Source organism: uncultured Collinsella sp., from assembly GCF_959026545.1.
Classification (GTDB): domain Bacteria; phylum Actinomycetota; class Coriobacteriia; order Coriobacteriales; family Coriobacteriaceae; genus Collinsella.
Genome location: NZ_CAUFLV010000009.1, coordinates 1 through 56,949 on the forward strand (window position 1 = coordinate 1; position 56,949 = coordinate 56,949).

Annotated in this window: 53 protein-coding genes and 6 tRNA genes (1 of these 59 only partly in view); 17 read left to right on the forward strand and 42 right to left on the reverse strand. The window is 62.6% G+C overall.

Annotation, left to right across the window (positions count from 1 at the left end; all coding sequences use genetic code 11):
- Positions 1-410 precede the first annotated feature (410 nt).
- The 4 genes from Q5Q88_RS05470 to Q5Q88_RS05485 form a co-directional block, all read right to left on the reverse strand.
- Positions 411-3,959, reverse strand: a complete 3,549-nt coding sequence (locus tag Q5Q88_RS05470) for a UvrD-helicase domain-containing protein (RefSeq protein WP_302742203.1) — start codon at positions 3,957-3,959, stop codon at positions 411-413.
- 3 nt (positions 3,960-3,962) lie between these two features.
- Positions 3,963-6,965 (reverse strand): PD-(D/E)XK nuclease family protein, encoded by a 3,003-nt coding sequence (locus tag Q5Q88_RS05475; RefSeq protein ID WP_302742204.1) that lies wholly within the window; start codon positions 6,963-6,965, stop codon positions 3,963-3,965.
- A gap of 182 nt (positions 6,966-7,147) precedes the next feature.
- Positions 7,148-7,444 carry a YerC/YecD family TrpR-related protein gene (locus tag Q5Q88_RS05480; protein WP_118653947.1) on the reverse strand — a complete coding sequence of 99 codons (297 nt, stop codon included), beginning with the start codon at positions 7,442-7,444 and terminating at the stop codon, positions 7,148-7,150.
- A gap of 107 nt (positions 7,445-7,551) precedes the next feature.
- Positions 7,552-8,625 carry an FAD:protein FMN transferase gene (locus tag Q5Q88_RS05485; RefSeq protein ID WP_302742205.1) on the reverse strand — a complete coding sequence of 358 codons (1,074 nt, stop codon included), beginning with the start codon at positions 8,623-8,625 and terminating at the stop codon, positions 7,552-7,554.
- A 160-nt stretch (positions 8,626-8,785) separates the two neighbouring features.
- Here Q5Q88_RS05485 and Q5Q88_RS05490 point away from each other — a divergent pair, with 160 nt between their 5' ends.
- Complete coding sequence (locus Q5Q88_RS05490) at positions 8,786-9,151, forward strand: phage holin family protein (protein ID WP_118653949.1); 366 nt, start codon at positions 8,786-8,788, stop codon at positions 9,149-9,151.
- Between the two features lie 13 nt (positions 9,152-9,164).
- On the opposite strand, the gene Q5Q88_RS05495 is transcribed toward Q5Q88_RS05490, so the two are convergent.
- Positions 9,165-9,587 carry an Rrf2 family transcriptional regulator gene (locus Q5Q88_RS05495; RefSeq protein ID WP_302742206.1) on the reverse strand — a complete coding sequence of 141 codons (423 nt, stop codon included), beginning with the start codon at positions 9,585-9,587 and terminating at the stop codon, positions 9,165-9,167.
- 245 nt (positions 9,588-9,832) lie between these two features.
- Between Q5Q88_RS05495 and cysK the strand changes: the two genes are divergently transcribed.
- The gene (cysK, locus tag Q5Q88_RS05500) at positions 9,833-10,771 is read left to right on the forward strand and encodes a cysteine synthase A (RefSeq protein ID WP_302742208.1); all 939 of its coding nucleotides are present in this window, start codon (positions 9,833-9,835) and stop codon (positions 10,769-10,771) included.
- Positions 10,772-10,819: 48 nt separating this feature from the next.
- Positions 10,820-12,004, forward strand: coding sequence for a tRNA 2-thiouridine(34) synthase MnmA (gene mnmA, locus Q5Q88_RS05505; protein ID WP_302742210.1), 1,185 nt, complete (start codon positions 10,820-10,822; stop codon positions 12,002-12,004).
- A 20-nt stretch (positions 12,005-12,024) separates the two neighbouring features.
- On the opposite strand, the gene Q5Q88_RS05510 is transcribed toward mnmA, so the two are convergent.
- From Q5Q88_RS05510 to Q5Q88_RS05520, 3 genes are all read right to left on the reverse strand, one after another.
- On the reverse strand, positions 12,025-12,618 hold the full coding sequence (locus Q5Q88_RS05510) for an RNA polymerase sigma factor (RefSeq protein WP_302742212.1): 594 nt from the start codon (positions 12,616-12,618) through the stop codon (positions 12,025-12,027).
- Between the two features lie 144 nt (positions 12,619-12,762).
- Positions 12,763-13,035 carry a helix-turn-helix transcriptional regulator gene (locus Q5Q88_RS05515; protein ID WP_302742214.1) on the reverse strand — a complete coding sequence of 91 codons (273 nt, stop codon included), beginning with the start codon at positions 13,033-13,035 and terminating at the stop codon, positions 12,763-12,765.
- Positions 13,036-13,043: 8 nt separating this feature from the next.
- Positions 13,044-13,709 (reverse strand): YoaK family protein, encoded by a 666-nt coding sequence (locus tag Q5Q88_RS05520; RefSeq protein WP_294123561.1) that lies wholly within the window; start codon positions 13,707-13,709, stop codon positions 13,044-13,046.
- Between the two features lie 630 nt (positions 13,710-14,339).
- On the opposite strand from Q5Q88_RS05520, the gene Q5Q88_RS05525 reads away from it, so the two are divergent.
- From Q5Q88_RS05525 to Q5Q88_RS05535, 3 genes are all read left to right on the forward strand, one after another.
- Positions 14,340-17,297 carry a magnesium-translocating P-type ATPase gene (locus Q5Q88_RS05525; protein WP_302742216.1) on the forward strand — a complete coding sequence of 986 codons (2,958 nt, stop codon included), beginning with the start codon at positions 14,340-14,342 and terminating at the stop codon, positions 17,295-17,297.
- 284 nt (positions 17,298-17,581) lie between these two features.
- On the forward strand, positions 17,582-18,241 hold the full coding sequence (locus tag Q5Q88_RS05530) for an HAD family phosphatase (protein ID WP_118653957.1): 660 nt from the start codon (positions 17,582-17,584) through the stop codon (positions 18,239-18,241).
- 74 nt (positions 18,242-18,315) lie between these two features.
- Positions 18,316-20,448 carry a YgiQ family radical SAM protein gene (locus Q5Q88_RS05535; RefSeq protein WP_302742219.1) on the forward strand — a complete coding sequence of 711 codons (2,133 nt, stop codon included), beginning with the start codon at positions 18,316-18,318 and terminating at the stop codon, positions 20,446-20,448.
- An 85-nt stretch (positions 20,449-20,533) separates the two neighbouring features.
- Here the strand turns inward: Q5Q88_RS05535 and Q5Q88_RS05540 are convergent, their stop codons facing one another.
- The 10 genes from Q5Q88_RS05540 to Q5Q88_RS05585 form a co-directional block, all read right to left on the reverse strand.
- Positions 20,534-20,698, reverse strand: a complete 165-nt coding sequence (locus Q5Q88_RS05540; protein WP_158574837.1) for a hypothetical protein — start codon at positions 20,696-20,698, stop codon at positions 20,534-20,536.
- 50 nt (positions 20,699-20,748) lie between these two features.
- Entirely contained in the window at positions 20,749-21,033 is a 285-nt protein-coding gene (locus tag Q5Q88_RS05545; RefSeq protein WP_118653959.1) for a hypothetical protein, read from the reverse strand.
- A gap of 283 nt (positions 21,034-21,316) precedes the next feature.
- On the reverse strand, positions 21,317-21,970 hold the full coding sequence (locus tag Q5Q88_RS05550) for a hypothetical protein (RefSeq protein ID WP_118653960.1): 654 nt from the start codon (positions 21,968-21,970) through the stop codon (positions 21,317-21,319).
- A gap of 49 nt (positions 21,971-22,019) precedes the next feature.
- Entirely contained in the window at positions 22,020-22,688 is a 669-nt protein-coding gene (locus tag Q5Q88_RS05555) for an ATP-binding cassette domain-containing protein (RefSeq protein WP_158574838.1), read from the reverse strand.
- Positions 22,689-22,724: 36 nt separating this feature from the next.
- Complete coding sequence (locus Q5Q88_RS05560; RefSeq protein WP_118653962.1) at positions 22,725-23,447, reverse strand: hypothetical protein; 723 nt, start codon at positions 23,445-23,447, stop codon at positions 22,725-22,727.
- Complete coding sequence (locus Q5Q88_RS05565; protein ID WP_302742225.1) at positions 23,444-24,283, reverse strand: hypothetical protein; 840 nt, start codon at positions 24,281-24,283, stop codon at positions 23,444-23,446. The genes Q5Q88_RS05560 and Q5Q88_RS05565 overlap by 4 nt, the downstream gene beginning before the upstream one ends.
- A 114-nt stretch (positions 24,284-24,397) precedes the next feature.
- Positions 24,398-24,790, reverse strand: a complete 393-nt coding sequence (locus tag Q5Q88_RS05570) for a hypothetical protein (protein WP_147352850.1) — start codon at positions 24,788-24,790, stop codon at positions 24,398-24,400.
- Positions 24,791-25,053: 263 nt separating this feature from the next.
- The gene (locus tag Q5Q88_RS05575; RefSeq protein WP_118653964.1) at positions 25,054-25,299 is read right to left on the reverse strand and encodes a helix-turn-helix transcriptional regulator; all 246 of its coding nucleotides are present in this window, start codon (positions 25,297-25,299) and stop codon (positions 25,054-25,056) included.
- A 36-nt stretch (positions 25,300-25,335) separates the two neighbouring features.
- Positions 25,336-25,821: a hypothetical protein gene (locus Q5Q88_RS05580; RefSeq protein WP_118653965.1), complete on the reverse strand. Its 486-nt coding sequence runs from the start codon at positions 25,819-25,821 to the stop codon at positions 25,336-25,338.
- Positions 25,822-25,926: 105 nt separating this feature from the next.
- Positions 25,927-27,165, reverse strand: coding sequence for a radical SAM protein (locus Q5Q88_RS05585; RefSeq protein WP_302742229.1), 1,239 nt, complete (start codon positions 27,163-27,165; stop codon positions 25,927-25,929).
- Between the two features lie 236 nt (positions 27,166-27,401).
- Between Q5Q88_RS05585 and Q5Q88_RS05590 the strand changes: the two genes are divergently transcribed.
- Entirely contained in the window at positions 27,402-27,848 is a 447-nt protein-coding gene (locus tag Q5Q88_RS05590) for a helix-turn-helix domain-containing protein (protein WP_302742230.1), read from the forward strand.
- Positions 27,849-27,851: 3 nt separating this feature from the next.
- A complete protein-coding gene (locus Q5Q88_RS05595; RefSeq protein WP_302742231.1) occupies positions 27,852-29,147 on the forward strand; it encodes a type II toxin-antitoxin system HipA family toxin in 1,296 nt (431 codons plus the stop codon).
- Here the strand turns inward: Q5Q88_RS05595 and Q5Q88_RS05600 are convergent.
- Together Q5Q88_RS05600 and Q5Q88_RS05605 are read right to left on the reverse strand one after the other, a co-directional pair.
- Positions 29,142-30,371: a CPBP family intramembrane glutamic endopeptidase gene (locus Q5Q88_RS05600; protein ID WP_294123539.1), complete on the reverse strand. Its 1,230-nt coding sequence runs from the start codon at positions 30,369-30,371 to the stop codon at positions 29,142-29,144. The genes Q5Q88_RS05595 and Q5Q88_RS05600 overlap by 6 nt on opposite strands.
- Positions 30,372-30,393: 22 nt before the next feature.
- On the reverse strand, positions 30,394-30,879 hold the full coding sequence (locus tag Q5Q88_RS05605; RefSeq protein ID WP_302742233.1) for a hypothetical protein: 486 nt from the start codon (positions 30,877-30,879) through the stop codon (positions 30,394-30,396).
- A gap of 35 nt (positions 30,880-30,914) precedes the next feature.
- On the opposite strand from Q5Q88_RS05605, the gene Q5Q88_RS05610 reads away from it, so the two are divergent.
- Positions 30,915-31,460, forward strand: coding sequence for a histidine kinase dimerization/phospho-acceptor domain-containing protein (locus tag Q5Q88_RS05610; RefSeq protein WP_118653969.1), 546 nt, complete (start codon positions 30,915-30,917; stop codon positions 31,458-31,460).
- Positions 31,461-31,477: 17 nt separating this feature from the next.
- On the opposite strand, the gene folB is transcribed toward Q5Q88_RS05610, so the two are convergent.
- Together folB and Q5Q88_RS05620 are read right to left on the reverse strand one after the other, a co-directional pair.
- A complete protein-coding gene (folB, locus tag Q5Q88_RS05615; RefSeq protein WP_294123535.1) occupies positions 31,478-31,963 on the reverse strand; it encodes a dihydroneopterin aldolase in 486 nt (161 codons plus the stop codon).
- 26 nt (positions 31,964-31,989) lie between these two features.
- Complete coding sequence (locus Q5Q88_RS05620; RefSeq protein WP_294123532.1) at positions 31,990-32,592, reverse strand: HD domain-containing protein; 603 nt, start codon at positions 32,590-32,592, stop codon at positions 31,990-31,992.
- 226 nt (positions 32,593-32,818) lie between these two features.
- On the opposite strand from Q5Q88_RS05620, the gene Q5Q88_RS05625 reads away from it, so the two are divergent.
- The 5 genes from Q5Q88_RS05625 to Q5Q88_RS05645 are packed head-to-tail and all read left to right on the forward strand — an operon-like array spanning position 32,819 to position 36,348.
- Entirely contained in the window at positions 32,819-33,211 is a 393-nt protein-coding gene (locus Q5Q88_RS05625; RefSeq protein ID WP_302742237.1) for a hypothetical protein, read from the forward strand.
- Entirely contained in the window at positions 33,201-33,605 is a 405-nt protein-coding gene (locus Q5Q88_RS05630; protein WP_302742239.1) for an acetyl-CoA carboxylase biotin carboxyl carrier protein subunit, read from the forward strand. The genes Q5Q88_RS05625 and Q5Q88_RS05630 overlap by 11 nt, the downstream gene beginning before the upstream one ends.
- Positions 33,606-33,659: 54 nt before the next feature.
- A complete protein-coding gene (locus Q5Q88_RS05635; protein ID WP_006723662.1) occupies positions 33,660-34,778 on the forward strand; it encodes a sodium ion-translocating decarboxylase subunit beta in 1,119 nt (372 codons plus the stop codon).
- 15 nt (positions 34,779-34,793) lie between these two features.
- Entirely contained in the window at positions 34,794-34,952 is a 159-nt protein-coding gene (locus Q5Q88_RS05640; RefSeq protein WP_006723661.1) for an OadG-related small transporter subunit, read from the forward strand.
- A gap of 1 nt (position 34,953) precedes the next feature.
- Positions 34,954-36,348: an oxaloacetate decarboxylase subunit alpha gene (locus tag Q5Q88_RS05645; RefSeq protein WP_118653974.1), complete on the forward strand. Its 1,395-nt coding sequence runs from the start codon at positions 34,954-34,956 to the stop codon at positions 36,346-36,348.
- 292 nt (positions 36,349-36,640) lie between these two features.
- Here Q5Q88_RS05645 and Q5Q88_RS05650 read toward each other — a convergent pair whose 3' ends face one another.
- From Q5Q88_RS05650 to Q5Q88_RS05685, 8 genes are all read right to left on the reverse strand, one after another.
- Complete coding sequence (locus Q5Q88_RS05650; RefSeq protein ID WP_302742247.1) at positions 36,641-37,528, reverse strand: biotin--[acetyl-CoA-carboxylase] ligase; 888 nt, start codon at positions 37,526-37,528, stop codon at positions 36,641-36,643.
- 141 nt (positions 37,529-37,669) lie between these two features.
- The gene (gene folE, locus Q5Q88_RS05655) at positions 37,670-38,239 is read right to left on the reverse strand and encodes a GTP cyclohydrolase I FolE (RefSeq protein ID WP_294159704.1); all 570 of its coding nucleotides are present in this window, start codon (positions 38,237-38,239) and stop codon (positions 37,670-37,672) included.
- Positions 38,240-38,314: 75 nt separating this feature from the next.
- Positions 38,315-38,929, reverse strand: a complete 615-nt coding sequence (locus Q5Q88_RS05660) for a GNAT family N-acetyltransferase (protein WP_294124058.1) — start codon at positions 38,927-38,929, stop codon at positions 38,315-38,317.
- A 109-nt stretch (positions 38,930-39,038) separates the two neighbouring features.
- Positions 39,039-39,620, reverse strand: a complete 582-nt coding sequence (gene nrdG / locus Q5Q88_RS05665; protein ID WP_118653978.1) for an anaerobic ribonucleoside-triphosphate reductase activating protein — start codon at positions 39,618-39,620, stop codon at positions 39,039-39,041.
- 9 nt (positions 39,621-39,629) lie between these two features.
- Positions 39,630-41,852: an anaerobic ribonucleoside-triphosphate reductase gene (gene nrdD, locus Q5Q88_RS05670; RefSeq protein ID WP_118653979.1), complete on the reverse strand. Its 2,223-nt coding sequence runs from the start codon at positions 41,850-41,852 to the stop codon at positions 39,630-39,632.
- Positions 41,853-42,320: 468 nt separating this feature from the next.
- A tRNA-Cys gene (locus Q5Q88_RS05675) sits at positions 42,321-42,394 on the reverse strand.
- A gap of 43 nt (positions 42,395-42,437) precedes the next feature.
- Positions 42,438-42,513 (reverse strand) — tRNA-Gly (locus Q5Q88_RS05680).
- Between the two features lie 3 nt (positions 42,514-42,516).
- A tRNA-Val gene (locus tag Q5Q88_RS05685) sits at positions 42,517-42,591 on the reverse strand.
- A 344-nt stretch (positions 42,592-42,935) separates the two neighbouring features.
- Here Q5Q88_RS05685 and Q5Q88_RS05690 point away from each other — a divergent pair.
- Positions 42,936-43,011: transfer RNA gene (locus tag Q5Q88_RS05690), tRNA-Gly, on the forward strand.
- Positions 43,012-43,054: 43 nt separating this feature from the next.
- A tRNA-Cys gene (locus Q5Q88_RS05695) sits at positions 43,055-43,128 on the forward strand.
- A 133-nt stretch (positions 43,129-43,261) separates the two neighbouring features.
- On the opposite strand, the gene Q5Q88_RS05700 is transcribed toward Q5Q88_RS05695, so the two are convergent.
- The 11 genes from Q5Q88_RS05700 to Q5Q88_RS05750 all read right to left on the reverse strand — a co-directional run bounded on the left by Q5Q88_RS05700 (position 43,262) and on the right by Q5Q88_RS05750 (position 56,280).
- The gene (locus Q5Q88_RS05700; protein WP_118653980.1) at positions 43,262-43,990 is read right to left on the reverse strand and encodes an anti-sigma factor antagonist; all 729 of its coding nucleotides are present in this window, start codon (positions 43,988-43,990) and stop codon (positions 43,262-43,264) included.
- 52 nt (positions 43,991-44,042) lie between these two features.
- Positions 44,043-46,349, reverse strand: coding sequence for a SpoIIE family protein phosphatase (locus Q5Q88_RS05705; protein WP_118653981.1), 2,307 nt, complete (start codon positions 46,347-46,349; stop codon positions 44,043-44,045).
- 120 nt (positions 46,350-46,469) lie between these two features.
- Positions 46,470-46,559 (reverse strand) — tRNA-Leu (locus Q5Q88_RS05710).
- Between the two features lie 208 nt (positions 46,560-46,767).
- Entirely contained in the window at positions 46,768-48,507 is a 1,740-nt protein-coding gene (locus tag Q5Q88_RS05715) for an ABC transporter substrate-binding protein (protein WP_302742251.1), read from the reverse strand.
- 255 nt (positions 48,508-48,762) lie between these two features.
- On the reverse strand, positions 48,763-49,785 hold the full coding sequence (locus Q5Q88_RS05720) for an ABC transporter ATP-binding protein (RefSeq protein WP_118653983.1): 1,023 nt from the start codon (positions 49,783-49,785) through the stop codon (positions 48,763-48,765).
- On the reverse strand, positions 49,786-50,919 hold the full coding sequence (locus Q5Q88_RS05725; protein WP_118653984.1) for an ABC transporter ATP-binding protein: 1,134 nt from the start codon (positions 50,917-50,919) through the stop codon (positions 49,786-49,788).
- 4 nt (positions 50,920-50,923) lie between these two features.
- Entirely contained in the window at positions 50,924-51,856 is a 933-nt protein-coding gene (locus Q5Q88_RS05730; RefSeq protein WP_233546203.1) for an ABC transporter permease, read from the reverse strand.
- A 33-nt stretch (positions 51,857-51,889) separates the two neighbouring features.
- Positions 51,890-52,924, reverse strand: a complete 1,035-nt coding sequence (locus tag Q5Q88_RS05735) for an ABC transporter permease (RefSeq protein WP_118653986.1) — start codon at positions 52,922-52,924, stop codon at positions 51,890-51,892.
- Between the two features lie 218 nt (positions 52,925-53,142).
- Positions 53,143-54,822 (reverse strand): ABC transporter substrate-binding protein, encoded by a 1,680-nt coding sequence (locus tag Q5Q88_RS05740; protein ID WP_302742255.1) that lies wholly within the window; start codon positions 54,820-54,822, stop codon positions 53,143-53,145.
- A 405-nt stretch (positions 54,823-55,227) separates the two neighbouring features.
- Positions 55,228-55,482: a preprotein translocase subunit SecG gene (gene secG / locus Q5Q88_RS05745; protein WP_118653988.1), complete on the reverse strand. Its 255-nt coding sequence runs from the start codon at positions 55,480-55,482 to the stop codon at positions 55,228-55,230.
- Between the two features lie 171 nt (positions 55,483-55,653).
- The gene (locus tag Q5Q88_RS05750; RefSeq protein WP_294122828.1) at positions 55,654-56,280 is read right to left on the reverse strand and encodes an HAD family phosphatase; all 627 of its coding nucleotides are present in this window, start codon (positions 56,278-56,280) and stop codon (positions 55,654-55,656) included.
- Between the two features lie 244 nt (positions 56,281-56,524).
- Between Q5Q88_RS05750 and Q5Q88_RS09265 the strand changes: the two genes are divergently transcribed.
- Complete coding sequence (locus Q5Q88_RS09265) at positions 56,525-56,758, forward strand: GNAT family N-acetyltransferase (protein ID WP_158574840.1); 234 nt, start codon at positions 56,525-56,527, stop codon at positions 56,756-56,758.
- Here the strand turns inward: Q5Q88_RS09265 and Q5Q88_RS05755 are convergent.
- On the reverse strand, positions 56,650-56,949 hold the 3' portion of the coding sequence (locus Q5Q88_RS05755; protein WP_147352851.1) for a hypothetical protein. The gene runs 111 nt beyond the window's last position; only the last 300 of its 411 coding nucleotides appear in the window; the start codon falls outside the window, past its right edge; the stop codon is at positions 56,650-56,652. The two genes, Q5Q88_RS09265 and Q5Q88_RS05755, sit on opposite strands and share 109 nt — an antisense overlap.

A 56,949-nucleotide genomic window follows, 5' to 3' on the forward strand; every position in this document is an offset into this window, starting at 1 on the left:
GGAGGCGGGCCTGATCCTCTCGTAGATTTGTTCAAGAAGGTGTTGCCACATCACAATCGTACCGCGGGCTTGCGCGGGCGCGGGGCCTCGCCCCGCCGCCGGACCCACCCGGCGAGCGCGGTGTCGCTCGGGTAGCCGAGCTCCCTGACGGCCGCGCGGACGTCGCCCAGCCTGTCGTAGGCCTCGAGCGCCGCCTCCCTCTGCTCCCTGGAATACAAGGCTTCTCCTCTCCGCCCGGTCTCCAAGATTTCTGCCGCACGCCCTTTCCGGAAGTTTTGTCGAGTTGTGCTACCGTTTGCCGCCACAAGGCGATCCGAACAGAGACCTCATCGAACAAGCGAGTTGACCGCGGGGGCAAGCGGCCATAGTGATCGCCCCCGACCTCGATTTTGCGGGTTTCATCGGAAACATCACAGCTCGTACGTGACGACCTGGGGCTGCGCGGGGTCGACGGGGTCGGGTACCTCGACGCGCACGAACTTGAGCGTCACGCGCTCGAAGCCGGCCTTGTGCAGGACGTCGGCGTACACCTCGGCCTGCAGGCGGTGTTTCTCATGCAGCCGCCCGGGCGTCTCGTCCGGGCTCCCACCGGTCTTGTAGTCGATCAGCAGGGCATGACCGGGGCGAGCGGGGTCGGTGCACAGCAAGTCGATGGCGCCCTCGGCATAAGGCCCAAAGCGCCCCACGAGCCCGTCCATGCCCAGCGTGTAAAACGGCACCTCGGCACGGCGGCACGGCCAGGCAAGTGCCTCGGCGCGCACATCGCTCGAAAGCCAGCGCGCGACCGCGGCATCGAAGCGCTCGCGCTGGGCGGGCGTGCAGCCCCAGTAGCGGCACAGGGCGTCAGCGCGCTCGGCGGGCAAATCGACGCGATCAAGTTCGATCAACCACTGACATGCGGCATGGAAGGCGCTACCCAGGGCGGTCGGGTCTCCGGCACGCGACAGAGCGGCCCTCTCTTCGCGCTCATCGCGCAGGGCGTCGACCTCGCTCGGCGCGACCGCCTCATCGATGTCATCGCCCTCGGGAGCCCCGGCGGCGGCCGCACGGTCCTCCCCCTCCTCGTGCAACTCGGCGGAGATCGATGAATAACTGTACGAATCACGTGGGGCGCGCTCGGCGGGCACGACGCGCATGTACACACTCGCCGGCTCGACGAGCGTGAAGGAATCCGTCGGTTCGGGTGCCGGGGCGTCCGCAACCGAGGCCTCCGCATCGGCCGGCTCGGCATTCGCCTCGTATGCGGCGCCGCCATACGAGAAGTCCCTGAGGGCGATCAGCTCGAAATCGCCCGCTTGGGCGTTGTCGAACACGAGGCGGTCGCACGCGAGCGAGGCGCCCTCATCGGGCAGGATGCGCTCGAGCACGGCTTGCGTGAGATCCAACTCGGGCCTGAGGGCGAGAGCCGCGTCCTTGCCGCGGCCAACGGGCACATCCATCGCGAGCAGGCAGACCTCGCGGGCGCGCGTCATCGCGACGTACAGCAGACGGGCCCGCTCCTCGAGTGCGAGGCGGTCCTCCTCGTTGCGCATGGACAGCCATGCCTCGGCGGCCGATCCAGTCGCGCACACATCGTCGACCAAGCTCGCATCGAGCCAGGGCCCCGTGGCGCCCGATCCGCTCAGATACTTCTTGAACTGCTTCTCCACCTCGGCGCCGTCGACGAAGGAGCCGGACGAATCACGGCAACTCGGAAAACGGCCGGGCAGGGCGACGAGGCCAATCGTGCCGTCATCGCGGCGGGCGGACTGCATGCGATCGGAGTTGGATCGGATGCCGAAGCACTCCGACACCGCGACTACGGGGAACTCGAGGCCCTTGGAGGCGTGCACCGTCATGATGCGCACCGCGTTGCCCCCCTCCTCGTTGAGGGCGCCGGGTGCCTGCTTGCCCGCCAGGAAACGGTCGAAGGCGAGCGCCACCTGGCGCGGCGCGTTGCCCAACTCGGCCTCGGCCTCCGCCACGGCGTCGATGGCCTTCAGGACATTCGCAGCCTGCGCGCGGCCCTCCGCCCCCCGCTCGGCGAGACGGACCATCCAACCGGACTCGTTGACCACATCGCGCACGATCGAAGTAAGCGGGTCCTTCCCCAGGCGCGAGAGAGCCCGGCGCAGGACGCTTCGGGCACGGGCGAGCAGTGGAAGCTCCCCGAAGCCCGGTGCGTCGTCATCGACGAGAATGCCGAGCTCGATATTGCGACGGCGGGTCTCGCCGGTCTGCGCATCCCATGCCGTGGCCAGGGCAAGGAATTCCTGGACGCCCAGGGCGAACAGCGGCGAGGCGAGCACGGGGGCGAGGCCTTGCGCGGTATCGGCCAGGTTGCCGAGCATGTGCACGAGCGCGCGGACGGTCTTGGCCTCCTCCGTGGAGGCGAACACCGATCCGCCGCTGATCACGCAGTCGAGACCCTGCGCGCGGATCGCGTCCGCGTACACGCCGGCGCGGGGCATGCCGCCCAGCAGCAGCACCATGCCCCCCACGGGCTGACCGGCATCGGCGAGCGAGCGGAACCGGCGGGCGATGGCCTCGGCCTTCGCCGCCGTGCGTTCCTCGGTGGTGCCGCCGGCGACGAGCAGCGCCTGACGGCGCGAAGCCGCCGGTGCGACCAGACCGTCGACGCGCCCGTCGTGCGGGAGCAAATCGAGGAAGCCCGGCATGATGCCGCCCTTCCCGCCGTCGAAGATGCGGGCGACGTACTCGAGCACCTCGGCGTGGCTTCGGAAGTTCTTGACGAGCTCGACCACGGATCCTACGGATCCCGCGTCCGCCTCATCCTCGATACGGCGCTGCGCGCGACGGAAGACCTCGACTTCGGCGCCGCGGAATCGATAGATGGACTGTTGGGCATCGCCGACGGTGCACAGGGCGCGACCGCCCTCGCCCGTCAGGAAGTTGATGAGGTCGACCTGCTGCTGGTCGGTGTCCTGGAATTCATCGATCATGACCATGGCGAACTTGCCGGCGTACGCCTCGCGGATGCCGGCATGGTCGCGCAGCGCCTCATAGGTGAGACGGAGGAGGTCGTTGTTGTCGAGCGCCGAGCGCTCCGCCTTGAGGGCGGCGTACTCGTCGCCGACGGCGCGGGCGAGCGCGAGCAATTCATCGAGTGCGGGGCCGCCGAGGGCCAGATAGGCGTTGACGAAGGCGTCGGCCGCCTCCGCCTTGAGCAGGGCCACCTGCTCCTTGGGAAAGGCCTTGCTCGGACGGGGCATGCCGCAGGCGAGCATGCAGGAAGCGAGGTCGCCGCGCGTCTGGGGGCCGCTCTCGTACGCCTCGAGGGCGTCCAGCGCGATGCGCGCGGTCTCTGCCGCCTTGGCACTCGCGCCGAGGCACTGGCGATAGGCGTCCATGAGGCCGGAGAAGTCCGCCGTGCCGCGGACGAAATCGATGTCGTCGAAGCCGTGGCGCGAGGCGCTCGCGCGCTCGAGCAGCACGCGCACCAGGCGCCTGGCACTCGTGCCCGCCTCGAAACCGGAAGGGTCGAGCTCGCCGGTGAGCGGGAACCACTCCCTCAGCGCGCCCAAACCGTCCCGCTCACGGCCGATCACGGCATCGACCGCCCGATCCATGAGTGGGCCGGAGACGGATTCATCCAGCACCGTGAACTCGGGGTCGAGGCCGAGTTCGAGCGCATGGGCGCGCAGAATGCGTGAGCACATGCCGTGAATGGTCGAGATCCAGGCGTCGTCGACCTGCAGGGCGACGTCGGCCATCCCCTCCTCGATAAGGGCGCCACGGACGCGCTCGCGGATCTCGGCCGCCGCATCCTTGGTGAACGTGATGGCGAGCACCTGGTCGAGGCTCCGGATGAAGGGGCCGGACTCGGGCGAGAGCGCCCACAAGATCCTGCGCGTGAGGGTGAAGGTCTTGCCCGAGCCCGCGCCCGCCGAAACGAACAGCGGGCGGTCGAGGGTGGTCACGATGTCGCGTTGCTGCGGCATGAGGGTGGAAAGATCCATCGTTTAAGCGTCCCTCCGCTCGAATCCAAGGTCGTGATTGAACGCGCACCGCGCGCCTGGCTTCTCCGCCGCCGCCACGTCTCCCGCCTCGAGGGAGTCGAGCTTGCGCGCGATGGTCCGCTCGACGCGGTCGAGCAGCTCGTCAAAGCTCATGGAACCGCCGCGTTCGGTGTCGGGGAAGCCCGTCCGCAGGCCGGGCACGCGGCCGTCGCCACGCTCGACCTCGGCGAATTCCTCGGAAACGGCGCCACGCATGGCGGGGGCGCCGCCCTTGGTCGAGAAATAGAGGGCTCCGCGGGCGTCGAGGGCGAGCTCGGAGTGACGCAACGCCTGCGCGTAGATGAGCGACTGCGTATGCTCGGGCAGCCAGTCGGGGTCATCCGCCGGGACGGTGCCGTCGCGCTTCGCCACCGTGGGGTCGGAGAGCTTGAAGGCGTTGACGTCGGCGCGGTGCTTGTAGTCGATGACCATCGCGCGTCCCTCGGCATCGACGTCCACGCGGTCGATGCGCCCGCCGAGCGGGCGCCCGGCGTACTCGACCCCGAGGCCGTTGAAAGAGTACTCGAGGTATTCCGGCGCAAAGGGCGCGAGCGCCTCGGCCTCGTACCGGACCACCGCCTCGAGCTGCGGAAGGATCTCATCCACCTGCGCGCGCTCGAGGGCCGAGTGCGCGACGAGCGCGCCGGAGCTCGAGGTCTTGTTGCGCGCATGCTCGGCTCGGACGCGATCGAACACGCTCCGCAGCCTCTCCAGGCACCCCGCGAGATTCTCGGGCGTGACGCGCGGGATCCCTTCCTCGATGAGCTCGGCGTGCAGGCGATGCATGACGTCGTGAACGAAATTGCCCTTCTCCATATTGCCGAACCCCGCATCAAGCGACTGGGGGCGGACGCGCGATGAGATGAACCAGCACAGCGGACAGGTCGCATAGCTCTCGATCTGCGAGGCGGACAGCTGGCGCGGCACGAGACGGGACGGGTCGGCGGGGTCGCGTTGGTACAGTACCAGATGACGGAGGGCGTCCTTCCCCAGCTCCTGCGGGGGCAGGCACGCCACCCGCTCGCAAGCCAGGCCGGCGCCGGCGGCGATGTCGAGATCCCCCACGATATCGCCCTCGCCCGCCGAGACGACATCCGCGACGCGCCCCGACGCGCGAACGGCCGCCGCCAGCTCCGTCCACATCGCGGCGGGGTAACGGTCCTTCGCCTGGCGGTCATGCGTGACGCGGGCGAGGATTGCGCGAAAGCGCGCCGCGGCCAACGCCCGGTCGAACAGGTCGCGCAGGCGGGCAGCCGGCTCGAGCTCGACGGGAGCGACGCCGAGCTTGGCGGAAAGGGCCTCGAGGGCCCCTTCCTCGTGCGCGAGCGAGAAATTGTCGACGTCGACATCGGCGATGAAGACGGCGTCCACGGAGCCCGTGGGCAGCAGGGCGGCATCGGCGAGCGTCATGAACCGCACGCAGGGCGCCGTCGCGCCCCCATCGGGGCCCGCATGAGCGAAGCCGCTCGACTCGGCGCGACGACGGGCGGATACGGTTAGGCCGTCCAAGACCGTCACGGCCACGGACTGGGGGACGTCCATCTCACGGGCGGTATCCGCCAGGGCCTCGATGGCCTTGGCGGCCATGGTAGCCTCGACGCCGGCGCGGACCGACCCATCCCTCCAACCGAAGGCGCTCGGGGGAAGCGCCGCGGCGACGGCGCACATGGCCTTGAGCGCCGAAACGGGGCGCTCCTGCCACAGATACGAGACGACGCTCGCGCAGACGGCGGGGACCTGGGCATAGGGCCCGGAATGCTCGGAGCGCTGGCGCATGGTCGCGGTCTGGCTCTGGTAGCTCTGCAGGGTGCGCAGAACCGCCTCGGGCGTCAGGGAGCGATTGGAGCGGATCTTCTTATCGAACTTCCGCGCGGAATTGGAGTCCATGCCGGAGAGCGGCGAATAGAGCCAATCGGTGAGTTCCGGCGCGGGCCACCACGTCGCAGCGCGTTCGGGGTCCTCCCCCGCCTCCTTCATGCGGGCGACCACGTCGGACAGGGAGGCGAAGCGACGGCCGACCTCGGTGTCACCAAACCGTGCCACGAGAGCGCACTCCGAGCAGATCCCACGAGCCGCCAAACGGGGCGAGACCTCATCGAACACGTCTGACGGTCGAGCGGAGGCAACCACCACATCACGGCCGTCCGCCACGAGCCCGCTGATGGCGCGCGCGTAGGCGGCTCCGCGAGCATGCGGGCCCGCGACCTCGAGGAACTCGGGGTCGCCCTGGAAGCGCGGGGCAGATGCGAGCGCATCGAGCCCGACCACCTCGACGGGGGTGGGCAGTCCCGCGGCGAGGGATCGCTGGTCGGGGTTGAGCAGCACAGCTGCCTCGCCCACGCCGGCGACGGCCATCAACAGGCGCATCACATGTCCGGGCAGGCGGGAGACGTCGCGCACGGCGACGAAACACGCGCACGCGGGCGCCTCGGAGTCGACGAGCCGCGCCAAGAGGCGGGCGGCCTCCGACGCCTCGACGAGCCCGCGCGCCTCGAGCATGCCGGCGTAATCGCGCACCAATGAGAACACGACGCGCTCGGCGTCATTGTCGGCCTCGGGCAGTTCCTTTCCCGACGCCGCGGGGGCGGCAATCTCAGGCAGCAGCGCCTCGGCAATCTGGCAAACGAGCCGCACCGTGCCCGGATTGCCCCGCAGGGGCGCGATAAAGGCGGCGCTGCGGCCGGCCATGAGCGCGGCGACGAGCATGTGGCGCTCGAGCGGAGCCACGATGCGGCGCCCGTCGCCGAACAGCTCCCACATCCCCTCGATCCACGTCGTGGGCGTCGCCACGTCGACGCCCGTGCCGACATGCGCGTCGGCCAGGGCGCGGCGACACAGGTCCCGCTCGGCGAACGTGGGCACCAGCAGCGTGGCGCGGCCGTGCTCGCGCGCCGCTCCTGCGAGCAGCGATACCTCGGCGCCCGTGAGCGCCGACGCGGATTGCGTCGTGTAGACCTTCAGTCCCATGTCCCCATCCTCGATAGAAGTCTCATCATTCCATCCTACACGCGCGCGCGGACACGTTCGTGTGGCGCGGGCAAACCCCATGCGATCGATGCGGCGGTTGGTCCCCGTCCGCCGCGCAAAAGAAACCGCCCCCCGCAATCTCGTGACTGCGAGGGGCGGGCTTTGGCAGTTGTCGGCACGCGCTAATTATCGCCGAGCTTGACGAGGATACCGCGATAGCCGCCGTACTCGCCGTTGAGCGCCTTGGAAACGCGGCTCACCGTGGTCGACGAGGCTCCCGTGCGCGCCTGCACCTCAACATAGGGCTCTCCCTCGTCGAGATAACGGGCGACCTGCAAGCGCTGCGCGAAGTCGCAGATCTCGCGCGGCGTGCACAGGTCGGTGAGGAATGCGCGAATCTCATCGGGGCCCTCGACGAGACGGAACGCCTCGACGAGCTGATCGACATCGGGTCGCTCGAACATCTTTTCTATATTCATGGTCACCACCAGGCATCATCAATGTACTTGGCAGTAACCCTACTGCCAAGGCGAAGTTTAGCACACTAGCGTGCTAAAGCACCGATGTCATCCGCGAGCGGCACGCGTCACCAGCTTGGTAGCGTGGGGACGAGTGAGAGACGCTCGGCAATTCCGGATGTCCAGCGCACCTCATCCGCATCACTTATGAGCACCGCCTCGACGCCATCGATGCTCTCGGCAAAGGCGAGCCCCTCATCCATGCCGAGCATGAGCACCGTCGTCGAATAGCCATCGCAGTCAAGCGAACGGTCGGCGATGATCGTCGCGCTCGTGACGTCCGTGTGCGCGGGCATGCCGTCAACGGGACTCAGTATGTGGTGATACGTCCGTCCGCCTTTCGAAAAGCGGCGCTCGTGCAGGCCGCTCGTCACGACCGACCCATTCGCCACGTCCACGATCGCGCGATAGTGGGCGGGGTCGCGCGGATTCACGATGCCGATCTTCCAAGGGTCACCGGCATGCACGGGAGGGCGCGACGCCTCATCGGCAGGACGTCCGCCGCGCATAACCACGTTACCGCCCAAGTTGATCGCAAAGCGCTCGACGCCGTGGGCCACGAGCAGCTGAGCAAGATCGTCGGCAATGTAGCCCTTGGCGACCCCGCCTACGTCGAGAGAGCATGCAGGGTCCTCGATGGCAAGCCAGGGCGCCTCGTCGGGCGCGCTCACGCGTATCGCGTCGATGTCCACATGTGGCAACGCACGGGCAAGCTCCAGGGCGCTCGGAACAACTCCCTCGTGAAAATCCCACAGGCGCGTCACCGTCCCCATGGTGATGTCAAAGCAACCCCGGCTTCGCGCGCAGTACCCGCAAGCCAAGCGCACAAGCTCGGCCGTCTCGGGCGCGACATCGATCGGATGGGGGGAGGCGGCATGGGCGCGGGAGATATCCGAATCCGATCGGGTCCGCGATAGATGGCGCTCAAAGAAGAGGCACCGATCCCGACATGCCCGCAAGGCGTCATCGAGTGCCTCGACGGTACGCCCGGCACCTTCGTCTTCCGTCCTCTCGCGACCGTCCCCGCAATACACGTGGAAGTGCACATCGGTGTTGAAGACGAAAAATGAGATGACGCGCGAGCCATCCTCGCCGGGATAAGGCTCCGCCGTCTCAATCTGCGCATAGGCGTACTGTTGCATGGCGTTCCTCACACGTCCGTCGGAATGACGGGGCTTTGGGTAGAATATCCGAGAACGGCCATGACAATGCCACGGCCGCGTACCATTATCTTAGCGTGCACGCCACGTCCTCGGATCCTTCATCGCATATCCGAGTCGCACGCAGACCGAGAGGCCTCTCATGCGCTTTTTCCTCAACTGGCTCTTGACGTCCATCGCCATCGCCATCGCCACGTTCCTCGTCCCCGGCATCGCTCCGTTCGGAGCGGCGGATCCCTGGCTCAGCTTCGCGTTCGTCGGGCTGTTTCTCGGCTTGGTCAACTCGTTGGTCAAGCCTCTCATCACCGTCATCTCGCTGCCGCTCACGTGTCTTACCGTGGGGCTCTTCCAGCTGGTGGTAAACAGCTTCATGCTCGAACTCGCAAGCTGGCTCTCGGTGAATCTGCTCGGTTCGGGGATCTCCATTGCCGGATTCGGATCTGCGCTCATAGGCAGCATTATCGTGAGCATCATGTGCACGATTCTCGGCGTGGTGACCGAGGATTAAGGCAAGCGGCTGGCTATTCTTCCGCCTCCGGATGAGCGCACATCAGATCGGCTATGGTCACGCCCTCCAGATAGTCCTCGATGAGATGATCGAGTTCCCTCCACACATGAATCGTGCGGCAGGTAGCCGCGCGCTCGCAGATGTTGTGCTCTTCGCTCAGACACGACACGGGAGAAAGCGAGCCCTCGGTCAGACGCAGGACCTCCCCCACCGTGAACTGATCGGGCTCACGCGTGAGACAGTAACCGCCGCCTTTGCCGCGCAGCCCCGACAAAATACCGTGACGTACCAACGTCGACAAGATGTTCTCGAGGTACTTCTCCGAGATTCCCTGGCGGTCGGCAATCTGCCTGAGCGGAATACGGCCCTCCGAAGCGTGCTCTGCAAGATCGACGATGACGCGCAGGGCATAGCGTCCCTTTGTGGAGACCAACATGATGTCCGTGCTCCCTTCGCAGTGGTCCGATATGCCGAAGGATAACAGACAACCCCCCTTCCTTTATAGGCAACGATGGTTTTTTCAGCCGACTCCTGCGGAAATGAACGTCATGTTTCAGATTGATTACCTATTCCCTATATGATTGGTATGTAATTGAAGGCGTGCGTACCATGGTCCGCGTGTATCATACAGCCAAGCACCTCACCCCCTCAGAGGGCGGGGCCTCACGTTAGGAGATCGCCATGAGTGCCGTCTACGCATCCATCGACCAGCTGATCGGACATACCCCCTTGCTGGAGCTGACACAACTCGAGCGCGAGGCCAACGTCAACGCGCGCGTCCTCGTCAAGCTCGAGCGCCAGAATCCCGCCGGCTCCGTCAAGGACCGCGTGGCGCTCAACATGCTGAACGAGGCCGAGGCGGCGGGCCTCATCGCACCGCACGACGGCTACACCATCATCGAGCCCACGAGCGGCAATACCGGCGTGGGCCTCGCCGCGCTGGCCGCCGCGCGTGGCTACCGCCTGATTATCGCCATGCCCGAGACCATGAGTGCCGAGCGCCGTGCCCTCTTGGCCGCCTACGGTGCCGAGCTCGTCCTCACCCCGGGCGCCGCGGGCATGAAGGGCGCTATCGCACGCGCCGAAGAGCTGGCGGAAGCCACGCCGAAGAGCTGGATCGCCGGCCAGTTCACCAATCCGTCCAACCCCGCCGCCCATGAGGCCACGACCGGCCCCGAGATCTGGGAGGACACCGATGGGGCGGTCGACATCTTCGTCGCAGGCGTGGGCACTGGTGGTACCATCACCGGCGTGGGTCGCTACCTCAAGTCCCGCAACCCCAACGTCCACGTCGTCGTGGTCGAGCCCGCGAGCTCGCCGGTCCTCTCGGGCGGCGCGGCGGGCCCGCACGCCATCCAGGGCATCGGCGCGGGCTTCGTGCCAAAGGTGCTCGACACCGCGGTCTATGATGAGATCATTCCCGTAGAGAACGAGAACGCCCTCGCAACGGGCCGTGCGCTCGCGCGCAAAGCGGGCGTACTGGTGGGCATCTCCTCCGGCGCCGCCGTATGGGCAGCCTTCGAGCTCGCGAAGCGTCCCGAAAATGCGGGAAAGACCATTGTCGCCCTCCTGCCCGACACGGGCGAGCGCTACCTCTCCACGGCGCTCTTCGCCGAGTAGGCAGCCGCGCCTGCACCCATATCGACCATCCGAACACCGAGGAGCCCCATGACCCGTAAGCGCGTACTCGTCGCCATGAGCGGCGGCGTCGACTCGAGCGTCACCGCCTTCCTGCTCAAGAGGCAGGGCTACGATTGCCTCGGCGCGACCATGCTGCTGCACGGCGACGCCGCGCCGGGGGCGTGCGGAAGCGGCTCGGACGCCGATGACGCCGCCGCCATCGCCCACCGCCTGGGCTTTGCCCACGAGGTCATCGACATGCGCGCGACCTTCGAACGGCGCGTGGTGGAGAAGTTCGTGCACACCTACGAGGCGGGACGGACGCCCAACCCCTGCATCGACTGCAATCGACATATGAAGTTCGGCGCGCTTCTGGCACATGCCCGCGAGCGCGGCTGCGATTACATCGCCACGGGGCATTACGCGCAGATCGGCGCGCTCGACCATGCCCCGTACGCCGACATCCCCCCAACCGAGGCGGACCTGCTCACCGCCATCGTCAATCGACACGACGGGACGGAGGCCGCGCGCGCGCTTTCCTGTGCGCTCGACCCCTCGAAGGACCAGAGCTACGTGCTGTACTCGCTCACGCAGGAGCGCCTCGCACGGGTGCTGTTACCGCTCGGGGGCCTCTTCAAGGAGCGCGACGTGCGCCGCATCGCTCGCGAGCAGGGCTTCGAGAACGCCGGGAAACGCGACAGCCAGGGCATCTGCTTCGTGCCCAAGAACGACTTCGCGACCTACATCGAGCAACGCAACGGCGTGTCTTTGCCTGAGGGCGACATCGTGAACACAGACGGCGAGGTGCTGGGGCGCCACCATGGCGCCATCCGCTACACCGTGGGCCAGCGCAAGGGCCTGGGCGTGGCATGCGCGCACCCCGTCTACGTGACGGGCATCGACGCCGTGGCGAATACCGTCACCCTGGGCGAGGTCGAGGACCTCATGGCGCACGGGCTCATCGCGGACGACTGGATCTGGAGCGCACCTGCTCGCGTCATGGAAGAACTGCTGGATGAGGCGGGGGCCGAGGGTCTCCCCGTTCGCGCCAAGATCCGCTACCGCCACCCCGCCCAGCCTGCGCGCCTATGCCGGGCGACGAGCGGCGACGATGCCACGTTCGAGCTCGTCTTCGACGAACTAGAACGCGGCATCGCCCCCGGCCAAGCCGTCGTGGTCTATGCCGGCGACGTCGTCTTGGGCGGCGGCAGCGTGGTGCGTGCGGTCAAGTAGCCCACCTGCCTCCCCGACGCTCACCTCGTCTTGAGATCACAACGCATTTGACGGCGGAACGCAATGCAGCACCATGCCGTTGCGACCTCCGCGATCTCGCCGAATGGACGCTCTGCATACACGCGCAACCGTACGATGCGTTGCACGTCATCCGGATAGGTGCAGAGGAGCTCGCCGATGCGGGCGGCTCGCGCGGAATTCGCAGCGAGCTCCGACAGTTCCCCCATCTCGTCGCATCCATCGGAAACCTCGCGATCGAGCTCGTCCAGCGACACCGTTGCGGACGCCGAACGGCTTGATCGCAGCCAATCGATCACCTTGTTCGAGGCGATGCGATAGAGCCACGTGCGAAACGAGGCGCGCCGCGGGTCGAATCCCGGCAGTCCTCGCAACGCCGCCACGAAAATCTCCTGCGTCACGTCGCGCGCGTCCTCTGTGGATGTGATCTGCCTCAACACGAACCGCAGCATCTCGTCGTAATATGCGCGCACCAGCGTGTCCGCCTTGGTGCGCGACCCCGTGCGCACAAACGCCCGTACCAGCCGCGCATCGCGCCGCACCACCGCGTTTGCCCCGCGCGCCTCGTCCAAACCAAAAACGCTTCCCAGCTCCATCTCATCACCTCCCCGTCTACTTCTATATACGGTTCAGGGCTCTATTCGTTGCAAATAATTCGACATCCCGGATCCCCGGCCGTTCGTGACGGGGAGCGCGGTGGGCATGCAATAGAACTGGAATTGCCGCCAACCGTTGGACGCCTATATCGCTGACTCCCCCAGCTCGACCTCAAGTAGATCCTCCATGGCGCAATGTAGGACGCGGGATAGCGCCGCCACCGAACATGCCTGGGCGCGGTTGATGTCCTTGTTTCGTTGCTCGTACATTTGGATGGAACGCAAGGACACCCCCGACCGATGCGCCAACTCGCGCTGGCTCAGCCCCAGGCGCTTGCGCATCGCGGCGAGACGCGTCTCCCCTCTCGCCTGCTCTATTCTCTCTGCAACAAGCTTCGCCACCCGTTCTTCGGGCACGCCGGGGCCTACTCCGCCGCCGCCTCGCGGTCGGTGAACATTAAGAAGAACGCCGCGAGCAGCAGCAGGGAGCAGATGCCGATGGCGGACAGACCGAAACGCTCGAGGCACCAATTGCCCAGCACGGCGCCGCACACGAACACGGCGATGACACCAAAGTACAGGACTCCGTTCATGAGGAAGCCGCGCTGGTGCGTGATGATGTAGTCGTCGACGTTCTGCAGGGCACTGCGCAGATTGCCGATGCACATGGTGGTGGCGATGCCGCGCCCGTGGATCTTGCGGAAGCTCTCAACCTGCATGCCGCAGGCGAGCGACGTGAGGCCGTTGGCGAGTATGTTGTACTCAGACGAGAGCAGGCCGACGCCGAGCAGGATGACCGCCTCGACGAGCACGGTGAGCTGCCGCCAATGCATGGCACTCGCGAAGCGCTCATGCACGAGGTCGCTCAGCATGATGCCAACGGAGAAACACAGCACCGGGAGTAGATAGCGCATGGCAACAGCGAAATCGCCTTCCGAGAGATGCACGCCCACGAGCAGGATGTTGCCCGTCTGCGCGTTGGCGAACACGCCATCGCGCCCCATGTACGAGTACACATCCATGAAACCGCCGACCAAAGCCAAGATGATGCCGAGCTCGATGGACTCGGAAACCTGTTTCGCGCGCTGCACGAACCTCTCCCCTCTTCTCGCGCCGGCCACGTCATGATGTCCGGCACCTGTACAGCATATGTCATGCGCACGACGCGCGATAGCACCGCGAAGATTTAACCGATAGCCATCAGCTTATCCTCGGTTCAGGGTCTTGATTCCTCGGCCTCGATTGCATGCCTGCCCCAAATTGAGGTTATCAGCTCCGCAGCTTTACCCTTCCTTTACAAACCTACCTAATTTATGGATTAGAGTAGAATCGCGCTTGACAACCATGTAGGCCGGTCTACACTAGCGTACGATTCTCAAAGAAGGCCACGGCCGTGACATTGAAGGAGGTGCGTCATGGACCACCCTGCCAGTAGCTGCGCCCCGCAGACGGCGAAGCCCCGATTGCGCCATGGCGGCACCGACCGCGTCACGGGCATCGGAGACGACTGACGAACAGCGAATTCCGCGAGAGTTAACTCTCGGTGCCTAAAACCGCCAAAACCGGTTCATATATGCTTCGAGAGTTAACTTTCGAAGCACTTCCCATGGCCCGAGCGCGACATCGCGCGCGCCTCACGTCGCCGTTCTGCATGGGCGCACCTCCCCGGTAATTGGACAACCGGCTCAGCAGCGCTGAGCACGACGTCAAGGAGGTGCCTCATGACTTGGATGAAGCACACCGTACAAAACGAGCAGGCGAACCTCGGCCGTAACCCCCTCACGGTCTCCGGGATCGCCCGCCCCACAAAGACCCATATGCGCCGCGGCATCCACCGCATCATCGGCAGCGTGAGCGCGCATGTCCGCCACAGCGTGAGTTCGGCAGTCGCCGCGCGCCGCACCGAGGGACTCGACCCCGAGATCGCCCGCATCGGGGCGCTCGAGGCCTCCGAGGTCATGGACCTGCTCGGTTGCGGCCCGCAGGGACTCACCGAGCAGCAGGCGCATCGCATCCGCTCCGTGCACGGCGCCAACATCATCGCGCCCGAGCACCACGACCCACTCGCCGCGCGCCTCTCCCGCGCGTTCCTCACGCCGTTCACCCTCATCTTGCTCGCCTTGGCGGCGATCTCGCTCTACACCAACGTCTACCTCGCCGCCCCCGGTGACGAGGACCCCTCCACCGCCATCATCATCGGAGTGATGGTGCTCATCTCCGGTGGCATCTCGTTTTGGCAGGACACGCGCGGTGCGGCGGCGGCCAACGCCCTCAAGGGCCTCGTCTCCATCACCTGCCGCTGCGTGCGCGAGGACACCGGAGCTGCCGAAATCCCGCTGGCAGATGTCGTCCCGGGTGACCTCATCGAGCTCGCCGCGGGCGATATCATCCCCGCCGACCTGAGGATCGTCACCGCCAAGGACCTCTTCTTCACCCAGGCAGCGCTCACCGGAGAGTCCGACCCCGTCGAGAAGACGCCGGCGGCCATAGCCGAGCCGGCGGGCCGCGCGCTCGTCATCGACGACTGCACGAACTTCGCCTTCGCCGGAACGACCGTACAGAGCGGCTCGGGCACGGGCGTGGTGGTGACCACCGGTGCCCGCACCTACCTCGGCGGCATCGCGAGCGCCCTCGACGCGCGGCCCACCACCACGAGCTTCGATGCCGGCGTGGCCTCGGTCTCCCGCGTTCTCGTGGGCTTCATGCTCGTCATGTGCCCCATCGTCTTCGTGCTTTGCGGCCTCACCAAAGGTGACTGGCTCGACGCGCTGCTGTTCTCAATCTCCGTCGCCGTGGGGATCACCCCGCAGATGCTGCCCGTCATCGTGACGACGTGCCTGGCGCGCGGCGCCGAGGCCATGCGCGCGAAGGACGTCGTGGTCAAGGAGATCTCCTCCATCCAGAACCTCGGCGCGATGGACGTGCTGTGCTGCGACAAGACCGGCACCCTCACGCGCGACAAGATCGTGCTCGAGCGCCATCTCGACGTGCTCGGCGCGCCCAGCGACCGCGTGCTGCGCCACGCCTACCTCAACAGCCTGTTCCAGACGGGCCTGCGCAACCTCATGGACGAGGCCATCATCGAGCGTGCCGAGGCGCTGGCGGCGGGCGGTCGGAGCATGGACGCGCGGGCCGGACGCACCTCGCCCGGGACACCCGGTCAGGCCGGCGCGGGCGCCTCCCCCGCCGCCCCGCAACGCACCTCGCCCGAGGCCGATGCCATCGCCGCTGCGCGCGAGCAGTGGCGACTCGTGGACGAGATCCCCTTCGACTTCGACCGCCGTCGCATGAGCGTGGTGGTCGCCGACGGGACGGGCAAGCGCCAGCTCATCACCAAGGGCGCCGTCGAGGAGATGATCGACGTCTGCAGCGAGGTCGAGGTGGGCGCCGATGTCCTCCCGCTCACGCCCGAGCAGGCGGAGCGGATCCTCGACCGCGTGCGCGGCCTGAACGAGCGCGGCATGCGCGTGGTGGGCGTCGCCCAGCGAAACGACGTGCCCGCGCGCGACCTCACCGCCGACGACGAGCGCGACATGACGCTCATCGGCTACCTCGCGTTCCTCGACCCGCCCAAGGCCAGCGCCAAGGCGGCGGTCGATGAGCTCTCCGGCCTGGGGGTGACCGTCAAGGTCCTCACCGGGGACAACGCCGCCGTGGCGGCGACCGTGTGCGAGCAGGTGGGCATCAACGCCCGGAACATGCTTACCGGCGCCGAGATCGACATGCTCAGCGACGAGGAGCTCGCCGAGCGCGCCGAGCACACGGGGCTGTTCGCCAAGCTCTCGCCGTTGCAGAAGGCGCGCATCGTGAGTGTGCTGCGCGAGCGCCGCGGAAAAACCGTCGGCTTCATGGGCGACGGCATCAACGACGCCGCCGCCATGCGCGCGAGCGACTGCGGCATCTCCGTTGACACCGCCGTCGACGTCGCCAAGGAGAGCGCCGACATCATCTTGCTCAAGAAGGACCTCACCGTGCTCGCCCATGGCATCGTCGAGGGGCGCCGCACCTACGGCAATACCATCAAGTACATCAAGACCACCGCGAGCTCCAACTTCGGCAACGTCCTCTCCGTGCTCGTCGCCGCCGCCTTCCTACCGTTTTTGCCCATGAGCGCGCTGCAGCTGCTCCTGCTCGGCATGGCCTACACGGTGAGCTGCGCCGCGCTGCCGTGGGACAACGTGGACGAGTCGTTCCTCGCCCGCCCGCGCACCTGGGACGCGCGCGGCATCGTGAGCTTCATGCTCGGACTCGGCCCCGTGAGTTCGGTCTTCGACATCCTGACCTTCGCGGCCATGTTCTGGGTCGTGTGTCCGCTCGTGGTGGGCGCACCCTGGGCCGCCCTCACCGACCCCGCCCAGCGCGCGCTGTTCGCCTTGGTGTTCCAGACCGGCTGGTTCGTCGAGTCCATGTGGACGCAGACCCTCGTGATTCACCTGCTGCGCACCGAGCGGCTGCCCTTTGTGCAGAGCAAGCCGGCGGCCTCGCTCAGCCTCCTCACCATGCTGGGCGTGGGTTTCGTCACGGCAATGCCCTACGTCCCTGGCGTGAACTCGGCACTCGGCCTGGTTCCGCTACCGGGTGCGTTCTTTGGCGTGCTCGCGGCGATGATGGCCGGGTACCTGCTGCTCACGAGCATCGCCAAAGCCCTGTATGTCCGCGCGCACGGCGAGTTGCTGTAGACGGAATCCCTTATGGAAGTGCTCCGGAACGACATGCCCCGCAGGGATGTTGAGGTTTTTCGTATCGTTTTCTCATTCCTTGAAGTACATCGTTTTTTTGCAGGGCAAAATGCCTGCTCAGCATTGCGTCCTTTCGAGGTGTACTTGGCTTTTCCGAATATGAGTACGAAAAACCTCAACTTCCCCCGCACCCCTTCCTCGTGACCGCACCGTTTTGCTGCAAATCGCGGCCCGTGCCACGAGCTGATACCATACTGCCTCAGGCATCTCTTCGAAAGGAACCCATGCAGGCAGTCATTTTCGACATGGACGGCACACTCATCGACACCGAGCGCGTGAGCCAGGCATCGTGGCGGCGCGCGGCGCGGGATTTTGACATCACGATCCCCGAGGACATCTTGCACGCCTTCGTGGGCTGCAGCATCCCCAACGCCATGAGGATGATCGACGATGAATTCGGCGATCACGCGTTCACCGAGCGCCTCTTCACCCGCCGCCATGAGATCTTCGATGCGACCTGGGAGGATGAGCTCTCGCTCAAACCCGGCGCCGCCGAAGCCGTGACGACAGCGCGCGAGCGGGGGCTTGCCGTGGCGCTCGCCACCTCCAGCGTGCGCGAGCGCGCCGTCACCAGCATGAGGCGCTTCGGCCTCATGGACTTGTTCGATGCTGCGGTCTTTGATGAGGACATCGAGCACCACAAGCCCGCACCCGACGTCTACTTCGCCGCCGCCGGGTGTCTGAGCATCGATCCCGCGCTCTGCATCGCCGTCGAGGATTCCTTCAACGGCGTGCGCTCCGGAGCCGCAGCGGGCATGCGCGTGGTCATGGTCCCCGATTACAACGAACCCACAGACGAAATCTGCGCGCTTTGCGCCGAGGTGTTGCCCTCCCTGCTCGAACTGCCCGCGTCCCTCGATCGGCTGTGCGTTTCCCAACGATAGCCTTCCCCGAAAACAGAGCGCGCCCGGTCTTGGCGTATGCTAGGACGATACCGACACCGATGGAAGCGAGCATCATGCCCAAGCATCCCGCCAAGAATCCCATTCGCACATCGAACAAGAAGCGGGGCAGGAGCGCAGCCGACAGCTCCCGCACCCCTGCCCGATGTCCGGGCACCAAGGGGCGCCCGCCGCGCGAGGCGTTCCTGCCCATCTCGCGCGCAGACATAGATGCCCGCGGCTGGGACCGGTGCGATTTCGTCTACGTCTGCGGCGACGCGTACGTAGATCACCCGAGCTTCGGCATGGCCATCATCACCCGCGTCCTCGAGGCGCACGGGTACCGCGTGGGTATCATCTGCCAGCCCGATTGGACCGATCCCGCGAGCATCGCCGCCCTCGGCGAGCCGCGCCTAGGCTTCCTCGTCTCGGCCGGCAACATGGACTCGATGGTCAACCACTACACCGTGAACAAGAAACCGCGACACGAGGACGCCTACACCCCCGGCGGCGTCGCGGGCGCGCGGCCCAACCGCGCCGTCACGGTCTACGGCAACCTCATCCGCCGCACGTTCAAGGACAAGCCCATCATCATCGGCGGCATCGAGGCGAGCCTGCGCCGCCTGGCGCACTACGACTACTGGCAGGACAAGCTCAAGCGCTCCGTGCTGCTCGACTCCGGCGCCGACATCCTGCTCTACGGCATGGGCGAGCACTCGATCGTCGAGGTGGCCGACGCACTCGACGGCGGGCTGCCCGTGGATCAGATCACCTTCGTGAACGGCTCGGCGTATCGTGTGAGCGGGCCAGATGCGCTCGACAACGTATACGACTACGAGCTGCTCCCCAGCTGGGACGACCTAACGGCAGACCGCCTTACCTACGCGCGCTCCTTCAACATCCAGCAGCAGAACATGGACCCCATCACCGCAAAGCGCTTGGTGGAGCCCTACCCGAACGGCGTTTACGTGGTGCAAAACCCGCCGGCGGCTCCGCTCACCACGGCCGAGATGGACGAGGTGTCGGAGCTCCCGTACGCCCGCCACTGGCACCCCGACTACGACGCGGCCGGTGGTATCCCCGCCTTCGACGAAATCCGTTTCTCCATCAGCAGTAATCGCGGCTGCTTCGGCGAGTGCTCGTTTTGCGCGCTGGCCTTCCACCAGGGCCGCATGCTGCAGGTCCGCAGCCGCGAGAGCATCATCCGCGAAGCCGAGGCGCTCACGCGCGACCCCGAGTTCAAGGGCTACATCAACGACGTGGGCGGGCCCACCGCGAACTTCTTCAAGCCCGCGTGCAAAAAGCAACTCACGCACGGCGTGTGCAAGAACCGCCGCTGCCTGTGGCCAAGCGTGTGCCGCAATATGGACACGAACGAGGATGCCTATGCCGAGCTGCTGCGCGACCTGCGCCAAATCCCCGGCGTGAAGAAGGTCTTTGTGCGCAGCGGCATCCGCTTCGACTACACCATGGCCGATGCTTCCGACAAGTTCCTGGTCGAGCTTTTGCGACACCACGTGAGCGGCCAGCTGCGCCTGGCGCCCGAGCACGTGAGCGACGCGGTGCTCAGCGTGATGGGCAAGCCGCGCCGCGAGGTCTACGACGCGTTCGTCGAGCGCTTCGAGAGGCTCTCCGCGTCATACGGCCTCAAGCAGTACGTGGTGCCCTACCTCATCTCGAGTCACCCGGGCTCTACCATGAAGGAGGCCGTGGAGCTGGCGGAGGCCGTGCGCGACATGGGCTACATGCCCGAACAGGTGCAGGACTTCTATCCCACGCCCTCCACCATGAGCACGTGCATGTTCTATACGGGCGTGGACCCGCGGACCATGAAGCCCGTCTACGTGGCGCGCGACCCGCACGAGAAGGCCATGCAGCGCGCGCTCATCCAGTACCGCAAGCCGGAGAACCACAAGCTGGTGAAGGAGGCCCTGCGCCGCGCCGGACGCGAGGACCTGATCGGCTACGGGCCCAAGTGCCTCATCCGCCCCGTGCCGCCCAAGCCGGGCGCGGGCGGCGGAAAGACGCGCGGCAAGACAGGTGACAACAAGTCGGGCAAAGCCGGCAAGATGCCCACTGGAGGCGGCAAGCTCGCCGCCAAGGAAAAGCCCTTCAGCGCGCCCAAGTTCGGGGGCGCGCCCAACAAGGCAGCCAATGCCCACGCCCGCAACCGCGCCGCCCAGGGGCGCCAAGGCGCGAACCGGCATTAACGCGGACCCATAACGGCATCGGGCGCCGCCGCGAACCATCTCGCAGCGATGCCCGAAATCTGGCTCCAGCCACACGGGCGAGCGATCAGGCACCCGGCTCGCCGTCCTCGCGCTTGCCACGCAACGCACGCTCGGCGCCCTTGTGTGCTCCGAAGTATGCGGCGATGCATACCAGAGCGATCGGGACGATCCACTGCAGCAGAATCACTACCAGCGAAACCGACAGCTCGGCCGTACCAATACCTGTCATTGCACTCTCCTTTCGTCAGGGCAGCCTGCTGAGCCAACGCAAAGTGGGCATCATACATGTCTGTGAAACGCACGCCACAGCAACCATACGTTGATGGCGAGCACCAGCACGAGCAACGTGATGGAGCAGTACATAAACGCCGGGGCCGTGTCGTAGAACATCGAGCCGTCGCCCTCGAGCGCACTCGTTCCCATGACCGCTGCCACGCACGTCAGCGACACCATGCCAAACGCCATACTCAAAAAGATGGGCACCTCGGCACGTTTGACCCGATACAGGACCAACGGGACCACCACAGCCAGGATACCGAAGCCCAAAGACCCATACGTGAGCATCGTGCTCTCCTTTCAGTCACACGCCTTTGCGCTTGCATACCCAAAGCCGCCAATTAAACATGATTGCCCCTCCATTCAAACGGCCCACGCGTAAGAGACGCGTCGAAGAAAAGCCCACGGGCTGCACTGAGTGGTTTGCTACAACTGAAACATCATGTACGCTGGAGGCGCATTCCGGCTCCCCATAAAACACGGACAACGCAAAACCATCGAACCTGATGGCAAGGTTCGCTTGCCATCACGTAAGATTTCCCGTACCCACCAAGGCGAAAGCCCCCGAATCCTACCGCTCGACGTCCAGACTCCTAAGAACATCTTCGCAACCAACAAGATATGCCTCCATGTCCCTGTCACTCTCTGCAACCATGTCAGCATCCTTTAGTTCGCGCAATTCCATGCTTTCCCCGACCCCCTCATGGACCATACAAGTAGGATTGCCGTCGGCAGCAATCTTGGCGAATGGCGACACTACAAGCGTCCATGCATCGCCCACCACACGATTATGAGGAGCGCGGTTGAGGAACAGCACGTACTCCTCGTCTTCGCGCATTGGAGTAGAGCCGAACTGGTATGCGTCGACTGCAACCAGACACCTCGTTCCACCCCAATCTCTCAGGGAAACGGGCTCATACACATCAATTGATACTCCTTGAAGGCAATCGTCTCCGCGCAACACCTCCATAACTCGCATTTCCGAGGCAAATGCCTTGTAACGATAGATAGAAGAAGCCTTTTTCTGAACACGAGCGACAAGCTCAGCATTGCTTAACGCTTGCGCCGTGCTAGCATCGCCCATCCCTTTCGCGTATTGCTCAAACCGTTCCTGTGAATAGGGCGCCACTTCATACGGCAGCCCATCCATCGTCTCGGGATGGGCGGACACGTCGCCGTAGCTTATGCGCGTAACGACCCCAATCACAAGTGCCGCGACCAGCATAAGCCCCCACGCAAACACCCATCGGGACACAGACCTCGGTCTCATTGCTCTACACCTCCCGTATCCGTCCATCGCCCATGATGAACTGGACATCGGCAATGCGATCGAGCTCCTCACGATCGTGAGACACCACGATAATCGTAGTCCCTCGGTCGCGTTCCTCAATCAGAACTTGTCGAATCGCCTCTTGCCCATCCTCGTCCAGAGCGTTGGTGGGCTCATCCAGCAACAACAAGCGGGGAGCATCCATGAGCGCCTGAGCAAGGTTCAATCGTTGCTTCATGCCCAAGCTAAAGCTCTTAATTCGTCGCAGATCATCGGGGTCGAGCCCCATGCGAGTGAGAGCGGACCTGAGATGATTCTCTCTCGGCCTGCCACGCAACGACGAAAGCAGCGTGAGCATCTCAAGCCCTGTGAACTCGTCCCAAAGCTCAAGGGGTTCGACCATGAATCCAATCCCCACCGGAAAATCGCCTCGCGCATCCAGCTTCTCGCCAAACACCTCGATCGATCCCTCATCGATGGAAATCAGTCCTGCAATCGCCCGCAAAAGCATCGTCTTGCCCGACCCGTTGTGCCCGCGAATTCCACTCACGCGCGCGAGGGGGAACGACGCGCTCACACCATCGAGCACACGGTTGCCCTTGATGGTCTTCGACACTGCGGAAACACGGACCCCGACGCGGCTCGCCTTGCGCCCTTCCACACCAGTATCCATAGCAACCTCCATTACGCTTTCGGCTCAAACGAAACGTTAGGCCTTGCTTAAGCCCCTGCCGCAGTCAAGATAGTCAACCTTACCCGCAGCCAGCCAAAGCAAGACGCCCAAAACCAGCGATAACGACACAAGCACTCCAGCTTGGACAACGATCGCCGCCCAACCGGCGCCGTCCGGGACAATTGCCAAGCTCCATCCAATCGGCGGGAGCCCTCCGCCCACAACATTCATGGCCATGAAATCCCACATCCCATACAAAATGCCCGTCAGGCAAGAGAACGCCGAGGAATGGAATGCCAACATAGCAAGAAAGCTCACCATGCCGGCATTGGCCAACACAACGCCTTGGAGAACCAAGTCGACGGGACGCAGCGCCTCCCACATGGGAATCGTCCCGAACCGCCAAAACAGAACAATGAGGGAAGTCACCTGTAGCAAAACGCTCATGAGCAGACCGGTCAGCACGCAATCTGCGCATATGCGCAGCGCCACACGCGAGCGGCTCCCCAAAGCCAAAGCGCATTGGGGCGAAGAATACAACTTGAGCGAGCGCATCTGGCCGACGCAAAACAGCGGAATAAACAGAAACGTGGCAAAATCGACAGCGTTCATCGAGAGATACGAATCGAAAAGCGAATCTGCAGCATGGGAAGGCCTGCCAAGCACCGTCATCTGCAAAAGACGACATACGAGAGCTGCCGCCAAGGTGCCACATGTACTTCTATTTCTTTTGACATGAACGTACAGCCATGAAATCATAGCAACACATCCCTCCCACGCTTACACGCCACGGCCATGAGGCACACCGACGGAATCAAACAAAGGCAGGGTGTCGCAATAAAACGAAAAACGCTGATTACCTGATCGTTCAGCTTGGGATACATCACATAAAAGTGCAGAAGATTGCCAAGGCGCGGAGCCACTAACGGAAGCACCACGAACGCCGCCAATGAGATGGCGGCAGGCACGATCAGCGCCAACTTATTCCGGCGCATGAACATTCCCAGCGAGCACGACAGTAGCGCCGATGCCCCCGCCCAAAACGCAGCGCCACAGGTAAAAATTATGTTGTATGCATAGGGCGAACTATTCCAAATCCCAGCGAACAGCCCTCCCGGCGTTCGGAGATCGAGGTACATAGGCATCCCCAAATAGCCCTCAAACGTCCCCTCCACAGGAAAGGCAACGAGCGCAAGCACCTGTAGGAGTACCAGTGCCACAAACGTCAGCAAAAACGCTCCGATAAAGCTCGTTATCCCATAGGCGAGTACGCAGGTTGTCACAGATGTTCGCGAAGCCAACAGACAGGCAGCACCAGACCGCAAGTCCTGTCGGGCGGCATCCGCAAAGACCAGCGCTGCGGCGACGGGCATTACAAAGAACAGGTACACACGTGAGGCGTTCACCTGCATTGCGTCCATGTTCCACGCCCATGCATAGGCTGCCGAGGGCAATTCACCCACGTCTGCGCCATAGAACTTGAAGCACGTTTCGCCAAAAGCGATAAGACAGCACAGCAGGGTTACCGTAATTGCAATCCTGCATTCAGCCCGTCTGAACATACGGAGGAATAGCACCTTAAGCAGAGCCGGCATGGGCATTTTGCACCTCCCGCAAAGCCGCGGTCTCCCCTATCTCATGATACGGAAGGGGGAGACCGCGAAGATCAAGCAGAGAAGGAAACGGTTCGTCAAATCGGTTAACAGAACTTAGAAGCTCACGTAACCACTGATGTAATTGGGATCTTGCCAACCATCCGTGCAACCACGCAAATAAACATTACCAGAATTGCGGTTGTAATATGACAAGGTATATTGATTGTTACCCGTCACCAAAACGGAGTCGGTCAATCGCGTTCCAACGCTGGGAGCATCACACCATAACCAGCACTTTCGCGTACCGCCGCTGCTGACGCTCACACTAGCAGAAGCAGATCCACTGGTACGAGTACCCGCTTGGACGGTAACATTTTCTTGGAAGCCGGGCAGCGTGTAGCCGAAATTATGGGACGAAGCGTATGCCGCCCCACTGAAGCCACATGCCAAGGCCACGCACACGCCGAGCAGCGCAACCTTTGCCTTAAGGCTCTTGAATACCTTCATGGGAACCTCCTTACTCCCTTCTCTGCCTATATTTACTAATATCTTCTTAATATATAATATTGTCTATACTATACGGGCAGACGGGTGTATATCGCCGGCAAACGGACAGGAACCTCGACAGCCCCCTTGGTTTATCACATGGGAAATGCACGGGACGAAAATCCCTATAACATTGTCAAGCATGGGGAACATCCACAGTTGTTCCACATTCGGCAATCGGTTAGTTCTGACTTTGCACTGATTGCCACTCATGGAAAATATGCTTAGTCCTCGGGCAACGCGCCAAACGTCTCGACATACTCTTCGTCATCCATCCAGTCGATGATGTCGCCTGGTTTGCAGTGCAGAGCCTCACACATCGCCTCAAGTGTTGAGAAACGAATACCTTTGAGGCGACCGGTCTTGATACGGGAGATGTTAACGGGAGAGATGCCGACTTTCTCGGCAAGCTCAAGGGAGGACATCTTCCGATCTGCCATAACACGGTCGAGTCGCATGACGATGGGCATTCGGCTGTCCTCCCTTTGAACGCTTTTAAATGGATATCACAGGATGTTATCGGAATCCTCCTGCAGTTTCCTGCCGTACTCAAAAACACCAGCCAGTGCGAAGAACATGATCGATGTGGCAAGCGTCATGAGGTTTAGACTGGGACCGACTGACATGGGGCCGACTGCGCCTTCGAGCAAAGCGGGAACCTCAATGGAAGGAGCGAATAGATCCAGCACAACGCGAAGTGCAAAGCAGATGGCAATCGTCAGCATTCTTTGGCTCTGCTTCCGGGAGAAGAACTCCTTGGAAACGATTGCGGCGCGCACCAACCTCACGAAAACCAAAAGCGGGATAATCACAAACGAGACAGTGATAAGTTGATTAAGAACAAAGGCGAAAAGATGACTGCCCATTTTCGCATCCAACAAGGCAGCAATACCCGTCACCATATTGACGGCGGAGAAGAGCGCGACTGCGATCAGAACGAAGCAGATCAGTCTAAGCAAAAGCGGCATCTTGCCAACAGGTAACTGGCTCATTGCACGTTTCCAAATCCTTAATACCCCACATGAATACCGAAAATATCTTTACAGGCGGTCATCGTAACGCCCTGCGCTTCAATAGTGAACAGCATTTTACCCTTCCTATCCTTGAATATGATTTATGAACGCCTCGACCGTCCGCTCGATTGCGCTGCGGTAGTACGCGCAATACGGGTCGCGCTCGGTCATGCAGCCGTGCTCATCATATGCCCGAGCCCTGCATCCACCTCCACAGAAGTATCGGTTTTCGCACGATGAGCAGCCCTCGATTTCCTCCACCGAAGGCAAGGTGAACTGAGAAAGATTATCCGCAATCGCAGCTGCGTCATCGGTGAACGCATTGCCCAGAGCGAACTCGGGTTTATGAAGCATGTGGCAGGGATACACCGTTCCGTCCGAAGCAACGCTCACCGAGTTCTTGCCGGCACCACAGCAGGTGCGAACGGACAGTGCCCGCATGGGATTGAAGGCGTCGTCAATCGACACGGCATCGCCCTTGCTCGCCACCTCGACCATGATTTCCGCAAGCTCGGCAAGACAAGAATCGTCGGGCATGAGGTCGCCCAAGTCTGCATGCGTGCCGCTCAACAGGCTAAAGCCAACCGTGCATCCCAATTGTTTTGACAACTCGACGTAAGCGGGGACATCCTGAACGTTGCGCGCATGCAGCGTGGGCAGCATATGCGCGTGGATTCCCGCAGACTGGATGCGTTTAACGGTGTCGACAAGCACCTCGAACAGCTGCTCTCCCCTGATGCACGCAGGAGCCTCTGGACTCGTGCCGTCGAAGGAAACGGAAACCACATCGACACTGCCCGCCAGCTTTGCAAACGCCTCATCACTGCAATGCGTGCCGTTGGTCAGAACAGTGATGTTCGTCATCTCCTGCTCGCGCGCATGCTGCGCGATTTCCGGCAGGTCTTCGCGCAAGAACGGCTCGCCGCCCGAAATCACCAAGCGCGTGACACCCAGGCAGGCGAGGACGTCAATCGCGTGGCACAGATCATCAAGACTCGGGTCGACAGCTCGGTTGCGATTGCAGTCGGCCGAGTAGCACCCAACACACGAGAGGTTGCAGGTATTCGACACATGGAGATAGGCGGACGCGAGGTGGTTGCACCCACCCGCTTCAGCCTCTTCCGTAAACCCATGACTGACAAAATGAGCCACGAGCTCCTTGCATCCAGCGGGAACCTCATCCATGGCGACTTCACGCTCCAACATAGCGTCGCACAGCTCAGCCCCTTCCGGCGTGAGGCCCACAAGGGCGCCGGAAGCCGTGTTGCCGATTACGGGAATGCCCCGCATATCAAAGCGAACGATGTGGGAGGCAAGTCGCATAATCACCTTCCATGCCATAGGATACTTCGTTCTTAATATAGAGCGTTGTGTTCTATATGCAAGAGCTCTTCGGTAGGCGGAAATAACATGGAACTGCTTCCCGCCGAACCTTTGCCTAGAGGGCTATCGAAGCAATTCACGGCACAGATGCAATCAAACCTTGTCGATATACTATTCTTGGTATGCATACTTTTGCAGATATACTAATCTGCATACTTTTGCATGAGGAGGAGTCCATGGACACGATGCCGATTGTCACGCCGCGCCAAGCCGGAATCTACGTACGCCGCTCCCGCGAGAGTCAAGGTCTCACGCGTACCCAGCTCGCCGCGGCGGCGGGCGTGTCCGAGCGCCTGCTGGCGTCCCTCGAGCTCGGTGACGCCACCGGTATCCGCCTCGACAAGCTCCTCGCCGTCTTCGGCGCGCTCGGTATCGGACTCGCCGCGCAAGGCGATGACATCGGGCGCAACGTGATCGCCACAGACGAAAAGCAAAATCATGCAATCAATCCCAGCACTAGCAGCTCCCCAATCATTCAAGCCAGAAATCGAACCAGGGCCGCACAACGCCGTCCACGTACCGATACGTCGAAATCACCAGCCGACTACGATTCCGTCTTTGACGATTTTTTGAAACATCAAGGTATAGATGATGTGGCAACGTCTTTTGTTGCAAGGAGGTAAGCCATGCCTGCACGGTCTCTCAAGGTCATCGTCTGCAACGACATAGCAGGAACCCTCGAACAGAATGCTCATGGTGCCGTTAGCTTTAGTTATGACGAAGGCTATTCCGGAATACCCCTCTCGAGCTCCATGCCCATAAGCAACAGAAGCTATGACCAAAAAACCGTTCTCCCTTACCTGTTCGGGCTCCTTCCTGACAGCGAGCAGCAGCGCCGCGCCATTGCAGCCGAATACGAAGTAAGGCCCAATAATCCGCTTGCGCTTTTGGAACACATCGGTCTCGACTGTCCGGGAGGGGTTCAATTTTACAGGGAAGAGGACCTCAGCGCGGCACGCAGACGCAAAGGCTCTTACCTCCCGCTGAGCGACCAGGCAATCGCAGCACGCCTTGCCAGCATTAGGCAGGATGGCGATTCCTCGTGGATGGGAGGCGAAGAAAGTTGGTCTCTAGGAGGCAATCAGGGCAAGTTCGCATTGGGCCTACATGACGGCATATGGTGCGAGTGCCAGGGATCCGCTCGCACGACCCACATTTTCAAAAACGGCGTCATAGGATTTAAGTTTCAGGCCCTCAACGAGTACATTTGCATGGCGACCTCCAAGCGCTGCGGTGTCGCAACTTCCGATGTTGAATATCGCCTCTTCGAAGATGAACCGGCCTTAATCGTCACTCGCTACGACCGTGCCCGCCGCTCCAACGGCAACGTCGTCCGGCTGCACCAAGAAGACTTTTGCCAAGCTTTGGGAATAATGCCAAACCAGAAGTACACCTCAGATGGCGGTCCGACCACACGCGATGCGCTGGCCCTGCTATGCAGCACCAATCGCGCTCACTTCAATCTTTTGGTTTTCACGCAAATCCTGTTCTTCAACTGCCTTATTGGGGCCCCCGATGCCCACGCCAAGAACTATTCGCTGCTTCTCGGACCCGATAACGACAGGGTCATAGCTCCCATGTACGATGTGGCGTCCGGGCTGGCCTACGAGAACCTGCGCCGCAAGGGACGACTTGCCATGGCGGTCGGCGGGGAGAACCGCTTTGGTCGTGTGGGCTCGGGGGCTATCCACCGCTATATGGGCGGCAACGACCCCGCGCTCGCCGCGATGCTCGAAAAAGCCGAGTTTACGGAGGACTCTTGCACGGCGATTATGGCCGATCTTGCCCAAGAGATTCCCGTGAGCATGGCAGAAGTGTTTGACGAAGCCGAAGCAAACGGCATCCCGGGTGCCGCCGAACTGCGCGAGCGCATGCTCGGCGCCGTGTGCGAGAACTGCGCCAAGACGCTTGCGCTTCTATAGTGGGCTGCCTCCTTTACCAGGGCCGGTGCTGACGGCAGAAACCCGCGCGGCGGCATCGTCGGTTGGCAGAACGTCACCCAGAATCGCATCGTCATCCGCCGCCGCCCCGTCCTCCTCGTCGTCCTCGGCCACCTCGACCTCAGGCAGGGCGTCCGAGACGTGCCAGGCGCGCTCGAACATGGCGATGCCTCCGGCAAGCAAGCCCCCAAAGACTGCGAACACGATGGGCGTGGGCAGCACGTTGACCATGGGAGCCAACGGCGCGACGAGATAGGACGAGGCGTTGAGGGCGAAGTGCAGCAGCATGGCGTACCCGAGCTTGCCCGTTCGCCAGAAGACCCAGCCCTGTAGGATGCCCAGGGCGAAGGCATAGCTCCCCTGGATGATGTTCATGTGGAGGACGCCGAACGCGAGCGCCTGCAACACGTTGGCGACCCAAAACGCGCGCACGGAGACGGTCCTGCGACGAGCGCGGTGGCGAGGGTCCCAACCGGGGCTCACGGCGCGCATCGCGTACTCGAGCATGACGCCGCGGCACACGATCTCCTCGTTGAGCGGCGCGAGGATGACCGTCGAGATCACCTGGATAATCGCGAACACCCCGACGGCGGAATCCTCCATGAGCTCGGCGTACTCCGCCATCGTCTCGGGGAAGAACAGCTCGACAAAACCGAGGATGCCGCTCACGAAAAACTGGGCGGCGAAGCCGACGAGCAGCAGGGAGGCGATCGTCTTCATGACGGGGGCGCCTGCGGAAGCGACCGCCCCGCGGCGCCCGGCGAACGAGCCGAGCCGGACGCGCCGCCACCAGAGCCCGAAGATCGCGGCAGCGATGAGCTGCGATACCGCCATGACCACCTGGATGCCGTTGTCGAACAACGCGTCGCCGACTTCGGTGCCCGCGCCGTCGACCGCGAAGCTGATGGAGACGATGACCGTCCCCCCTATCAGCGACACGACGATTTGCAGCAGGAGATACAGGGCGAGCACGCCGACCATGGCGAGAGTCCACTTGACGAAATGAAGCGCACGGGAGGTGCCCGGCGCGGCGGGCGCCCCCGACGATGGCGCCGGCGTTCGCACGCGCACGTCACGCTCGTATCCCGCGGGAGGCGTCGGGCCTCCGAGACGCCCGCCCTCAATCGAACGGTCGCAAGACGGCAGGCAGCCCTTGGCAGGGTCAATGCCACTCTGGGTGTCCGAACTGCTCTGGGACGAATCCATGAGGCCCTCCTTACGCGTGCGCTCAAGTTTCCCATGACTGTACCACAGGGCGATTCAGAAGCTTGCGACCGCTCTCCCCTTGCACGCTAGGCGCGGTTGGCGCGCAGCTGAACGGCGCGAGCGTAGGTGCGGGATCGCTGCCGTTGAAGCCGCCGATGGCCATCACGGGCAACTCGCTCGCGAGCTGATAGCCCGCTGCGTTTTGCGAGCCCGTCGTCGCGGCGGCCCAACGGTACCCGGAGGCGTTCTCAAGCAACAGGTTCACAAGCTCGTCACTCGCATCGCCGCCACCATGCAGTCCTCCCGCTCCGTCCTGGCCGGATGCGCCACCTTGACCGCCGGGCTCACCCTCACCCGAGGGGCCAGCCGTCGGCAATGAGCTGTGATGTCCCGAGGCGATGGTCTCCGCCGTCCACGCAAACGGACCGGCTAGGCACGCCAACACACCAAGACCCACGCCAACCGCAGTGAGCCATCGGCGCACCTCGGCGGCGAACAGTATCGCCATGGCGGGACGTACCCACCAATCTCCTCGATTTACCCATGCGCTCCAACAATATCCCCGACGATGTCGCTGCACTCATCGCGGCGGCGCCGGCGATGCCGCCCAAAACGCCGAAGACGAACAAAACCTCGCCCGTGCCCTCGCGACCATCCTCGAGCACAGCGAGCAGCATCATCAGCGGCGTGGGCCTTGCGCTTGTGTACGCATTGGTAGCGTGCCTTTCGGGCATGGCGATCAAGCCCACAGCGGAAAGTTACGCCAAGCAGCGGCGGTTCGTCACCGATGCAAGCCACGAACCCAAGACCCCGCTCTCCGTCATAAACGCCAACACCGAGGTCATAGAGATGACCGACGGTGAGAGCGAATGGACCAAAGGCATCCACGAGCAGGTCGCACGCATGGCTCAGCTCACCGAACGCCTCGTCTTTTTGGCGAAAATGGACGAGGGCGGCGAGCTCGATATGGAGGATTGCGATCTCTCCGAACTGGCAAAGCGCGCCATCGCCGAGGCGCACCATGGCAAGGCCCTGTGCACGACCAACGGCGTCGACACCATCACGTTCGGCATCGTACTGCGCCCCTAGCGCCGCCGACGCGAGCCCTATGCCCGCGTGCGCTCGATCTCGACGGAAACGGTGCGCAGCGGCAAACCCACCGGCGCCCAGGGCTTCTCGAGCTTGACGCGCACGCCGTACGCGCCCGGGTAACGGTCGAGCAACATGGCGGCAACGCTTTCGGCCGCCGTCTCGATGAGTTTGAAGGTATGCACACGCATGAACTCGTCGATGGCATGAGCCGCCTCGCCGTAATGGATCGACGCGGAAAGGTCATCGGTCTCCCCCGCACGACGCGTATCGGTATAGAGCGTCACGCTCACCACGAACTTCTGGCCGAGCTTGTTCTCCTCGGGAAAGACGCCGTGGTTGGCGAACACCTCGAGCCCCTCGATGGCGATTTTGTCGAGTGTATGCAGCTGCTCCGGGTCCAGGCGCGCGAGCTGCGTGCGCGTGGCGGGAAGGCCGGCCTCGCGACGGGCAAGCGTACCGCGGTCGTCGACGATGTTCTCGGGCAGATGTTTCATATCCATGGTGTGCTCCTCACGTTTCCACGCACTTATATATCTATCGAAAGGTTCTTGCGCTCGTCTGGCCAATAGCAGGCGTCGCGGACGCGGCAGGCGTAGCAGGCGCGCGAACGGTTGTCGGCTTCTTTGATGAGATGGGCGAGTGACTCCGCCCCTTCGCCGCGACGCGTCCCGCTCGCATGACGCGCACTGCCCATGTACCCCCGGTCGTCAGCTTCACCCGTAGGGACCTCTGCAGCCCGCGGTGCGACAACGACCTCCCCGTCCGCGCACGCACCCCGATGTCCGGAGACGGCGGCAAGGATGACAGCCCGCTCATCGGCGTCGAATCGAAGGCCATCGGGCAAGCTGTCTAGGATGTCGGCGGCTATCCGTGCGCCCGCGACGTCGTGGTCCTCGCCCGTCGCGTACTGCTCAGAGCGGCCGAGGTCGTGCAGGAGGGCGGCGGCGTAGACGACCTCGCGGTCAAAGCCGAGCCCACGCTCGAGATTGAAAATCCAAGCGATGCGCGCGACGTCCAGCAGGTGCGTCATACCATGTTTGCAAAACTCCCGCGTTTGCTCGGCATCCTCGATGCGCCTCATGTGCCCGCGGAATGCGAAGCTATCTTCTATCGCATGAACACGTCGCATGTTCGTCTCCATCAATCGCCAGCTGTTTAGCTGTTGTACCCAATCCATGCACAAAGCGGCGTGAACGGCTTTGGTAAAACGAAACACCACCGCACCGCCCAATTCCTACCAGTCACCGAAGAAGCCCCAACCAAGCGCCACAATTCCTACAAATCTCGCTAGCATAGGCATTCGTGAGGTCTTGCCCCATTGCGTCACGGCACGTCCCCACGGGAAAGGAAGGGCCATGGGACTACGTTCTTGGATTAAGAGGCACATCGGGCACCATGACGCTCCGCAGACTTCGCGGGCGCAGCAGGCCCCCGCGTCCGTCGAAGCACCACAATCCGCATCCGAGGCAGCGTCGAGCACGCAGGCGCCGGATACGTGGGAACCGGTTCCCGCATACCTGCCGGTCGATGCCCACGAACACGCACACGCATGCGTTATCGCATCGGCCATTGCCGCGGGGGACCACCCCACGAGCGAATTTCGCGTCAAACGCGTGCTGGTTGCGAACCCGGAGCACCGCACGGTCTCAATCATCGCCACGGCGCTCGCCGCCGGTGCGCTCGAGCAAAGCTCGTTCACGGTCAAGAACATCTACAAGATGAAAGAGGAGGGCAGCCATGCTGCGTAAATTCAAGATCTCAATCGATGGGACCCAGTATTTGGTGGAGATGGAGGAGGTCGGCGCCCCGACCCCGACCCCGGCGGACGCCGCACCGGCGCCTGTTCCCGTCGCAGCCCCCGCACCTGCACCTGCACCGGCTCCGCCTCCCGAGCCCGCTCCTGCAGCCCCCGCCCCCGCTCCGGCCGGCGCCTTCTCTCAGACCGCGCCCATGCCTGGCACCATCCTCGACATCCACGTGCACGTTGGCGATACCGTCGCCGCCAACCAGCCCATCATGGTCCTCGAAGCCATGAAGATGGAGAACGAGGTCGTCGCCGAGCAGGGCGGCACCATCGCCTCCATCAACGTCGAAAAGGGCGCCATGGTGAACCCGGGCGACACGCTCTTCACCATCGCCTAAGTACACCCCGACGCGCCGCCGCCAAGGCGGCGCTTTCTTCCAGAAAGAGGCATTATGGAAATCCTACTCGACGGCGTGCAGGCGCTCATCGCCGAGCCGGGGCGCATCGCGATGATCCTCATCGGCTGCGTCCTCATGTACTTGGGCATCAAGAAGGAGTACGAGCCCACGCTGCTCGTGCCCATGGGACTCGGCACCATCCTGGTGAACATCCCGGCGTCCGGCGTCCTCATGACCGGCACCGAGCCCGGACCGTTCCAGATCCTGTTCGACGCCGGCATCGAGACCGAGCTGTTCCCGCTGCTGCTGTTCATCGGCATCGGCGCCATGATCGACTTCGGCCCGCTGCTCGCCAACCCGTTCCTGCTGCTATTCGGCGCCGCCGCGCAGTTCGGCATCTTCTTCGTGACCATCGTGGCCACGGGCGTCTTTGGCTTCGACATCGCCGACGCCGCCTCCGCGGGCATCATCGCCGCCGCGGACGGCCCCACCTCGATCTTCGTGGCCAACTCACTCGGTTCGAAGTACATGGGCGCAATCATGGTCGCGGCGTACTCCTACATGGCGCTCGTCCCCATCATCCAACCCATCGCCATCAAGGCCTGCACCACCAAGAAGGAGCGCGCCATCCGCATGACCTACCGCCCCGGTCAGGTCTCCCAGACGGCAAAGATCCTCTTCCCCGTCACCATCTGCGTGGTCGCCGGCCTCATCGCCCCGGTGTCCCTGCCGCTCGTGGGCTTCCTCATGTTCGGCAACCTGCTGCGCGAGTGCGGCGTGCTCAACTCGCTGTCCGCCTCCGCCCAAAACGAGCTCGTGAACCTCATCTCGATCCTATTGGGGCTGTGCGTCTCCGTGAAGATGGAATACAGCGAGTTCCTCCAGTTCGACACGCTCATCATCATGGGCCTCGGCCTCATCGGCTTCATCATGGACTCCGTGGGCGGCGTCATGTTCGCCAAGCTCCTGAACCTGTTCCGCAAGGAGAAGATCAACCCCATGGTGGGCGCCGCGGGCATCTCCGCGTTCCCCATGGCTTCGCGCGTGGTCCAGAAGCTCGCCACCGAGGAGGATCCCGGCAACTTCATCCTCATGCAGGCCGCTGCCGCCAACGTCGCCGGTCAGATCGCCTCGGTCGTCGCCGGCGGTCTCGTCCTCGGCCTTCTGCTCTAGAAAGGGGTGCTGGCAATGACCGATCTCATCGCATCGCTCGGACTTTCCACCGACCTGTCCCTCGCCATCCAGATCCTCATCTTAGGCTGGGGCGGCATCTTCATCGTCATGTTCGTCATCTACGTGATCTCGCTCGCCCTCGCCCGACTCTTCCCGCCGTCGAAGGAGGCCTAGCATGACCCGCAAGATCCGCTTCATGGAGACCGTCCTGCGCGACGGCCAGCAAAGTCAGATCGCCACGCGCATGCCCATCGAGGACATGCTCCCCATCCTGGAAACCCTCGACGAGTGCGGCTTCGAGTCGCTCGAGGTCTGGGGCGGTGCCACCTTCGACAGCTGTCTACGCTATCTCAACGAAGATCCCTGGGAGCGCCTGCGCACCATCCGCGCCCACGTCAAGAACACCAAGCTCCAGATGCTGCTGCGCGGCCAAAACCTGCTCGGCTACCGCAACTACGCCGACGACGTGGTCGAGGCCCTGGTCAAGAAGTCGGTGGAGAACGGCATCGACGTCATCCGCATCTTCGACGCGCTGAACGACACCCGTAACCTCCAGACCTCCATCCGCGCCGCCAAGGAGGCGGGCGGCGAGGTCCAGGCCGCCATCTCCTACACCACCAGCGACGTGCACACCGTGCGCTACTTCGTGAGCCTCGCCAACGAGATGGCCCGCGCCGGCGCCGACTCCATTTGCATCAAGGACATGGCCGGCGTCCTCACGCCCGACGTCGCCTTCGAGCTCGTGAGCGAGATCAAGGCCTCCTGCGACCTGCCGCTGCAGGTGCACACGCACGGCACCGCCGGCATCGCCCAGATGACCTACCTCAAGGCCGTCGAGGCGGGCGCCGACATCATCGACACCTGCTCCTCCCCCTTCGCGGAGGGCACGAGCCAGCCCGCCACCGAGTCCATGGCCATCGCGCTGGAGGCCCTCGGCTACAAGACCGGCCTGGACATCGAGAAGCTCGAGGCCGTGGCAGCGCACTTCCTGCCCATCCGCAACCGCTTTTTGGACGAGGGTGGCCTGAACCCCAAGGTCATGGCCGTCGAGCCCAAGGCGCTGCTGTACAAGGTCCCCGGCGGCATGCTCTCCAATCTGCTTGCCAACCTGAAGGACATGCATGTGGAGGACAAGTACGCCGAGGTGCTCGCCGAGGTCCCGCGCGTCCGCGCCGACCTGGGCTACCCGCCGCTCGTGACCCCGCTGTCCCAGATGGTGGGCTCCCAGGCGCTCATGAACGTCATCTCCGGCGAGCGCTACAAAGTCGTTCCCGCCGAGATCAAGGACTACGTGCGCGGTCAATACGGCCGTCCGCCCGTGACCATCTCAGAGAAGATCCGCCGCCAGATCATCGGCGACGACGAGGTCATCACCTGCCGCCCGGCCGACCTGATCGAACCCGCGATGCCGCGCCTGCGCGAGGAGATCTCGCAGTACGCCCGCTCGGAGGAGGATGTGTTGTCCTACGCCCTGTTCCCCGAGCAGGCACGCGACTTCCTCGGCCGCCGCGAGGACCCGTTCTACGACGTCCCCGTGCAGGAGGTCAACGTTTCCATCGACGTGGCATAGGGGGCTCCGGACAGTCAGGCCGGCTCCCGGCCCGACGTCAAGCTCCCGGCCCGATATCCTGCTCGGCCGCCACCATGAACGCACAGCGCCCGCGGCACGCAACGCCGCGGGCGCTTTTTGCGGGCCGAGATCGGTTCGGCAAGGACGGCGTGAGCCCGAGGATAGACGGACTGGAAGCGACGTCTCTGACCCCGCAAACTCCCTCATGGAGACCACGCTTGGACACGTGCCTCGTCGCCGTAAACCGCCGAGACGGAGCTGGCCCCTCGTCTTCGACCTTAAGGCACTCGGGCTACTCGCCCATGAGCGAGAGCGGACGAATCGAGACATCCGCCGCATCATAGCCGGCAACCGAACCGTCCCGCTGCGCGACGAGCGCGCGGCCATACCCGTCGACTCCCAAAAACGTCCCCTGCGCTCGCTCCTCACCGTCGATGGCATATACGCGCACCCGCTGTCCCACAAAGGCAAGGCAAGCGTTATAAGGTGCCAGAAGGGGTGCCAGAGGACCTTCGGCGCCGCCGCGAACGGGGTCTTCCGCCCATCGGGCAATGTCATATCCCGGAACGTGCGCAACAGGCCTCCCCGACCCGCGGTACGCCGCGGTTTTCCCGTAAGCGGCCTCCCAATCCGAGGCGGCATCCAAGATGCGCTTTCGAACGAGCTCTGCCAGGTCCTCGAGCGACGGAGGCGTCATGCCCGGTGCGAGCTCGTCCAACAAGCCCGTCGGATGCAGCGCGGCAATGCTCCCCGATCGCGTCGATACGACGGGGGCTTCCATGTTCACCCCAATACCGCACACCGCGAAAACGTCCTCGCCCGTTGCGACAAGTTCGGTCAGGATACCAGCGAGTTTGTGATTACCTACCACGATGTCGTTTGGCCATTTGAGTCGAGCACGGGGACATCCCACCTCGCGAAGTGCCCCCAGGGCGCCCAAGGCGCAGGCAACGGGCAGGGCGGGCAGGGCCTCGCCCGGGACTTCGGGACGGATGAGGACGGATAGGTACAAGCCACCCTCGGGCGACGCCCAGTCGTGCGAGCGCTGCCCGCGTCCCGCAGTTTGGACGAGTGCCCTGAGCGCGGCACCATGGGGCGCACCCACGCGGCCGCGCCTCTTCATCTCGGCGTTCGTCGAGGGCACTTCAGAGCGCAGTTCGATCGGTTCTAGACTGTCCATAAGGCCCCCGCCATCTTCCTCCCCGCTGACGGCCGGTAGACCTCCCACGGATGCCCGGCCAACTGGTAGCACAACTCGACAAAACTTCGCGAAATCGGGGGGTTTTTCCTAGTTATGCTACCATCCGCACGCCAGCCGGTGTCATCTCCCCAACATGCGGAAGAAACGCTCTTCCCACTGCGCGGCCTCGACGCCGGACTCGGCACATACGCCACGACGGGCAAGCGTGGTGGTCTTGGTGCCGGGCTTCTGCACGCCGCGCATGGTCATGCACAGGTGCTCGGCCTCGATGAGCACGATGACCCCGGCACAGTCGAGATTGTCCATGAGGGCGTCGGCAATCTGGCCGGTGAGCTGCTCTTGCAGCTGAAGTCGGCGGGCGAACACTTCGACCGTGCGTGCAAGCTTGGAAAGCCCCGCCACGCGCCCATTCGGAATATACCCGATGGTCACCGTGCCGTAAAAGGGCAGCAGATGATGTTCGCACAGGGAGTAGAACGGGATATCGCGCTCTATGACGAGGCCGCTCTCGGTAACGGAAAAGGTCTTAGATAGATGCGCGGCCGCGCTTTGATCCATGCCGCCCGCGAGCTCGGCGTACATGCGTGCAACTCGATCGGGCGTCTCGAGGAGCCCTTCACGCGTCGGGTCCTCGCCAATGCCCTCGAGCAGCAGGCGAACCGCCTCGCACACCTTATCTTGATCGACCATGTTTCACTCACTTTCCGCAGATAATATCGACAATCGTACCACGCGCCGGAAGACACGAGCCGCACCATGCGGCCTCTACACCCAATGCTGTGGGTAGCGCTCCCAATAGCCCGAGTAGGTTGACGCATCGGGCGCGAAGTCGATTTGACAGAGTTTGAATACCACGTCAATGCCCTTGGGCTGCCAGTGCTCTCGATACGAATAGCGATATGTCATGCCACAGTGCTCCATCACGCGACCAGATGCCGGGTTGAGCTCATCGTGCGTCGCCGTGACGAATGGATAGCCCGCTCGGCGAGCCTCACCGAGCATCGCTCGCACCGCCTCGGTCGCGAAGCCTTGGCCCTGCGCATCGCGAGCCAGGGCGTACCCCATATCATATGCGTCGCCCTCAGCGTCGATGCTCACGAAGCCGAGCAACTCGCCCGCCTCTACGCGGCCGCGCTTGCGGCAAATCGCGCAATGCATGTCGAGCGGCAGCCCATCCGAGCGGCGTTCGTCCGCGTCGGCCGCGCGATACCATCGCAGGTAATTCTCCTCAAGATAGCTCGCCGTATCTGCCACACTCCCGTGCACGGCGTACGGCAAGAAACGATTCACCTGCGCATCGCTCATCATGGGGAACAGCGCCGACGCGTCCGCCTCGGTAAAGCGACGCAGCACGAGCCTATCTGTCTCCAACGTTCGCATCGTCTCCCCTTTCCCGTGCGCCACATGCCGTGGTGACACACATCAAACGCCACCGACTGCCGCGATGCCGTGACCACCGCGCGGCCCATCCCGTCCTCGCCGACCGCGCCTACATCGAATGCGCTGCGTACACCTCGGCGTCCCTCCACAGACGCACAGCGTCCGCGGGGGCCTCCCCCGCAGCGAGCGCGGCGAGCGTGGCGGGCATGTCGATGATGCGCTGGTTGGACGAACCGCGAAAACGCAGCGTGATGTCGTGCAGGTCTTGGACGAAGGGGCCATCCACCAGCACGTCGATGCAGGCAAGCAAGCGGTCGGTGAACTCCGTATGGTGTCGCCCACCCGCCACGAGCTCGCGGTCCCATGTGTCGCCTGTAAAGCACCAGATGGTCTTGCCGCAGCTGCGCGGGAACTCCTTGCGAACGCGCTCCACGAACTCGACCAGGCCCTCTTGGTTCTCGGGCTCCATGGGCTCGCCGCCCAACAGCGTCAGCCCGTCCACGTAATCGGGGCGCAGGCTCCCGATGATCTCGTCGGCCACCTCGGCCGTGAAGGGCTTGCCCGCGGCGAAGTTCCACGCCACCTCGTTAAAGCAATTCTTACACCCACGGCGGCACCCGCTCACAAACAGCGTCGTGCGCACTCCCTCGCCATTGGCGATATCAAAGTGCTTGATCTCCGCGTAGTTCATCCGATTCCCCTACAGATGCAGCACGCGATCGCGGATCTCCTCCGTGCGGCCCTGGTTCCAGAACTGCGTGCCGATGTAGCCGCAGGTGCGGCGGGCGACATTCAGCGTCTCCTGGTTGCGATTGCCGCAATGCGGGCACTCCCACACCAGCTTGCCGTCGTCCTCGACGATCTTGATCTCGCCGTCGTAGCCGCACTCCTGGCAGTAGTCGCTCTTGGTGTTGAGCTCCGCGTACATGATGTTGTCGTAGATGTACTGCATGACGCGGATGACCGCCTTGAGGTTGTCCTGCATGTTGGGCACCTCGACGTAGGAGATGGCGCCGCCCGGGGACAGGCGCTGGAACTGGCTCTCGAACTTGAGCTTGTCGAAGGCGTCGATCTCCTCCGAGACATGGACGTGGTAGCTGTTGGTGATGTAGCCCTTGTCCGTCACGCCGGGGATGATGCCGAAGCGGCGCTGCAGGCACTTGGAGAACTTGTAGGTGGTCGACTCCAGCGGGGTGCCGTAGATGGAGTAGTCGATGTCCTCCGCGGCCTTCCACTCGTTGCACTTGTCGTTCATGCGCTGCATGACCGCCATGGCGAACGGCGTGCCCTTCTCATCGGTGTGGCTGGCGCCCGTCATGAACTTCACGCACTCGTACAGGCCGGCATAGCCGAGGCTGATGGTCGAGTAGCCGCCAAAAAGCAGCTTGTCGATCTTCTCGCCCTTGTCCAGGCGCGCCAGAGCACCGTACTGCCACAAAATGGGCGCGGCGTCGGACAGGGTGCCCAGAAGGCGCTCATGGCGGCAGCGCAGGGCGCGATGACACAGCTCCAGACGCTCATCGAAGATTTCCCAGAACTTGTCCATGTCGCCCTGCGAGGAGAGCGCGACGTCGGGCAGGTTGATGGTCACGACGCCCTGGTTGAAGCGACCATAGTACTTGGGCTTGCCGGGCTCGTAGTTCTTGGCGCGGGCCACGTTGTCATACCCGTTGCCGGAGCGATCGGGCGTGAGGAAGCTGCGGCAGCCCATGCAGGTGTAGCAATCGCCGTTGCCCTCGGTCTCACCCTTTGAGAGCTTGAACTCGCGCATCTTCTTCTCGGAGATGTAATCGGGCACCATGCGCTTGGCGGTGCACTTGGCCGCGAGCTGGGTCAGGTAGAAGTACTCGGAGCCCTCGCGGACGTTATCCTCCTCGAGGACGTAGATGAGCTTGGGGAACGCGGGGGTGACCCACACGCCCGCCTCGTTCTTCACGCCCTCGTAGCGCTGGCGCAGGGTCTCCTCGATGATCATGGCAAGATCGCGCTTCTCGGCCTCGCTGCGGGCCTCATTGAGGTACATGAACACCGTCACAAAGGGCGCCTGGCCGTTGGTGGTCATGAGGGTGACGACCTGATACTGGATGGTCTGCACGCCACGGCGGATCTCATCGCGCAGGCGGGTCTCCACGACCTCGGACACCTTCTCCTCGGGGGCATCCACGCCAAGCTCGACGAGCTCCGCCTCGACCTGACGACGGATCTTCTGACGGCTGACCTCGACGAACGGTGCGAGGTGCGTGAGCGAGATGGACTGGCCGCCATACTGACAGGAGGCGACCTGGGCGATGATCTGCGTGGCGATATTGCAGGCGGTGGAGAAGCTGTGGGGGCGCTCAATGAGCGTGCCGGAAATGACCGTGCCGTTCTGCAGCATGTCCTCAAGGTTCACGAGGTCGCAGTTATGCATATGCTGGGCGAAGTAATCGGAGTCGTGGAAGTGGATGATGCCCTCGTTGTGGGCCTCAACGACCTCGGCGGGAAGCAGGACGCGCTGCGTGAGGTCCTTGGAAACCTCACCGGCCATGTAATCGCGCTGCACCGAATTGACGGTCGGGTTCTTGTTGGAGTTCTCCTGCTTGACTTCCTCGTTGTTGCACTCGATGAGTGACAGGATCTTGTCGTCGGTGGTGTTCTTCTGGCGCTTGAGGCCCTGCACGTAACGGTAGATGATGTAACGACGGGCGACTTCGAAGCGGTCAAGGGCCATAAGCTCATCCTCGACCATGTCCTGGATCTCCTCGACGGAGACCGTGTGGCCGGCCTCTTCGCAGCGGTCGGCGACGTTTTCCGCGGCGTAGCGAACCTGACGATCGGTGAGGCGCTCACTGCTCTTGACCTCACTGTTGGCGCCGTTGATGGCGTTGATGATCTTCTGGAGGTCAAACGTGACCTCGGAACCGCTGCGCTTGATGATCTTCATGTGACTCCTCCGCGACCCAAGTTTGCTCGTGACTTCGTTACGGGATAGGAAAGCCCCGGCCCCACGCATTTGCATATGGCAGCGGGGTCGAGGCTCATCATTGCCTTTCACAAGTATGATACGGCATTTTGTCATCAATATCTGGTGACATCCGTAAACGGAATCACTATATGTTGTGTTTTAGCAGGTCAACAGCAATGTGCTTTTTTTACCTCTCATTCACAGTTGCAAAAATCGCACGCTTAGTAGAAGAGGGCTCACCCTCCCCCACCTGCATTGATGCCAAAATGCGCGCGGGAGCCGCAACCGAGGTGTCCACAAGTTCTCCGCCAGTCGCCGACAAGTGGAACAAGAGACCCTCACCATAACCGCAGGAAGCCTATATGTTGTGATTGGGCTTCGCGCACTCGGAACGCGGAGGAACGAAAGAAAAAATGGACACCCCGTGGGGTGCCCAGCATGATCATATGGAGGCGAAGCCCGGATTCGAACCGGGGGTAAAGGCTTTGCAGGCCTCTGCCTTACCACTTGGCCACTTCGCCTTATATGCAAAGGGCCGATTGAAATCGGCCCCGGCACATTCAATGGAGCGGACAACGGGGCTCGAACCCGCGACCCCAACCTTGGCAAGGTTGTGCTCTACCAACTGAGCCATGTCCGCTTATGGTGGGCGATACAAGATTTGAACTTGTGACCCCTACCGTGTCAAGGTAGTGCTCTCCCCCTGAGCTAATCGCCCAACTCAGGTGCGCATCAGCGCGGGGATTAATATAGCCCAGATACGAGCGTTCGGTCAACAACTTTTTCCATCTTTTTTAAAATTGTTTGAAACAGCAGTCTAATCTCGGGTTTTACGCAGATTACCGCGCACCGATCTCGAGGAGGATGCCTGCGACTCACGCAAGCCAACGAGCCCTGCGGCAAGAACTCGTCGCCGCGGCACCGGTGCGGACTTGTCGCGGCGTGCCCGTGAGGACAGGCGGTCGCTGTCTGGACGACCCCAAGGATCACCCCAGCAGCGTAAACAATCATGAAAAATGACTTGCACATTATCGTCTGATTGCGTATAGTACTTTCTCGCAAGCGGACATGGCTCAGTTGGTAGAGCACAACCTTGCCAAGGTTGGGGTCGCGGGTTCGAGCCCCGTTGTCCGCTCCATTGAATGTGCCGGGGCCGATTTCAATCGGCCCTTTGCATATAAGGCGAAGTGGCCAAGTGGTAAGGCAGAGGCCTGCAAAGCCTTTACCCCCGGTTCGAATCCGGGAGCCGCCTCCATATGATTTGATTGAGGGCATCCTTTGGGGTGCCCTTTTCCGTACCAGACCATGCTCGTCAAGAGGGGTCATTGCCCAGGCGCCAAAACAAAACCAGTGGCAACGAATGCGATCCCCGCCCCGCCGCAGGAGCATCAAGCGATCATCTTGATAAGGCGCACCTGCGTGCCAGGCGCGTCGACGCGACGGCGCACGTCGACGCTATCGACCAACATGCGCATGAGTCGGATGCCGCGACCGCGCTCTCGACTCTCTGGAGGTTCCTCGCCGTCCGCGATCTCGAATCCGCACCCGCAATCACGCACCTCGATCACCACGCGGTCGGTGTAGGCGATCACCGTCATGGTGCTCCCCTTGCCGCCGCAGGCATGATCGTAGGCATTCGACAGCGCTTCGCCCGCCGCCAAAGCGGTGTCGAAGCAGTCATCGCGCGACAGCGGCAGGCCACCCAGCAACTCAGCGATGCGGTGCCGGTACATGCCCAGGTTCTCGACGCCGGGTCGAATGGCGAGCGTTTTGCTCCACAGGGGCGGCGCATCGGGCGCAAGCACCGGAATAGGCGGCTTTTCTGCGGCCGAAACATGCAGGGCGTCCAGCAGGCGGGCGATCTGGAGAAAGCGAACCACCTGGGGAGAGGTGTTCACCAGCGAGAGCAGCCCTTCGCGATCGAATAGCGTCCGCGCGCGCACGAGCAGGAACGCCAGCCCCGTCGAGTCGATGAAACTCACATTCTGGCAGTTCACCAGAATGCGCCGTACCCCGTTTTCGATGAGGGCATCGACCTGCTCACGCAGGCGCGGTACCGAAGCGATATCGATATCGCCCGCCGGGGCGATTACGGCTATGTCATTCCACTCGTTCATGTTGCTATGGTTCCCCGTTCACCGTCCACCGATACCCTCGCACGCAAACGCATCAGACGCCGCGCCGGTCGAACCTCAACGCCACGAGGGCGATATCGTCATCGAGTGCCGAACCCGTAAATGCATCGAGCTCATCCAGAACCTGTGCGCACAGGCCTTCAACGCCCTCAGCAGCGGCACGAAGCAGCACCTCACGCAAACGAGCCTCGCCAAAGAACTCGCCTGCAGCATCGCGGGCCTCGATGGCACCGTCGGTGTACATAAAGAGAATGTCCCCGGGGTTAAACGAGAAGGTACCGTTCTCGTACACCATACTCGAGAAGGCGCCCACCACACCCGACTGGACGCTCAGCAACTCCGCCTCCACGCCATCGGCCTCGTTGGCCTTCACGAGCATGGTGGGGGGATGGCCGGCCGAACAATACGTCGCGCGCCCATGGCGCAGATCGAGCTTTGCGATGAACATGGTCACGAAGGTCTCCACGCGCGAGAAACTCATGAGCATGCGGTTGAGCGACCGCGCCATACGCGCCGGGCTCGCCCCCTCCCAGGCATATGCGGTGAGTGCCGTCTTGACGAGCGCGGACATCGACGCAGCCTCCACGCCCTTTCCCGACACATCGCCCAAAATCATCACGGCGCGATCGTCGGGCAGGCGGATGAGGGTGTAGAAGTCGCCCCCCACGAGCGCTTGGCGCGTGGCGGAAGAATACAGCGAATCCGAGGTGATGCCCGGAACAACCCCAAGGTCGTTGCGCATGCCAGCCTGCAAGGTCTGGGCAATGCGACGCTCGCTCTTCTGCTGCACGGCCCCGTCCATGATGAGCTCGAAGTCATGCGCGAGATGCGTCAGGTAATCGAACTCCATATCGTCCACGGGTTCTTGGGAATCATCACGTAGCAACAAGAATCGACGGGGCGGGAGGACGGCGGCGAACGGGCCGTCGTCTTCGACAAATGCGCCCTCGTCTTGCTCGCGACCCATATCCACGAAAACGCCCTGGCACGGAAGGCCGTGACGCTCAAGCCACTCACCGACCCAGGTGATGCGGTCCACACGCGCCAAGCGAATCTGCTTGGGAGGCTCGGGCGCCGCGAGGGCACCCGCCTCGTCACCAAGCAGGTCGGCCGATGCGGGAGCGCCCACTCGGGCAGCGGGAGTCGTCACCGAGAAAAACATTTCCTCAACGTCGCAGGGAAGGTCCATGCGGCTTCCGCCATCAAAGTCAATCACGTAGGCACCGCGCTCCACATCATGTAACACGGGCAAAAGGTGGCAAGACAACTGCTCAGTGACTTCGCTTGTCATCTCGGTCCATGCCGCAATGGGGTCCTTTCCGTTCGCGTACAAAAGCTCGCGAATTCGACTAAGCGAGCGCGTGAGGGACGAGGTGCGCGCGGCACGCAGACTGCTCACCACCCCCATCAACTCAATGGACAGATAATCGCATATGACCTCGAGAACACGGACGTCGTAGATGCGCGGATTGCACGGGCGCGTCCAGCCGAGCTCAACAACGCCCAAAACCTGCGTTCCAAAGTACACGGGGACCGCAATCATGGTCTTGAATGGAGGCATGTCCTGCAGGCGCACGTTGTGCCGCACACGGGCATCGAGGTCATAAAAGGCGCCGGGTGCCGTAGGGTCTGCGGGATCGACGGGCACCAGCGACAGTCGGCAGGCTCGTTGCTCGCGTAGGACGTGGGTGGGCACACCCGCGCCATAGGGAATGAAATCGGGTACATACCTGGCCGCAATGCCTCGGCTCACACCGCGCAGCTTGAAGCCGCCACCCTCGGCAAAGTAGATGGTCGTTCCCGCCGCATCGAGCGTGTCGGCCATGCGGTTGAGCACCGTGTCCAGCAACGTCGACATATCGCTGGAGCCCACCGTGGACATGATGACCGACAGCGTGCCCGAGAGGCGTTTATTGGCGGCTTGGAGCTCAGAAAGCAGGCGCTGCGTCTTGCGATCGTGGGCGTACTGCTCCTCGAGGCTGCGGATGGCGACCACATATCGATGCGCATGGCAGTCGCCCTTCTCCGTCTCGATGAGCTCAAGCGCACGTACGCGTACGGGGATGAAGGAGCCGTCGGGCAATTTGAGCATCAGCGTGTTCTCTTCGCCATCGGACGAAAAAGGCATCTTGTGACCGGCGGCTCGCTCAAATCCCGAACTGTAGAGCAGGTCTTTGATGTCGGCGCCGACGACTTGGGAGCGGCTCATCTTCTGGAGGACGAGAAACTGGCGGTTGACATGGCGTACCGCGCCGTCGGCATCACAGATAGCGACGGCGTCACTCGTCACCTCGACCAAACGGGCGACGTCGCTCAATTCCTCGTTGTGCATATGTTCCATGCGCCACCTCCGCCGTACCAACATAACGCGGACGCGCGAGGGGGCTGCCGGCGAATCGCACGGCCGCGTGCGATATATAGCAAAAACGCGAACCCAAACCGGGCTCGCGTTTCACATGCGTGGTGTCGGAGGCGGGACTTGAACCCGCATGACCGAAATGTGGTCACTAGCACCTCAAGCTAGCGCGTCTGCCAATTCCGCCACTCCGACGTTTGCTTTCGCGTTACCGCGTCTGCAACGAGGAAGATAGTACCCCGAGTCCCATCATTCGCGCAAGCCCCTTTTTCAAAAAAGTTTTGCGAAAGGGCCTGCAGAAGACTTCCTTGCAAGAAGTACCTGCAAAGATCCCTCTGAACGCAGGTGAGAGGCGGGGCCTGGCAGTAAGAAAGATCCGCCCTTCCCCGCTGGGGATTTAGGGCTAGACGAGCTCTACGGAACCAAGATCGACGAGCCCGTTCGGCAAGACATTCGCCATCTGCACGCGATCAGATGCGACCTTGGCATACGCCGGATGCACCAGGGGGATCATCGGCATCGCCTCGGACGCAAGGACAAGGGCCTCCCTTGCGCGCTCGGTACGCTCCGTCGCGTCGCGCTGCTCGGCCATGGTGGTGAGGGCGGCGGTGAGCGCATCATCTTCGTATCCCGCCCATGAGCCTCGCTCAGACGTGGTGCCAAGCAACTGGGACACCACCGTGTCGATTGTGGCAGCCGCCGGGTCGAACGTGACGAGGCAGCACGCACAATCGCCCTTATCAAGGCTTTCGGCGAGGTCTTCCGCTGCCAGCGCAGCGGTCTTCACCGTCAGCCCCAAGTCGGACAAATCGCTCGCGATTTGGTCGGCGATGCGCCCCTGCACGCCCCCCTCGCGATACGTTAGGGTGAAATCGAGATTCAGCGGCTCCGCCGTCATCTCTGGAGCGTCTTTTGACTCTTCGGCAGAACCCATGGTCTGCTGGGCCTCGTCCTCCCGCTCCTGCGCGCTCAGCCCCTCTATGAGCTCCAGAGCCCGGTCAGCATCAAACGCGCACGCCTCCCACGACACCGCCTCGCCCACGCATGGGGCAACCGGGCTCATGGCGGAAGCGGCGCTGTAATTGAGCACCTTCTTGCAAAGGGCTTCGCGGTCGATACCGCAGGAAATCGCACGGCGAAAGACGGCGTTGTCGAACGGGGCCACACGCGTGTTGCACACCATGTACGTCAACCCGGCTTCAGGCCCCTGAACGAACCGCTCGCCCGGTTTCATGATCCCCACGCTCGACGAAATGCCGCGCGCATCTTCGGCATCCTTCAACTGGTCAACGGGCACATCGCAGATATCGAGGACACCCGCCTGGAAATGGTTGTATGCGGCAACGGTGTCGTCATGAATGGCGAGTAGGGCGCCATCCACCAAGCTCGCACCATATGCGCACTCGTCAAAGCGCGTGAGCCGAATGTCGCCCTTTCCCTTCCACGGGCGGTCTAACATGAACGGTCCATTGCCCATGGGCTGTTCCGAAAACATAACGGGATTGTCCTCCGCACTCGCGGGAACAGGACCGAGAGCTGGATGCGAGACAATCGAGGCGAAGGCTGCATGCGGCTCGGTAAGCGACACGGTAAGCGTGAGGTCGTCAGGACAGCGCAAACCGACCAATTCCGAGGCCCGGCCGCCAGACAGGGCATCATACCCATCGATGGCGGAAAGCAAGGATCCCCAGCGGCTACGAGGGCCCTCGCCACCATTCTCCTTGTGTGTCCGATCCTCATCCGTATCGTCGGACATCGGCTTGACCAAACGCTCCCACGCCCGCTTGAAGCAAGAGGCCGTGACGGATTCACCATTGTGGAACGTCGCACCTTCGACAAGGCTGAAGGTGAACGTGCGCGCGTCATCGGAAGCGGTAATGCTGCGGGCTGCAGCGGGTGTCGCCACGCCGTCCACAATGCGCGTGAGGGGGCAAAAAAGCGCATGAAGCACCTGGAGGCCAAACCGATCGGAGACGAGCAGGGGGTCGATTGCCGAGGGCTTGCCGATACGACACGTCACCCATGAGGGCGGGACGTCATCACTTGAGCCCGCATCGCCACCCTCAACCTGGCTGCACCCGCTTAGTCCAAGCCCCATCACACCGCATGCCGCAGCGCCTAGGAATGCACGCCTGTCGATCATCTCGGCCCCTTCCCGGATCTATTGCACAGATGCACTTTCATCCCACCACTCTAAAGCAAAACCCGCGCAACCCCAACCGAGCAGTGACCATCCCAGCAAAGTCCCCTCATGCATGAGACTTTTCTCGTCCACGCTCGCGACTAAGTACGGACAGCCCTCGCGTTTCACATCCAAGCGTACATTCCGCAGAAAGCCCGCCAAAGGCGGGCTTTCGAGGACGTTTGATCGGTTGGCGTCATGAGGGCTGAGGGGCCCTTACAGGTCGATGTACGACTCCTTGATGGGGAACGGCGTCGCATAATGACAAGCACAGAAGTGGCCCGCGCCGATTTCACGGAACTCGGGCACTTCCTCGGCACATCTGCCCTGCGCGATCGGGCAACGCGTGTGGAAACGGCAACCGCTCGGCGGGTCGATCGGACTCGGCGGATCACCGGCAAGAATGATGCGCTTGCGGCTCTTCTGCACGTCCGGATCGGGGACCGGCACGGCGGAGAGCAGCGACTGCGTATACGGATGGTTCGGTTCGGCGTACAGACTCTTCCAGTCGGACAGCTCGACCATCTTACCGAGGTACATGACGGCGACGCGATCGGAAATGTGCTGAACGACGGAAAGGTCGTGGGCAATGAACAGATAGGCGGTACCGTACTGCTGCTGAAGGTCCTTCAGCAAGTTCAGAACCTGGGCCTGAATGGAGACGTCGAGCGCGGAAACGGGCTCGTCACAGATGATCAGCTTCGGACGCAGAATGAACGAGCGGGCGATACCGACGCGCTGACGCTGGCCACCAGAGAACTCATGCGGATATCGGTTAATGTGCTCGGGATTGAGGCCAACGACGTCGAGCAGCTCGCGAACGCGATCCATGCGCTCCTCGGGCGTACCGATGCCATGGATGACCATGGGCTCGGAAACAATCTCGCCGATCGTCATACGCGGATTGAGCGATGCATACGGATCCTGGAAGATGAACTGCATGTCGCGGCGCATATCCTTGAGCTCGGCCTTGTTCATCTTGGAGATATCTTTGCCCTCAAAGTACACCTTGCCGGACGTCGGCGGGTCGAGGTGCATGATGGCGCGGCCGGTGGTGGACTTACCGCAACCGGATTCGCCCACTAGACCGAAGGTCTCGCCAGCGCGGATCTCGAATGAGACGTCATTCACCGCAGAGACGACCTTCTTGGAGAACCTACCGCCCAGGAAACCGGAGCCGGTGGGGAACTCCTTCGTGAGGTGCTCAACCTTGAGCAGCGGAGTATTGTTGTCTGCCATTTAGGCCTCGCCTCCCTTCGAAGCTGCGACATCCACGTTATCGGGAATCGCGGTCGGCATGGTCCCGCGGGAGCGGGAGGTGTCGGGTGCGAACTTCTTCACGAAGGCATCATCATCGGCGTAATGACACTCGGAGTAATGGCCGTTGTCCATGACGAACTTCTTGGGGCGTTCCTTGTGGCAGAGCTCCGTGGCATACGGGCAACGAGGCGCGAACGCGCAACCCTGCGGCAGGTTGACGAGCGACGGTGGATTGCCGTGAATTGGCGTAAGCGGCTTCTTCTCGTCGGTAGCCTGCTCGGGAATGGAGCGAATGAGGCCCCAGGTGTAGGGGTGGCGGCTCTCGTAAAAGATCTCGTCGGCAGTGCCGAACTCCACGGGGTGACCTGCGTACATGACCATGATCTTGTCGGCCATGTCGGCGACGACGCCCAGGTCGTGGGTAATCATGATGATGGCGTTACCGTTCTTCTCCTGCATCTCCTGCATAAGTTCGATAATCTGCGCCTGGATGGTCACATCGAGGGCCGTAGTGGGCTCGTCGGCAATCAGGATGTCGGGATCGCAGGCGAGAGCCATGGCGATCATGACGCGCTGGCGCATGCCGCCGGAGAACTGGTGCGGATACTCGTTCACGCGCTTCTCGGGCTCAGGGATGCCCACGAGGTCGAGCAGCTCAGTGGCGCGCTTGAGCGCCTCCTGCTTGGAGTAGCCGCGGTGCAGACGAAGGCCCTCCCCCACCTGACGACCGATCTTGTAAACCGGGTTGAGCGAGGTCATGGGGTCCTGGAAGATCATCGCAATGTCATTGCCGCGGACGTGCTGCATCTCCTCCTCAGACATATTGAGGAGGTCGCGACCGCGATAGGTCACGGAACCGCCCTCAATCTTACCGGGAGGCATGGAGATGAGGCCCATGATGGTCATGGCGGTCACGGACTTGCCAGAGCCGGATTCGCCCACCACGCCGAGCGTCTCGCCGCGATCGAGCGTGTAGCTCACGCCGTCAACGGCATGCACGACGCCGTCCTCGGTGTGGAAGTACATCTTCAGGTCGTCGACCTCGAGCAGATGCTGGCCCTCGGGGATCGGCTGCGTCTTGAGGTCCACGAAAGTATCGTTGTTCTTAGCCATGGTTTTACGCGTCCTTCATCTTCACGTCGAGAGCGTCACGCAGGCCGTCGCCGAGCAACGTGAACGCGAGCACGGTGGTCAGGATGGCGATGCCGGGCATGATCATGAGCCACGGCTCGGTCTGCAGGTACTTCTGACCCTCCTGGATGAGGGTGCCCCACGACGGATCGGGCGGGACGACGCCGAGGCCCAAGAAGGACAGGGCGGACTCGGTCAGGATGGCGCCACCGATGTTCATAGTGGCATAGACCACGATAGAAGCAACGGAGTTGGGGAAGATATGGCGGGCGATGATGCGCGCGTCGGAAGCGCCCATGGATCGGGCGGCATCCACGTAGTCGCTCTCCTTGACGGAGAGGATGGCGGAGCGGAACACGCGGGCGATCGAGGGCCAGCCAAGGATGCCGATGGCGATAAACACGTTCTGAATACCATTGCCGATGACCGCGATCATAGCGATGACGAACAGCGTGTAGGGGAACGCCAGGAAGATGTCGGCCAGACGCATGATGATGGTGTCCCAGATGCCGCCGTAGTATGCGGCGAGTGCGCCCATGACCAGTCCGATGGCAGTGGAGATGCCCGTGGCGACGATACCGACGGTCAGCGAGATGCGCGCGCCGTAGATGACGCGGGAGAGCACATCGCGGCCAAGGGTGTCGGTGCCAAAAGGATGCTGGAGGGACGGTGCAAGGCGGGAGTTCATAACCATGGTGGCCGTGTCGGATGCGTTCGGATCGCCGAGCACACTCGGAACCCACAGGTCCGCGGTGACCGCGATGACGACGACGATGAGGATCCACACGATGGCGAACATCGCGAGCCTGTTCTTCCTCAGGCGCTTGAAGGCGTCACCCCACAGGGTGCGCGTGGGTTTGTCGGAGCCATTGGCAACGACATGGGCCTCGGCCGCGGCGGCGCGAACCTGCTCGCCCATTGTATTCATTGGGTACTGCACGTCTCTTGCCTCCTACTTATCGCTCTTGTTACCAAGGCGGATACGCGGATCGAGGAACGCGTAGCTCACGTCGACGATCAGGTTGATGATCATGACCACGATGACGATGACCGTGACGGCGCCCATGACGATGGGCCAGTCGCGGCGAGTGATGGCGGTGTACGTCATCTGGCCGATACCGGGCCAGTTGAAGACTGTCTCGGTCAGGATGGCACCGGCGAGCATCGCACCGAAGTCCATGCCCACATAGGTAACGACCGGGATCAGGGCGTTCTTGAGCGCGTGGTGGAAGATGATCGAGCGCTTGGAGAGGCCCTTGGCCTTGGCAGTGCGGATGTAGTCCTGGTTCATGACCTCGATCAGCTGCGAACGCATGATACGGGCCGTGTAGGCGGTGGATACCGCAGCCAACGTGATGGCGGGAAGGATGTAGTACATCCAGCCGGGGAACATCGGGCGCGGACCGGGGACGCCCGAGACGGGCAACGCAACGGCACCGCCGGTAGCGTCTTTAAGCCAGATGCCAAATATCAACTGGAGGAGCAGACCGAGCCAGAACGCGGGCATCGCCACGAGCATCGAGGTGGTGAGGGTCACGAGGATGTCCCAGAAGGAGTACCGCTTAATAGCCGAGATGATACCGGCGCCAATGCCCACAATTGCCTCGATGACGATGGCGACAACGGCGATCTGCACCGTGTAGGGATAGGCATCGAGAATCATGGTCGACACGTCGATGCCACGCTGGTAGGAACGGCCAAGGTCACCATGGAGCAGGCCGCTCAGATAAGTGAAGTAACGATCCCACATGGGGGTTTCGATGGTGTCACCGTTCTCGTCGAAAACGATGTCGCCGTTCTCGTCCGTCACGATTAAGCCGTGAGCGGCGCGGATGTTCATCTCGGTAACCGGGTCGAGCTTCTTCTCGCCGGCGATCAGCTTGATGGGATCGCCGGGCACGACATTCTGCATGATGAACAGAATGAGCGTGACGCCGAGGAAGACCGGGATGAACTGCAGGATTCGCTTGAGGATGTACCTGAGCACAGCGATACCCTCCCTAGTCTCTTGGACACTACACTTTGCTGCAGTATGTCGCAGCGTAAATTGCAATTATACGTCACCCGCTAAGGAATACTGCGGGGATTATGCGTAGATATACACGATCGATTCCGCACTTTGCAGCATTACCCGCCAAACAAAGGCAGGACACCGCTTGCGCGATGTCCTGCTGTTCATGCGCTATCGGGTTTTGATCCCGGTCGCTAGGCGATCTCAGCCGTCTCGAAGTGTGGGATGGTCTGAGCGTCGTAGTTGAAGTTCTTCATGCGCTCAGAGGCGACGTAGTTGTGAGCGTAGAACATGATCGGAATAACCGGCATATCCTCACCGATGAGAGCGCAGACCTTGCGGCAAGCTGCCTTACGCTCCTCCTCGTCCTGGATCTGACGGGCCTCTTCCATCATCTTGTCGACCTCAGGGTTGGAGTACTTCTCGTAGTTGTTGTCGGCACCCGTGTAGAAGTTCGGATACAGGAAGTTGTCCATGGTCGGATAGTCGGCAGTCCAACCAAGGCGGCCAAGGGAGAACTCGTCCTTGGAGAGGTTGTCGAGGTAGGTAGCCCACTCGACGGCGTCCTGCTTGACAGTGAAGCCAACGGCCTCAAGGTCGAGCTGGATGGTGGACATGAGATCCTCGTGACCACCGTCACCGTTGTAGTTCAGCGTAACCTCAAGACCGCGCTTGCCATCGGCGTCTGCGGTGTAGCCAGCGTCCTCGAGAATCTGCTTGGCCTGATCGGGATCGTACTTGCAGTACTGCCAGACATTCTCCTCCGAGTCGTCAATGGCGGTCGGCATGATGGAGGTGGCGGGCATGCGGGAACCCTCGTACAGGGTGTCCACGATGTTCTGACGGTTGATGGCCAGGGAGAGGGCGCGGCGGACGTTCACGTCGGCGAGCACCGGATCCTGGGAGCACGGAATCATGAAGTAGGTGGAGAGCTCGACGCCCAACAGGCACTGCTTGCCCGGGGTGGAGGTGTAGCCGTCCTCGGACTTGCCGTACTTGTCCACATTGTCCTTGATCTGGCCCGTCGGGATCTGAGCGAAGTCGATGGTGCCGGCCTTGAACTCGTTGTAAGCGGTGTCCGGGTCCTTCTGGATGGAGCAGTACACGCCGTCGATCTTGGGGGCCTCGCCGTGATACTCGTCGAACTTCACGAGGTTGATGTACTGGTTGTGCTTCCAGGGCTCGTCCATCTTGAAGGGGCCGTTGCCGATCGGCTGCTCGAGGAAGGACTTCGGATCGTCCACGGCGGCCTGGGGAACCGGCACAAGGCCAGGGTGGCAGCACACGGCCGGGAAGTCGGCCATCGGAGCGGAAAGGGTGACCTCGAAGGTGAGCTCGTCCACGGCCTTGAGACCGGTGAACTCATCGGTGTCGCCGGCGTTGAACTCGGCGTAACCCGCGACCGGGGCGAGGTGGTAGCAGATGTCGGACGGGGTCTCCATCTTGGGGGAGGCAACGCGCTTCCAGCCGCGGACGAAGGACTCGGCGTCGACGGCGTCACCGTTGTGGAACTTCATGCCCTCCTTGAGCTTGAAGGTGTAGACCAGACCATCCTCGGAGACGGTCGGGGCCTCGGCGGCACACACGGGCACAGCGGAGTTGGTGTCCCAGTCCCAGGTCATGAGGCCATCGAACATGGCGCGCGCGATAGCGGTGCCCTGATTCTCCTGAGCGTTGTACGGGTCGATGTAGGCGGGCTCGGAGAGATAGAAGCCCATCACGTTGTCGCCGGCGGGAGCCGCGGTGGTGCCGCTGCCCTCAGTGCCGCCACCGCCGCCGCAACCGGCGAGAGCAGCAAGGGCACCCGTGGCGAGGGCGCCGCCCACAAACGTACGACGACCCATCACGGGCTGGGTAAATTTGGTATCAGCCATGCCATCCTCCTTATAATGCAGGTTCACGGAACGCGGAGCCGGATATGCACCCCTTTGGTGCGACCGGAGGTGCGAACACGTATCGCATCCCGCTTGCTCTTCGCGAGACCGTTAGGCTGATCGGTCACGCGCGATGGTCAATACATTAGCGCACTTTTGCATAATGGAGTATGAGGTTTCTGGTAATCGGCGCACATTTTCTTTAGTTTGGCGAAGCATTTGCATGATAAACCGTACTTTAGTGCATAAAAGAACGATCAAATGGATATCTTTCGCCAACGTATTGTTTCAAGTGTGTAACACTTGATGCAGACATGCATAGGCTCCCGATCGCCCCATGACAAAGCCCGTCCGGATTCACTCCGAACGGGCCGATGCACGCAATGTGGTTGGTGGGCGTTTGGCCTACAGACCGACGATGCCCTGTGGGAAGAAGAACATGGCGAGCACGACGCAGGCGGCGAAGACGCAGGCCACAATCACGGTGAGCTTGTCGAGATTCTTCTCCATGACACCCGTGGCGGTGCTGGCGTTGTACAGAGAGCTGGCGATCATATCGGAGACGCCGGTGCCCTTGCCGGAATGCATGAGGACGAGCGCGATGAGCAGAAGCGTGGACAGCGCCCACACGCCAAAGAGGATGATCTGGAACGGACCCACGAGGACTCCTTCTAAGCTGAATTCACGTACAGCGGGTAATGGTACCACACTCCCCCTGTTCTTCCACGAAACTACAAATGGAGAGTAGGCGAGCGGACCTCGTGCGGGCCTTGTGAGGCCCTCGCAACCAAAAGCCCCCGGCCCTTTTGGTTGGCCACGCTTTCTCGCTGCCTATAAGGCGCACGCCAGCGCTTCGGCGATATTACCCCCACGGTAGGCGTTCGTTGCCGCACGCTCTGCTTCTTCGGTGGCGTTGAAGGCAATCGAAGTGCCTACCAGCTCGAACAGCGGGATGTCGGAACGGCTGTCGCCAATAGCCATGCAGGACGCAAGAGCTACGCCGCGCTTTTCACAGAGTTCACGCGCGTATGAGCACTTTCCCTCGCCCTCAAGCGCATGCGCCACGCCGCCCGTGCATACGCCATTCTCGACTTCCAGCTCCGAACCAACATAACCATCAAACCGAAAGCGCTTGCAGAGGTACTCCCCCACAATGCCCCAAGCAAGTGAAGCAATATGGGCCTCACCGCCAGCCGCATGAATCGCATCGACAGCTTGAGTGATGCCGTCCACAAGTGGCATGTCCTCAAGCATATCGAATAGCTCGCTGGCAGAGCGTCCCACATATCCCGCAGCGTCTATCCGGCAGACGTCGTCGTTTGTAATCTCGCCTCGCGCGCAAGCTGCCTCCGCCTCTTCCATGGTGTGCCCATGGCCGAGCAGATTTGCGAGATAGGCACCCGAGGTCACTCCCCTTGTAAGCGTCCCGTCGATGTCGAAGAAGACTATCCGATCCATGGAACCTCCCGGTTGGCCCAGATGCCAAGGCGTGCATACACGCCCCGCGCCCAAACGAGCATCATGGTGTTTCCGTCCTTTTTCAAGCAGTATCATAGCGGCAAGAAAGACATCAAGAGGGGAGCACGCATGGCGGACTATCACCTTGTTATCTGAGAAGCGCACGGTGAAGACGCAGAGGCGCTGCTCTCCTGCTTGAAAACCGTGGGCGGAGAGACCGATAACCTCACGTTCGGCTCGGAATGTGTTGCCTCTTCCGTTGAGGCCGAGCGCGCATGAGGCACCCGAAAGCGTTTTACTCGTTGCGGTCGAGGAAGGCGAGGTCGTGGGCGACGGCAATCTTGCTGGCAGCACGCGCCCTCGCTTGGCTCATCGCGAGGAGCTCGGCATATCCGTACGGCGTTCGCATTGGCACCGTGGCATCGGGACGCGCCTGCTCAGAGCCCAACCAAAAGCCCCCGGCCCTTTTGGTTGCTGATAGGTCGCACAACTGCCCACATGGATCGCTCGAAGCGGGTTGTCAGAGTCCGCCAGGCAAACCTCGAACTTGGTACGGCGCACGTCGTCGGCAAGCGCCTTGTTGCGCGCAACCCATCCGCGCATGCGCTCGATATCCCCTTCGAGCTCGACTGCACGCTCTTTGTCGGACTTCCCCTCATGCTCCCAAGG

Bases quoted from the DNA above. Each gene is read 5' to 3' on its own strand.
- mnmA (WP_302742210.1), top strand. From the start codon at position 10,820: ATGACCCGTAAGCGCGTACTCGTCGCCATGAGCGGCGGCGTCGACTCG.
- Q5Q88_RS05580 (WP_118653965.1), bottom strand. From the start codon at position 25,821: ATGAGCCAGTTACCTGTTGGCAAGATGCCGCTTTTGCTTAGACTGATC.
- Q5Q88_RS05650 (WP_302742247.1), bottom strand. From the start codon at position 37,528: ATGGACAGTCTAGAACCGATCGAACTGCGCTCTGAAGTGCCCTCGACG.
- Q5Q88_RS05525 (WP_302742216.1), top strand. From the start codon at position 14,340: ATGACTTGGATGAAGCACACCGTACAAAACGAGCAGGCGAACCTCGGC.
- nrdG (WP_118653978.1), bottom strand. From the start codon at position 39,620: ATGAACTACGCGGAGATCAAGCACTTTGATATCGCCAATGGCGAGGGA.
- Q5Q88_RS05495 (WP_302742206.1), bottom strand. From the start codon at position 9,587: ATGTTGGTCTCCACAAAGGGACGCTATGCCCTGCGCGTCATCGTCGAT.
- Q5Q88_RS05570 (WP_147352850.1), bottom strand. From the start codon at position 24,790: ATGAAGGTATTCAAGAGCCTTAAGGCAAAGGTTGCGCTGCTCGGCGTG.
- Q5Q88_RS05545 (WP_118653959.1), bottom strand. From the start codon at position 21,033: ATGCTCACGTATGGGTCTTTGGGCTTCGGTATCCTGGCTGTGGTGGTC.
- Q5Q88_RS05630 (WP_302742239.1), top strand. From the start codon at position 33,201: ATGCTGCGTAAATTCAAGATCTCAATCGATGGGACCCAGTATTTGGTG.
- Q5Q88_RS05750 (WP_294122828.1), bottom strand. From the start codon at position 56,280: ATGGATCGGATAGTCTTCTTCGACATCGACGGGACGCTTACAAGGGGA.
- Q5Q88_RS05555 (WP_158574838.1), bottom strand. From the start codon at position 22,688: ATGGATACTGGTGTGGAAGGGCGCAAGGCGAGCCGCGTCGGGGTCCGT.
- Q5Q88_RS05635 (WP_006723662.1), top strand. From the start codon at position 33,660: ATGGAAATCCTACTCGACGGCGTGCAGGCGCTCATCGCCGAGCCGGGG.
- Q5Q88_RS05600 (WP_294123539.1), bottom strand. From the start codon at position 30,371: ATGGATTCGTCCCAGAGCAGTTCGGACACCCAGAGTGGCATTGACCCT.
- Q5Q88_RS05715 (WP_302742251.1), bottom strand. From the start codon at position 48,507: ATGATCGACAGGCGTGCATTCCTAGGCGCTGCGGCATGCGGTGTGATG.
- Q5Q88_RS05590 (WP_302742230.1), top strand. From the start codon at position 27,402: ATGGACACGATGCCGATTGTCACGCCGCGCCAAGCCGGAATCTACGTA.
- Q5Q88_RS05595 (WP_302742231.1), top strand. From the start codon at position 27,852: ATGCCTGCACGGTCTCTCAAGGTCATCGTCTGCAACGACATAGCAGGA.
- Q5Q88_RS05620 (WP_294123532.1), bottom strand. From the start codon at position 32,592: ATGCGACGTGTTCATGCGATAGAAGATAGCTTCGCATTCCGCGGGCAC.
- Q5Q88_RS05565 (WP_302742225.1), bottom strand. From the start codon at position 24,283: ATGCCGGCTCTGCTTAAGGTGCTATTCCTCCGTATGTTCAGACGGGCT.
- Q5Q88_RS05530 (WP_118653957.1), top strand. From the start codon at position 17,582: ATGCAGGCAGTCATTTTCGACATGGACGGCACACTCATCGACACCGAG.
- Q5Q88_RS05535 (WP_302742219.1), top strand. From the start codon at position 18,316: ATGCCCAAGCATCCCGCCAAGAATCCCATTCGCACATCGAACAAGAAG.
- folE (WP_294159704.1), bottom strand. From the start codon at position 38,239: ATGGTCGATCAAGATAAGGTGTGCGAGGCGGTTCGCCTGCTGCTCGAG.
- cysK (WP_302742208.1), top strand. From the start codon at position 9,833: ATGAGTGCCGTCTACGCATCCATCGACCAGCTGATCGGACATACCCCC.
- Q5Q88_RS05560 (WP_118653962.1), bottom strand. From the start codon at position 23,447: ATGATTTCATGGCTGTACGTTCATGTCAAAAGAAATAGAAGTACATGT.
- Q5Q88_RS05480 (WP_118653947.1), bottom strand. From the start codon at position 7,444: ATGAATATAGAAAAGATGTTCGAGCGACCCGATGTCGATCAGCTCGTC.
- Q5Q88_RS05740 (WP_302742255.1), bottom strand. From the start codon at position 54,822: ATGGCTGATACCAAATTTACCCAGCCCGTGATGGGTCGTCGTACGTTT.
- Q5Q88_RS05700 (WP_118653980.1), bottom strand. From the start codon at position 43,990: ATGAACGAGTGGAATGACATAGCCGTAATCGCCCCGGCGGGCGATATC.
- nrdD (WP_118653979.1), bottom strand. From the start codon at position 41,852: ATGAAGATCATCAAGCGCAGCGGTTCCGAGGTCACGTTTGACCTCCAG.
- Q5Q88_RS05640 (WP_006723661.1), top strand. From the start codon at position 34,794: ATGACCGATCTCATCGCATCGCTCGGACTTTCCACCGACCTGTCCCTC.
- Q5Q88_RS05575 (WP_118653964.1), bottom strand. From the start codon at position 25,299: ATGCCCATCGTCATGCGACTCGACCGTGTTATGGCAGATCGGAAGATG.
- Q5Q88_RS05610 (WP_118653969.1), top strand. From the start codon at position 30,915: ATGCGCTCCAACAATATCCCCGACGATGTCGCTGCACTCATCGCGGCG.
- Q5Q88_RS05485 (WP_302742205.1), bottom strand. From the start codon at position 8,625: ATGCAACAGTACGCCTATGCGCAGATTGAGACGGCGGAGCCTTATCCC.
- folB (WP_294123535.1), bottom strand. From the start codon at position 31,963: ATGGATATGAAACATCTGCCCGAGAACATCGTCGACGACCGCGGTACG.
- Q5Q88_RS05540 (WP_158574837.1), bottom strand. From the start codon at position 20,698: ATGACAGGTATTGGTACGGCCGAGCTGTCGGTTTCGCTGGTAGTGATT.
- Q5Q88_RS05730 (WP_233546203.1), bottom strand. From the start codon at position 51,856: ATGGGCGAGCAGGTTCGCGCCGCCGCGGCCGAGGCCCATGTCGTTGCC.
- Q5Q88_RS05550 (WP_118653960.1), bottom strand. From the start codon at position 21,970: ATGCTGGTCGCGGCACTTGTGATTGGGGTCGTTACGCGCATAAGCTAC.
- Q5Q88_RS05475 (WP_302742204.1), bottom strand. From the start codon at position 6,965: ATGGGACTGAAGGTCTACACGACGCAATCCGCGTCGGCGCTCACGGGC.
- Q5Q88_RS05705 (WP_118653981.1), bottom strand. From the start codon at position 46,349: ATGGAACATATGCACAACGAGGAATTGAGCGACGTCGCCCGTTTGGTC.
- Q5Q88_RS05490 (WP_118653949.1), top strand. From the start codon at position 8,786: ATGCGCTTTTTCCTCAACTGGCTCTTGACGTCCATCGCCATCGCCATC.
- Q5Q88_RS05605 (WP_302742233.1), bottom strand. From the start codon at position 30,879: ATGGCGATACTGTTCGCCGCCGAGGTGCGCCGATGGCTCACTGCGGTT.
- Q5Q88_RS05585 (WP_302742229.1), bottom strand. From the start codon at position 27,165: ATGCGACTTGCCTCCCACATCGTTCGCTTTGATATGCGGGGCATTCCC.
- Q5Q88_RS05720 (WP_118653983.1), bottom strand. From the start codon at position 49,785: ATGGCAGACAACAATACTCCGCTGCTCAAGGTTGAGCACCTCACGAAG.
- Q5Q88_RS05470 (WP_302742203.1), bottom strand. From the start codon at position 3,959: ATGGATCTTTCCACCCTCATGCCGCAGCAACGCGACATCGTGACCACC.
- Q5Q88_RS05725 (WP_118653984.1), bottom strand. From the start codon at position 50,919: ATGGCTAAGAACAACGATACTTTCGTGGACCTCAAGACGCAGCCGATC.
- Q5Q88_RS05625 (WP_302742237.1), top strand. From the start codon at position 32,819: ATGGGACTACGTTCTTGGATTAAGAGGCACATCGGGCACCATGACGCT.
- Q5Q88_RS05510 (WP_302742212.1), bottom strand. From the start codon at position 12,618: ATGGAGCTGGGAAGCGTTTTTGGTTTGGACGAGGCGCGCGGGGCAAAC.
- Q5Q88_RS05660 (WP_294124058.1), bottom strand. From the start codon at position 38,929: ATGCGAACGTTGGAGACAGATAGGCTCGTGCTGCGTCGCTTTACCGAG.
- Q5Q88_RS05645 (WP_118653974.1), top strand. From the start codon at position 34,954: ATGACCCGCAAGATCCGCTTCATGGAGACCGTCCTGCGCGACGGCCAG.